Annotated in this window: 39 protein-coding genes, 1 tRNA gene and 2 pseudogenes; 23 read left to right on the top strand and 19 right to left on the bottom strand. The window is 66.7% G+C overall.

The window, feature by feature from the left end; translation table 11 throughout:
* From ACWETB_RS21895 to ACWETB_RS21910, 4 genes and pseudogenes are all read right to left on the bottom strand, one after another.
* Nucleotides 1–521, bottom strand: a pseudogene (locus ACWETB_RS21895) (HNH endonuclease); the annotation flags it as partial.
* A gap of 274 nt (nucleotides 522–795) precedes the next feature.
* Nucleotides 796–2,331 carry an AMP-binding protein gene (locus tag ACWETB_RS21900; protein WP_449741631.1) on the bottom strand — a complete coding sequence of 512 codons (1,536 nt, stop codon included), beginning with the start codon at nucleotides 2,329–2,331 and terminating at the stop codon, nucleotides 796–798.
* A complete protein-coding gene (locus ACWETB_RS21905) occupies nucleotides 2,328–3,458 on the bottom strand; it encodes an acyl-CoA dehydrogenase family protein (RefSeq protein WP_452213631.1) in 1,131 nt (376 codons plus the stop codon). The genes ACWETB_RS21900 and ACWETB_RS21905 overlap by 4 nt, the downstream gene beginning before the upstream one ends.
* 27 nt (nucleotides 3,459–3,485) lie before the next feature.
* The gene (locus ACWETB_RS21910) at nucleotides 3,486–4,703 is read right to left on the bottom strand and encodes an acyl-CoA dehydrogenase family protein (RefSeq protein ID WP_348806604.1); all 1,218 of its coding nucleotides are present in this window, start codon (nucleotides 4,701–4,703) and stop codon (nucleotides 3,486–3,488) included.
* A 129-nt stretch (nucleotides 4,704–4,832) separates the two neighbouring features.
* Between ACWETB_RS21910 and ACWETB_RS21915 the strand changes: the two genes are divergently transcribed.
* The 14 genes from ACWETB_RS21915 to ACWETB_RS21980 all read left to right on the top strand — a co-directional run bounded on the left by ACWETB_RS21915 (nucleotide 4,833) and on the right by ACWETB_RS21980 (nucleotide 19,335).
* Complete coding sequence (locus ACWETB_RS21915) at nucleotides 4,833–5,024, top strand: ferredoxin (RefSeq protein WP_348806605.1); 192 nt, start codon at nucleotides 4,833–4,835, stop codon at nucleotides 5,022–5,024.
* 100 nt (nucleotides 5,025–5,124) lie between these two features.
* Entirely contained in the window at nucleotides 5,125–6,015 is an 891-nt protein-coding gene (locus ACWETB_RS21920; RefSeq protein ID WP_449741630.1) for a 3-oxoacyl-ACP reductase, read from the top strand.
* Between the two features lie 81 nt (nucleotides 6,016–6,096).
* Entirely contained in the window at nucleotides 6,097–6,861 is a 765-nt protein-coding gene (locus ACWETB_RS21925; RefSeq protein WP_348806607.1) for an MlaE family ABC transporter permease, read from the top strand.
* A 4-nt stretch (nucleotides 6,862–6,865) separates the two neighbouring features.
* On the top strand, nucleotides 6,866–7,717 hold the full coding sequence (locus tag ACWETB_RS21930; RefSeq protein WP_348806608.1) for an MlaE family ABC transporter permease: 852 nt from the start codon (nucleotides 6,866–6,868) through the stop codon (nucleotides 7,715–7,717).
* A gap of 3 nt (nucleotides 7,718–7,720) precedes the next feature.
* Nucleotides 7,721–8,902: an MCE family protein gene (locus ACWETB_RS21935; protein ID WP_348806609.1), complete on the top strand. Its 1,182-nt coding sequence runs from the start codon at nucleotides 7,721–7,723 to the stop codon at nucleotides 8,900–8,902.
* Complete coding sequence (locus tag ACWETB_RS21940; RefSeq protein ID WP_348806610.1) at nucleotides 8,895–9,956, top strand: MCE family protein; 1,062 nt, start codon at nucleotides 8,895–8,897, stop codon at nucleotides 9,954–9,956. Before ACWETB_RS21935 ends, ACWETB_RS21940 begins: the two co-directional genes overlap by 8 nt.
* Nucleotides 9,953–11,191 carry an MCE family protein gene (locus ACWETB_RS21945; RefSeq protein ID WP_348806611.1) on the top strand — a complete coding sequence of 413 codons (1,239 nt, stop codon included), beginning with the start codon at nucleotides 9,953–9,955 and terminating at the stop codon, nucleotides 11,189–11,191. The genes ACWETB_RS21940 and ACWETB_RS21945 overlap by 4 nt, the downstream gene beginning before the upstream one ends.
* Before the next feature lies 1 nt (nucleotide 11,192).
* Complete coding sequence (locus ACWETB_RS21950) at nucleotides 11,193–12,464, top strand: MCE family protein (protein ID WP_348806612.1); 1,272 nt, start codon at nucleotides 11,193–11,195, stop codon at nucleotides 12,462–12,464.
* Nucleotides 12,464–13,732 carry an MlaD family protein gene (locus tag ACWETB_RS21955; RefSeq protein ID WP_452213636.1) on the top strand — a complete coding sequence of 423 codons (1,269 nt, stop codon included), beginning with the start codon at nucleotides 12,464–12,466 and terminating at the stop codon, nucleotides 13,730–13,732. The genes ACWETB_RS21950 and ACWETB_RS21955 overlap by 1 nt, the downstream gene beginning before the upstream one ends.
* Nucleotides 13,732–15,210 carry an MCE family protein gene (locus ACWETB_RS21960; protein ID WP_452213638.1) on the top strand — a complete coding sequence of 493 codons (1,479 nt, stop codon included), beginning with the start codon at nucleotides 13,732–13,734 and terminating at the stop codon, nucleotides 15,208–15,210. The genes ACWETB_RS21955 and ACWETB_RS21960 overlap by 1 nt, the downstream gene beginning before the upstream one ends.
* A complete protein-coding gene (locus tag ACWETB_RS21965) occupies nucleotides 15,207–16,139 on the top strand; it encodes a hypothetical protein (RefSeq protein WP_449741627.1) in 933 nt (310 codons plus the stop codon). The genes ACWETB_RS21960 and ACWETB_RS21965 overlap by 4 nt, the downstream gene beginning before the upstream one ends.
* Entirely contained in the window at nucleotides 16,136–16,816 is a 681-nt protein-coding gene (locus tag ACWETB_RS21970) for a hypothetical protein (RefSeq protein ID WP_449741626.1), read from the top strand. Before ACWETB_RS21965 ends, ACWETB_RS21970 begins: the two co-directional genes overlap by 4 nt.
* A gap of 228 nt (nucleotides 16,817–17,044) precedes the next feature.
* A complete protein-coding gene (locus ACWETB_RS21975; RefSeq protein ID WP_452213641.1) occupies nucleotides 17,045–18,022 on the top strand; it encodes an isopenicillin N synthase family dioxygenase in 978 nt (325 codons plus the stop codon).
* Nucleotides 18,019–19,335 carry an amidohydrolase family protein gene (locus tag ACWETB_RS21980; RefSeq protein ID WP_452213643.1) on the top strand — a complete coding sequence of 439 codons (1,317 nt, stop codon included), beginning with the start codon at nucleotides 18,019–18,021 and terminating at the stop codon, nucleotides 19,333–19,335. Before ACWETB_RS21975 ends, ACWETB_RS21980 begins: the two co-directional genes overlap by 4 nt.
* Before the next feature lie 57 nt (nucleotides 19,336–19,392).
* On the opposite strand, the gene ACWETB_RS21985 is transcribed toward ACWETB_RS21980, so the two are convergent.
* The 3 genes from ACWETB_RS21985 to mhuD all read right to left on the bottom strand — a co-directional run bounded on the left by ACWETB_RS21985 (nucleotide 19,393) and on the right by mhuD (nucleotide 21,965).
* Complete coding sequence (locus tag ACWETB_RS21985) at nucleotides 19,393–20,880, bottom strand: aldehyde dehydrogenase (protein ID WP_449741623.1); 1,488 nt, start codon at nucleotides 20,878–20,880, stop codon at nucleotides 19,393–19,395.
* A gap of 126 nt (nucleotides 20,881–21,006) precedes the next feature.
* A complete protein-coding gene (locus ACWETB_RS21990; RefSeq protein ID WP_449741622.1) occupies nucleotides 21,007–21,642 on the bottom strand; it encodes an LON peptidase substrate-binding domain-containing protein in 636 nt (211 codons plus the stop codon).
* A 14-nt stretch (nucleotides 21,643–21,656) separates the two neighbouring features.
* Nucleotides 21,657–21,965, bottom strand: a complete 309-nt coding sequence (gene mhuD / locus ACWETB_RS21995; RefSeq protein WP_348806621.1) for a mycobilin-forming heme oxygenase MhuD — start codon at nucleotides 21,963–21,965, stop codon at nucleotides 21,657–21,659.
* 130 nt (nucleotides 21,966–22,095) lie between these two features.
* On the opposite strand from mhuD, the gene ACWETB_RS22000 reads away from it, so the two are divergent.
* A complete protein-coding gene (locus tag ACWETB_RS22000; protein WP_452213646.1) occupies nucleotides 22,096–22,896 on the top strand; it encodes an alpha/beta fold hydrolase in 801 nt (266 codons plus the stop codon).
* Nucleotides 22,897–22,940: 44 nt separating this feature from the next.
* Here ACWETB_RS22000 and ACWETB_RS22005 read toward each other — a convergent pair whose 3' ends face one another.
* Together ACWETB_RS22005 and ACWETB_RS22010 are read right to left on the bottom strand one after the other, a co-directional pair.
* Nucleotides 22,941–23,999: a hypothetical protein gene (locus ACWETB_RS22005; RefSeq protein ID WP_449741620.1), complete on the bottom strand. Its 1,059-nt coding sequence runs from the start codon at nucleotides 23,997–23,999 to the stop codon at nucleotides 22,941–22,943.
* Between the two features lie 103 nt (nucleotides 24,000–24,102).
* On the bottom strand, nucleotides 24,103–25,005 hold the full coding sequence (locus tag ACWETB_RS22010; protein WP_452213648.1) for an A/G-specific adenine glycosylase: 903 nt from the start codon (nucleotides 25,003–25,005) through the stop codon (nucleotides 24,103–24,105).
* Here ACWETB_RS22010 and ACWETB_RS22015 point away from each other — a divergent pair.
* Entirely contained in the window at nucleotides 25,004–25,681 is a 678-nt protein-coding gene (locus ACWETB_RS22015) for a carbonic anhydrase (protein ID WP_348806624.1), read from the top strand. The two genes, ACWETB_RS22010 and ACWETB_RS22015, sit on opposite strands and share 2 nt — an antisense overlap.
* 120 nt (nucleotides 25,682–25,801) lie before the next feature.
* Nucleotides 25,802–26,572, top strand: a complete 771-nt coding sequence (locus ACWETB_RS22020; RefSeq protein WP_449741618.1) for a hypothetical protein — start codon at nucleotides 25,802–25,804, stop codon at nucleotides 26,570–26,572.
* A 38-nt stretch (nucleotides 26,573–26,610) separates the two neighbouring features.
* On the opposite strand, the gene disA is transcribed toward ACWETB_RS22020, so the two are convergent.
* Entirely contained in the window at nucleotides 26,611–27,723 is a 1,113-nt protein-coding gene (disA, locus tag ACWETB_RS22025; protein ID WP_348806626.1) for a DNA integrity scanning diadenylate cyclase DisA, read from the bottom strand.
* 110 nt (nucleotides 27,724–27,833) lie between these two features.
* On the opposite strand from disA, the gene ACWETB_RS22030 reads away from it, so the two are divergent.
* Nucleotides 27,834–28,385 carry a PaaI family thioesterase gene (locus tag ACWETB_RS22030; protein WP_452213668.1) on the top strand — a complete coding sequence of 184 codons (552 nt, stop codon included), beginning with the start codon at nucleotides 27,834–27,836 and terminating at the stop codon, nucleotides 28,383–28,385.
* 22 nt (nucleotides 28,386–28,407) lie between these two features.
* Here the strand turns inward: ACWETB_RS22030 and ACWETB_RS22035 are convergent, their stop codons facing one another.
* The 5 genes from ACWETB_RS22035 to ACWETB_RS22055 form a co-directional block, all read right to left on the bottom strand.
* Nucleotides 28,408–29,400 carry an alpha/beta hydrolase-fold protein gene (locus tag ACWETB_RS22035; protein WP_452213651.1) on the bottom strand — a complete coding sequence of 331 codons (993 nt, stop codon included), beginning with the start codon at nucleotides 29,398–29,400 and terminating at the stop codon, nucleotides 28,408–28,410.
* A gap of 148 nt (nucleotides 29,401–29,548) precedes the next feature.
* Nucleotides 29,549–30,943 (bottom strand): DNA repair protein RadA, encoded by a 1,395-nt coding sequence (gene radA, locus ACWETB_RS22040; protein ID WP_452213653.1) that lies wholly within the window; start codon nucleotides 30,941–30,943, stop codon nucleotides 29,549–29,551.
* An 80-nt stretch (nucleotides 30,944–31,023) separates the two neighbouring features.
* Entirely contained in the window at nucleotides 31,024–32,832 is a 1,809-nt protein-coding gene (gene selB, locus ACWETB_RS22045) for a selenocysteine-specific translation elongation factor (protein ID WP_452213655.1), read from the bottom strand.
* Nucleotides 32,832–34,163 (bottom strand): L-seryl-tRNA(Sec) selenium transferase, encoded by a 1,332-nt coding sequence (gene selA, locus ACWETB_RS22050; protein WP_449741614.1) that lies wholly within the window; start codon nucleotides 34,161–34,163, stop codon nucleotides 32,832–32,834. The genes selB and selA overlap by 1 nt, the downstream gene beginning before the upstream one ends.
* A gap of 16 nt (nucleotides 34,164–34,179) precedes the next feature.
* A tRNA-Sec gene (locus ACWETB_RS22055) sits at nucleotides 34,180–34,275 on the bottom strand.
* A 912-nt stretch (nucleotides 34,276–35,187) separates the two neighbouring features.
* On the opposite strand from ACWETB_RS22055, the gene selD reads away from it, so the two are divergent.
* Both selD and ACWETB_RS22065 read left to right on the top strand, forming a co-directional pair.
* Nucleotides 35,188–36,186: a selenide, water dikinase SelD gene (gene selD / locus ACWETB_RS22060; protein ID WP_449741613.1), complete on the top strand. Its 999-nt coding sequence runs from the start codon at nucleotides 35,188–35,190 to the stop codon at nucleotides 36,184–36,186.
* A gap of 600 nt (nucleotides 36,187–36,786) precedes the next feature.
* Nucleotides 36,787–37,188 (top strand): annotated as a pseudogene (locus tag ACWETB_RS22065) (GGDEF domain-containing protein); the annotation flags it as partial.
* A 202-nt stretch (nucleotides 37,189–37,390) separates the two neighbouring features.
* Here ACWETB_RS22065 and nrfD read toward each other — a convergent pair.
* Genes nrfD through fdh form a run of 3 tightly spaced genes read right to left on the bottom strand, consistent with a single transcriptional unit; the run spans nucleotide 37,391 to nucleotide 42,776 of the window.
* Nucleotides 37,391–38,494, bottom strand: coding sequence for an NrfD/PsrC family molybdoenzyme membrane anchor subunit (gene nrfD / locus ACWETB_RS22070; protein WP_452213658.1), 1,104 nt, complete (start codon nucleotides 38,492–38,494; stop codon nucleotides 37,391–37,393).
* Between the two features lies 1 nt (nucleotide 38,495).
* Nucleotides 38,496–39,494, bottom strand: coding sequence for a 4Fe-4S dicluster domain-containing protein (locus tag ACWETB_RS22075; protein ID WP_452213660.1), 999 nt, complete (start codon nucleotides 39,492–39,494; stop codon nucleotides 38,496–38,498).
* The gene (fdh, locus tag ACWETB_RS22080) at nucleotides 39,495–42,776 is read right to left on the bottom strand and encodes a formate dehydrogenase (protein ID WP_452213662.1); all 3,282 of its coding nucleotides are present in this window, start codon (nucleotides 42,774–42,776) and stop codon (nucleotides 39,495–39,497) included.
* A gap of 147 nt (nucleotides 42,777–42,923) precedes the next feature.
* On the opposite strand from fdh, the gene ACWETB_RS22085 reads away from it, so the two are divergent.
* The gene (locus ACWETB_RS22085; RefSeq protein ID WP_449741609.1) at nucleotides 42,924–43,307 is read left to right on the top strand and encodes a hypothetical protein; all 384 of its coding nucleotides are present in this window, start codon (nucleotides 42,924–42,926) and stop codon (nucleotides 43,305–43,307) included.
* 43 nt (nucleotides 43,308–43,350) lie between these two features.
* On the opposite strand, the gene ACWETB_RS22090 is transcribed toward ACWETB_RS22085, so the two are convergent.
* A complete protein-coding gene (locus ACWETB_RS22090; RefSeq protein WP_452213664.1) occupies nucleotides 43,351–45,627 on the bottom strand; it encodes a sensor histidine kinase in 2,277 nt (758 codons plus the stop codon).
* A 101-nt stretch (nucleotides 45,628–45,728) separates the two neighbouring features.
* On the opposite strand from ACWETB_RS22090, the gene ACWETB_RS22095 reads away from it, so the two are divergent.
* Together ACWETB_RS22095 and ACWETB_RS22100 are read left to right on the top strand one after the other, a co-directional pair.
* On the top strand, nucleotides 45,729–46,376 hold the full coding sequence (locus ACWETB_RS22095; RefSeq protein WP_449741607.1) for a response regulator: 648 nt from the start codon (nucleotides 45,729–45,731) through the stop codon (nucleotides 46,374–46,376).
* A 137-nt stretch (nucleotides 46,377–46,513) separates the two neighbouring features.
* Entirely contained in the window at nucleotides 46,514–49,117 is a 2,604-nt protein-coding gene (locus tag ACWETB_RS22100) for an Ig-like domain-containing protein (protein ID WP_452213666.1), read from the top strand.
* Nucleotides 49,118–49,208: the final 91 nt, after the last annotated feature.

Raw genomic sequence — 49,208 nt, forward strand, 5'->3', positions numbered from 1 at the left:
ATCACCATCTCGGCAACCTGATCCCGCAATGTCGTATCCGCCTGATTACGCATCGCCAGTTGCAGTGCACGGGTTTCGGCGAACGCGCGCACATCGTCATCGGACAGGACGACGATCTCGTCGGCAATGATGCGGATACGCTCCAGCGACTGGTCACCGGCCAAGAACGCCGCGGTCACCGTCGGGAGTGTCGACAGCAGGAAGCTCAACCTCATCCACGCCGTTGCCTGCGGTACCGACACACCCAGCGCGGTGGACACCTTGCCGGTGGCGGCTTTGTCGACCGCACCGGTGGTGTGCGCGTTGGTCTGATGGCCCGAGAGCAGCATCTCGTCGTATACGGTGTGCCCGATCCGGGCTGCGGAGAGCACCTTCCGGGCGATCAGTTGTCGTTCTTGGCGTTGCAACGATCGGGCCAGGGCGGTGGCCTGCTCGGCGGGGAGGTGATCGATCATGGTGGCGTCGGCGGCGGTCATCGACAGTTCCGGCGCGGTAGTCGTGCGAATTGTGGTGTCGGCCATGATGTTCACCCCCTCTCTCGGTCGCTCAACTGAACTCCAGTCAAGTGTAGCGACGACCACCGACAAAACTGATCGGCGCGGAACTGGTTGGGGATGAGGAGTATCGGTGTCCACAGGGGCGGGTTCGGTTGGCGCTGGTTCGGTTTCGCTCCCGAATAGCGGAGTGGTCTCGACCTCGACGAGCTCGGCCCGACGGATACACCGACTCGCAAGCTTGTCGGCACTCGACCGGCGCGGGTTGCGCGCACTCGATCCGCGGGGTGGGAAGGTCGCGCTACTCGACCGGTGGGACGTAATGGCCGTTGGTGCGGACCCAGGTGGGTGGTGTGTTGGTCTCGCGTAGATGGCGTTTCACGGTTTTGAAGGTCGCTGTCTCGGGGAGCGATTCGACCTTCCGAACCCGGTGCGGCCATTGCTTTGGACCCAGATCCCGCTGGGCGGAGAGGAAGTCGCGGAAGTCGGCGGCGGAGAGGTGGTCCGAGCAGACCAGCACGGCCTCGATCTCGTCGCCGATCTCGACCGGTACGCCGAAGACCGCGGCCTGGCGGATCAGACGGTGGCGCAGCAGGACTTGTTCGATCGGGCCGGTGCCGAGGTTCTCGCCGTCCACACGCATCCAATCGCCGAGGCGGCCCGCGAAGTGAATGAAGCCCGCGTCGTCGACCCAGCCGAGGTCGCCCGTGTGATACACGCCGCCGCGCATCCGTTCGGCCGTGGCCTCCGGGTCGTTGTAGTAGCCACTGAACAGGCCTGCACCGGAACCGTTCACCAACTCGCCAACCTGTCCGGCTGCTACGGGTGCACCGGTTTCCGGGTCGACGATCTGCGTCGGAGAAGTCAACGGTCCCAGCGCGTCCGGGGGTGTGTCCGGAGTGCGGGTGATCGCCACACCACCCTCCGTCGACCCGAATCCGTCCACGACGCGGCAACCGAAGCGCCGCGCGAAACGGTCTCGGTCGGCAGCCGAGGCCTCGTTCCCATAGACCATCCGCAAACGGGTCGACGCGTCGTCGTCCTGCTCCTCGGTCGCCAGGATGTAGTGCAGCGGCTTGCCGACGTAATTGGCGTAGGTGACCCCGTACTGCTTCACATCCTCGACGAATCCGCGTGCAGAGAACCTGCGCCGCAGCGCGATCGACGCCCCACCGGCCAACGCCACCGACCACCCCGCGATCATCGCATTCGAGTGGAACATCGGCATCGACAGGTAGACGACGTCGTCGGCGCCGATCGAGAAGCGCTCGGCCAGCATCACACCCGCAGCGGCAAAGGTGCGCTGTGTGCATCGCACAGCCTTCGGTTCGCCGGTGGTTCCGGACGTGAAGATCAGCATCAGCAACTCGTCCGGGAGGACTTCCCGAATACCCACGCTGTCGGCCGCAGGAGACTCGCCGCCGAACACCTCGGCAACGTCGAGAACCGCCATCCCCATGTCCACGCCATCGACCAGATCGGCCGTCTCGGAGTCGACGAGAACGAACTGACAGTCGGCGCGCCCCGCGTCGGCGGCCAGCGCCTCACCCCGGCGAGTGGTGTTGAGTCCGACCATCACCAATCCGTCGATCGCCGCGGCGGCGACAAGAACGGCGAATTCGATGGTGTTGGAGAGCAATACGCCGACATGGGGTGGCCGCTCAGAATCGAGACGCGCACGCAACCGGCCCGCGCACAGGCGCGCGTCCGACACATACCGGGAGAACGGTGTGAAGCCATTCTCGTGATGAATCCCGCGGTCGTCGACGTCGGCGAGTGCGGCGAGCAACGACGAGATCGTCGCGGTGGACGCCGTCAGTTGCCCCGCTTCGGTCACGCCGGCGCCGATGCCAGCCCCGCGCCGATGGACTCGAGGACCACCGGCGCCGAACCCATCGTGAACTCGTTCTGCTTGGCGCGCAGAAAGTATCGGTGCGCCGGATGCGTGGTGTCGAGGCCGACGCCGCCGTGCACGTGGACGGCGGTATGGGCCACGCGGTGTCCGGCGTCGCACGCCCAGAACTTGGCGGTCGCGATGGCCATCCCGACGTCGTCACCGTCGTCGAGGTCGTCGGCGCGGGCGAACAGCCACGCCGCCTGGGTGGTGGTCAATGACAAGCCCTGCGCGTCGATGTATCCGTCGGCCAGACGCTGCGCCACCGCCTGGAAGGACCCGATGGCGCGACCGAACTGCTCTCTCTCGACGGCGTACGAGGCGGTCAATTCCATTGCACGAGAGACCGTTCCGGATTGATCGGCACACACCGCCAAGGTCATGCGGTCGGCCACCTCGGCGACGGTGTCGCCACCACCGGCGAGGACATGATCGTCGTCGATCACAACCGAGTCGAAGTCGACGATGAATGTCGGGGTCTTGCCGGTCACCGGGGTGTCGGTGATGCCGACCCCGGGAGCGGTACTCGCCACGGCGACCACCCGCACCCCGTCGTCGGAGACCGCGTTCACCAGAATGGCCGCGGACTCGGCGGCGTAGGGCACGTTGACCTTGGTGCCCGACAGCACCCACCGGGAGTCGTTCCGTGACAGCGTGGCCTGTGGCGCACGGACATCGGCACCGAGTTCCTCCTCGAACGCCACCGTCAGGATCTTCTTGCCGGTCGCGGCGGCGGCCAGCAGCGACTCGCGTAGCGTCGACGATCCGGTCTTCGCGAGTACCGGTAGCGCTGCCACCGCATGCGTCCCGAACGGGACACGCGCCAGTGCACGTCCCAATTGCTCTGCCACCGTGACGGATTCGACGATGCTCAACCCGTCGACATCGACGGCGTCGGCCGACAATTCGAGTGCCAACAGTCCGGCGGCGCCGAGTTCCCGCCACAGCACGTCGTCCATACGACCCGCGGCCTCCAACTCGGCGACCCGCTCGTCGGTGCTGACCTTGGAGGCGATGTCACGGGCCAACCCCGCAATGTCGAGGGTGGCCTCATCCAGCGTGAAATCCATTGTCCTGCTCTCGAAGTAGGGGTTGTCTCAGCGTCGCTGATGCGGTAGCCCGAGCGCGGCCATCGCGATGATGTCGCGCTGCACCTCATTGGTGCCGCCGCCGAACGTGAGGATCAGCGAGGTGCGCTGGAATCGCTCGACCCGGCCGAGTAGCCGGGCATGGGAACTGTCCGCGCGGATGGTGGCGGCCGGACCGATCACCTCCATGAGCAAACGGTATGCCTCGGTGGCGAATTCGGTGCCGAAGACCTTGGTCGCCGAGGCATCCGCGGGGCTCGGTGCGCCCCCGGAACTGGCCGCGGACGCGATCTTCCAGTTGATCAACTTCAGGAACTCGACCTTCGCGTGCACCCGTGCGAGGTTCTGCCGCACCCAGTCGGTGTCGATCACCCGGCTGCCGTCGCCGGTCTTGGTCTGCTGCGCCCATGCCACGGTCTCGCGCAACGCGGTCTGAATCGGTGCGGCACTACAGAGGGCGACGCGTTCGTTGTTGAGCTGATTGGTCACCAGCGACCAGCCGCGTCCCTCGTCGCCGACCCGCGCGGTGACCGGCACCCGCACGTCGGAATAGTAGGTGGCGCTCGTGTCGACGCCGGACATGGTGTGCACCGGAGTCCAACTGAAACCCTCCGCGTCCGCGGGGACGATGAGCACCGAGATCCCGTGATGCCGCTTGAGTCCGCGGGCGCGACCCTCCTCGGTGAGCACGTCCGGATCGGTGCGGCACGCCAGCCAGATGTAATCGGCATAGGCGACCAGCGAGGTCCACATCTTCTGACCGTTGACCACGTAGTCGTCACCGTCGCGGACTGCGGTGGTGCGCAGCCCCGCCAGATCGGTGCCCGCGCCGGGTTCGGAGTAACCGATCGAGAAGTGCAGGTCGCCCGCGGCGATCTTCGGCAGGAAGAACGACTTCTGCTCATCGGTGCCGTAATGCATGATCGTCGGCGCCACCGAGTTGATAGTCAGGAACGGCACCGGCGCACCCGCGATCGCGGCCTCGTCGGTGAAGATCAGCTGATCCATCATCGAGCGGTTCTGGCCGCCGAACTCCTCCGGCCATCCCAGTGCCAGCCAGCCGTCGGTGCCCATCTGACGTACGACGTCACGGTAGGCATCACCCTCGCCGAGTTCGCCGTCACCGCCGGACAACGCGGCCCGACGTTCCTCGGTCATCAGGCCGGCGAAGTAGGCGCGCAGTTCGCGTCTTAGGTCTGCCTGTGCGTCGGTGTAGGCGATGCGCATGGAATGCTCCTTCATCGGTGGCGCCGATAGTCGGCGAATGCAACGGCACTCGCCAATATCTGAAACACGTTCTAACCTGTTTGACGAAGCCCGTCAACCAGCGGGCGCATGCAAAAGGAGTGTCAGGCGATGAAGATCAAGGCCGATTTCGACCTCTGCGAGTCCAACGCCATCTGCGTGGGGATGGCACCCGACATATTCGACCTCGATGATGACGATTACCTGGTCATTCTCTCCGACGAGGTTCCCGAGGGCAGGGAAGAGGAGCTCCGTCAGGTGGTGGCGAGCTGCCCCAAATCCGCGCTCTCAATCGAGGAGTGAGTTTCTGACGAAACCGCCCCGGAGGTACGGCCGCACCGACTAACCTGTTAGAACAGGTTCTAGTTTCTGTTCGCCGGTGTGTGTCAAGGGGAGGTCTCGCGTGACTGGATCGTTGGAGGGCAAGGTTGCCGTCGTTACCGGCGCAGGAGCCGGATTGGGCCGGGCCGAGGCCCTGGGACTGGCGGCACAGGGAGCGACCGTCGTCGTGAACGACCTCGCCTCGGCACTCGACGCCAGCGACGTCATCGACACGATCACCGCATCGGGCGGCACCGCGATCCCGGTGGCCGGCGACATCTCCGACTCGGCGACCGCCGCCGAGATCATGCGCACCGCCACCGAAGAGCACGGCGGCCTGCACGTGGTGATGAGCAACGCCGGAGTCGTCCGCGACAAGATGCTGTTCAACATGAGCGACGACGACTGGGATCTCGTCATCCGCGTGCACCTGCGCGGGCATTTCCTGCTCAACCGCAACGCGGCCGCCTACTGGCGCGCCCAATCCAAGGCCGCCGGCGCGCCCGTGTACGGCCGCCTCATCAACACCGCGTCGGAGGCCGGGCTCCTCGGCCCCGAGGGCCAGGCCAACTACGGTGCCGCGAAGGCCGGCATCACCGCGCTGACGCTGTCTGCGTCGCGCGCGCTCGTACGCTACGGCGTCCGCGCCAACGCGATCTGTCCGCGCGCCCGGACCGCGATGACGGCGGCGGTGTTCGGGGAGGCGCCCACCGACGGTATCGACCCACTCGACCCCGAGCACGTCGTCCGGCTTGTGCAATTCCTTGCCGGAGCGGATTCCGATTCGGTCACCGGCCAGGTCTTCGTCGTGTACGGTCCTCGGGTCATGGTGATGGCCGCACCGAGCGTGGACCATGTGTTCGTCGCAGACGGGGATGCCTGGGACGCCCACGATCTCGCGAAGACCCTGGGGTCCTACTTCGCCGACCGCGACCCGCGCCGAACCTTCTCGGCGAGCGGACTGATGGGGTGAGAGAATCCAGTGGGTCGATCGTCCCACTGGCGCGGTCTTCAATGGTAGCTTTTGTGTGCTGTACGAGTCGTGAGGAGTGCTGTGCTGAACAAGCTGGCCGGACCCCTCGACGGAGTGGGTGACTTCGTCGCACTCGGCGTCGACTCGACGCGCGAGTTGTTCCGCCGCCCGTTCCAGTGGCGTGAAACGGTCGAGCAATCCTGGGCCATCGCACGCGTGTCGATGGTGCCCACTGTTCTCGTCGCCATCCCCTTCACCGTGCTCGTCAGCTTCACCCTCAACATCCTGCTGCGTGAGATCGGTGCGCAGGACCTCTCGGGTGCCGGAGCCGCACTCGGCACCATCACCCAGATCGGTCCGATCGTCACCGTGCTGATCGTCGCCGGCGCCGGCGCCACCGCCATCTGTGCCGACCTGGGGGCCCGCACGATCCGCGAGGAGATCGACGCGATGAAGGTGCTCGGCATCAATCCGACGCACCGACTCGTCGTCCCCCGGATCATCGCGTCCACCGGGGTGGCACTGCTGCTCAACAGCCTGGTCTGCACCATCGGCATCGGCGGCGGATTCGTCTTCTCGGTCTATCTGCAGGACGTCAACCCGGGTGCGTTCATCGCGAATCTGACCCTGCTCACCGGGTTCGGCGAGTTGATGATCTCGATGGTCAAGGCCGCCCTGTTCGGACTGTTCGCCGGTATGGTCGGCTGCTATCAGGGCCTCAACGTCAAGGGCGGCGCCAAGGGTGTCGGCGACGCCGTCAACGAGACCGTCGTCTACTCCTTCATGGCGCTGTTCGTGGTGAACGTGGTGGTCACCGCGGTCGGTCTCAAGGCGACGGCGGGCTGAATCGATGGTCCTTCCGTTCACCACCCGGCTGCGCACCGCGCGCGTCGCGGTCAAACGCGCCGGTGAGGACTGGAACCAGATCGGCGATCAGGCGCTGTTCTACTGGGACAGCATCGTCTCCATACCGCGCGCGGTCCGCCTCTACAAGAAGGAAACCCTGCGGCTGATCGCCGAGATCTCCATGGGCACAGGCGCTTTGGCGATGATCGGCGGCACCGTCGTGGTCGTCGGGTTCCTCACCCTGTTCACCGGCGGAACCATCGCGGTGCAGGGCTACAGTTCGCTGGCCAACATCGGTGTCGAAGCGCTCACCGGCTTCTTCTCCGCCTTCATCAACGTCCGCATCGCGGTCCCGGTGATCTCCGGTATCGCACTCGCCGCGACGATCGGTGCCGGGGCGACAGCACAATTGGGTGCGATGCGGGTCAGCGAGGAGATCGACGCGCTGGAGACGATGGCCATCGCCTCGATCCCGTTCCTGGTGAGCACCCGCATCGTCGCCGGGATGATCGCGATCATCCCGCTGTACTCGCTGGCCTCCCTGGCGTCATTTCTGGCCAGCCGGTTCGCCACCGTCGTCCTCTACGGGCAGTCCCCGGGCGTCTACGACCACTACTTCGACACCTTCCTGATCCCCTCGGACATCCTCTGGTCGTTCGTGCAGGCCATCTGCATGGCCATCGCGGTCATGCTCATCCACACCTATTACGGCTACAACGCCACCGGTGGTCCGGTCGGCGTGGGCGTCGCGGTCGGCAACGCGGTCCGTGCGTCGCTGGTCGTCGTCGTCATCATCACCCTGCTCACCTCGCTGGCCATCTACGGCTCCGACGGCAAGTTCAATCTGGCGGGCTGAGCGATGGCGAAACGACAACAACGCAGCAACACCACGCGCAAGATCGCGGCGGTCATCATGGTCGGCGCCCTCATCGCGATCATCGCAGCGGCATCGGGATCCTTCCTGGGCTGGTTCGCCTCCACCGAAACCGTCACCCTGCAGGCACCACGCGCCGGGCTGGTGATGAGCCCCGATGCCAAGGTGCGCCTACGTGGAGTGCAGGTCGGCAGCGTGAAATCGATTACCGAACAGGGCGATCAGGCGGTGCTCGTCCTCGATATCAACTCCGATCAGATGTCGCAGATCCCCGGCAACGTGACCGCGGCCATCAAGTCGAACACGGTGTTCGGCGCCAAGTCGGTCTACTTCGAGGTGCCGCAGTCGGGGGCGGAAGGCCGGCTGCAACCCGGCCAGGTTCTCGACGCCGATCACGTCGTCGTCGAACTCAACACCGTCTACGAGCAACTCGTCACGGTGCTCGCCGATCTGCAACCGGAGAAGCTCAATGCCACCGTCGGTGCGGTCAACACCGCGCTCACCGGGCGCGGTGAGGCGATCGGCAACGCGCTGGCGCAGTTGTCGGATCTGCTGGGCAAGACCAATCCGCATCTGCCTGAGCTGAATGAGCTGATCCGGCAGACCGCGACCGTCACGAACGTCTACGGCGACGTGATGGGTGATCTGATGCGCACCGTCGACAACGCGGTGTACACCGGAAACACGTTGCGCGCCAACGCTTCCAACTTCGATTCGCTGTTGATCAACGTCACCGGGATGGCCGACACCATCAACGACGACGTGCTGGTGCCGTCGAAGAACGACCTGATGGCGACGCTGACGCAGTTCTCCCCGGTATCCCAACTGCTGGGGTATCAGTCACCGGGCATCTCCTGCTTCCTGCGGACCGCTGCGACCGCCGCGGACATGGCCAAACCGTTGATGGGCGGCAACAACGGCATGCTTCAGCTGTACGCGGGTCTGCTGCCCGGCAAGGAGCCCTACACCTACCCCGAAAGCCTGCCGGAGGTCGGAGCGGCCGCACCACCCACGTGCGCAGGCGGATTGAGCGATCCCAACACCACCGTGCACACCGACTTCTACGTCACCGACAACGCGCCGGTCCCGTATCAGCCGCGGACGACACCAAAGGTCAACCGGCAGAAGCTGTTCAACCTGCTGTTCGGGGAGCCGGCACTTGGATAACCGCGCCCGCGCCTTCCGCGCGACCCTCATCAAACTCGGTGCGTTCGCCATCGTGATGGTCCTGGTCTTCATCGGGCTGGTCGTCGTCTTCAGCAACTACCGACCCGGCAGCTCGGATGACTACAAGGCCCTGTTCACCAGCGCCTCGCAGATCAAACCCGGCAGCAAGGTCAAGATCGCCGGCGTGGAGGTGGGCACCGTCGATGACGTGTCACTCACCCCCGACAACGAGGCGCAGGTGAGCTTCAGCGTCGACGACAAGTACACCGTCCCGACGTCGGTGCGGGCACTGATCCGATATCAGAACCTCACCGGGGATCGGTACCTGGAACTGCAGCAGGGACCCGGCGATCCCGACGACCGATTGTCTTCCGGCGTCACCATTCCCGTCTCGCAGACCGAGCCCGCCCTCGATCTGGACAAACTGCTCGGCGGGTTCAAACCACTGTTCCGGACGCTGGACGCCAACGAGGTCAACGACCTGTCGACCTCGCTCGTCGCGGTCTTCCAGGGGCAGGGCCCGGCGCTGAACAAACTCCTCGCCGACACCGCGTCGTTCACCAATCAGCTCGGTGACCGCGACGAACTGATCGGCAGCGTCATCGACAACCTCAACGACGTGCTCGGCACCCTCGACGGGGATCGGCGCGGACTCGACACCAGCCTCGATCAGCTGCAGATGCTGATCACCGGGCTGTCGGCGCAACGTGGCACCATCGGCAACGCGATCACCCAGACCGCGCAGGTCACCGATTCGCTGACCGACGTCTTGGCGGCGACCCGCCCCGGACTACATCAGACGCTGACCAGCATCGGCACCGCGTCGGGCACGCTGTTGCAGGCCGAGCCGTACCTGCGGTCGCTGCTGCCCCGGTTGCCCACCGACTACAAGATGCTTGCCGACCTCGGCAGCTACGGTGCCTGGCTGCAGATCTATTTCTGCCGGATCCGGTTGTTGCTCAGCGGACCCGACGGCAAGCAGTACTTCTTCACCTCCAACGACGTCATGGGCGACACCACCAAGGCCGGGGGGAGGTGTGCGACGCAATCATGAGTGGATCATTCGGAAACCTCTTCCGCAGCAACCGCTCCGAGTCGGACTCGGCGGATGTGGCACGCGAGAACAAGCGTGGTGGGCGCACCCGCCGGCAGATCGGCGTCATCGGCGTCGTGGTCACCGCGATGGTGGTCGTCGTCGCGCTGCAGATGGACAAGCTGCCGCTCATCTCCCCGATCAGCACCTACACCGCCTACTTCGACGACGCCGGCGGTCTGGTGACCGGTGACGTGGTGATCGTCGCCGGCGTGACCGTCGGCACCGTGGAGGGCATCGAACTGGCCGATACCGACGACGGCACCAAGGCGGCGGTGAGCTTCCGGATGAACGACACCGTGTCGATGGGCACCGACACGCAGGCGGCGATCAAGACCGAGACCGTCCTCGGGCGTCGCAACCTGACCGTGATCCCGCACGGGCCGGGACGGATCGCACCGGGCGGCGAGATCGCCTACCGCAACACGGTCGCCCCATACTCGCTGACCGACGCGCTCGACGACGCGACGTCCACGCTTGCCGAGACCGACACCACCAAGCTCAACAAGGCCCTCGACACCCTGTCGGTGACCTTCTCGGCCACCCCCGATCAGGTGCAGGGCGCCGTCGACGGCGTCGCGAAACTGTCCAAGGCCGTCGCCGACCGCGACAACGCCCTGCGCGCCCTGTTGGCCAAGGCCAACGGGGTCAGCGAGATCCTCGGCGCCCGCAACCAGCAGATCAACCAGCTGCTCGTCGACGCCAACCTGCTGCTCGGCGAACTGCAGTTCCGGCGTGCGGCCATCGCCCAGCTCATCACCGGGACACGCGATGTGGCCGCTCAGATCAGTGGGTTCATCAACGACAACAATGCCGAACTCGCCCCGGCGCTCGACAAGTTCAACTCGGTCCTCGATATCCTCAACGACAACGAGGAGAACCTGAAGAACACGGTGGATCGCCTGGGGCCCTTCGCCAACGCGCTCGGCGAATCGGTCGCCAACGGCCCCAACTTCGATTCTCTCGTCGGCGTCAGCACCTTCGGCGACTACACGGCGACCTTCATGAAGGTGCTCCAGCAGAAGTATCCGGAAGTCGCTCAGGCGTTTGCGTATTCGGGATTCCCGTTGCTGCCCAACGCGTGGAGTCAGGCGCCGGGTGCCGGCTCTCGCCCCGCCCCGGCGCCGGCGCCGAGCCCGACGATTCCCACGCCCCCGCCGGCGACCCCGAATACAACGCCAAGGTCAGGTGGTTGAGATGACCAGACGATTCGGGATGGGGAAGCGGTTCTGGCAGGTCGCCGCGCTCGTGGTGCTGCTCGCACTGCTCGCGACGGCCGCCTACATCGGCTTTCACCGCGCCACCACCAAACGGTTCACCGCCTACTTCGCCACCACCACCGGACTGTACGAGGGCGATCCGGTGAAGGTGATCGGCGTCAACGTCGGACGCGTCACCGCCATCACGCCGCGCACCGGGGATGTGAAGGTGGACATGGAGATCGACCGGGACGTCGACGTGCCCGCCGACGTCAAGGCGGTGGTGGTCGCCCAGAGCCTGGTGTCCGGTCGCTTCGTCCAACTCTCACCGGTGTACTCCGGTGGTCCGCAACTGTCCGACGGCGCCGACATCACCATGGATCACACCGCCGTCCCGATGGAATGGGATCAGGTCAAGGCGCAACTGCAGCGCCTCACCGAGGCCGTCGGGCCGCAGGGTGCCGACCCGGGTACCGCCGCCCGCGCCATCGACGTTGCCGGCCAGAACCTCGAGGGCAACGGGGAATCCATCAACACCTCCATCACCGAACTGTCGGATGTGATGGGCACCTTGGCTTCCGGCCGCGACGACTTGTTCGCCACCATCCGGAATCTGCAGAAGCTGACCGATGCGTTGTCCACCAGCCACGAACAGTTGGTGCAGTTCAACGGTCGCATCGCCTCGGTGACCGACGTCCTCGCCGACAACACCGAATCCCTCGACGGCGCACTGCACAACCTCGATTCGGCGATGACCGACGTGCAGAAGTTCATCGACACCAACCAGTCCGCCATCAACGGCGCCGTGTCGAAACTGGCTCAGACGGCCGGGATTCTGGCCGAGAAGGACGAGCAGATGCGGGGGCTGCTGCATTCGTCGCCCAATCAGCTCGCCAACTTCTACAACATCTACAACCCGCTGACCGGATCGTTGTCGGGCGTCTTCGGACTCGGTATGGGCAACAACCTGATCACCCTGCTGTGCGGCACCATGGAGGCCAACAACCGGCCCGGACAGAGTCAGGTCGACATCGACAAATGCGTCGACACCCTCGCCCCGATCCTGCAGTCGATCGTGGTGGCCTATCCGCCGTTCATGGCCAACCCGGTCAACGGCATCAACGCCACCCCGGACCAGATCACCTATCAGAACACGAGCGTACAGGCGCGTGCGCAACAAGGGATCCGAGACCAGGATGCGGCCACGCGGAAGGCCAACGGCGGTGGGCCGCTTGCCGATCTGCTGGTCCCGTGGGGAGGTGAGGGGTGATGGGTCGCAGGACGTCGCGGATTTCTTCGCGTCGCGGGCGTGGTCTGCGGGCCGCGGTACTCGTCGCCACCTCCGCCGCGCTGGCCTCGGCCTGCGGCTTCGACGGCGTCAACAGCCTGCCGGTGCCCGGCGCGGAGGGCACCGGAGAACACTCGTATCAGATCAGCGCGGTGATCCCCAGCGCCGCCGGACTGGTGAACAACGCGCCGGTCCTCGTCAACGACGCCACGGTCGGCAGTATCGGTGACATCTCGGTGGAGCCCAACTGGAGTGCGAAGGTCGACATCCGGCTCAACCCCGGTGTCAAGGTGCCAAACGGCTCGTACGTGATGGTCGGGATGACCAGCGTGCTCGGCTCCACCCACCTCGAGATCGTCGAACCCGAACAGGCCCAGAACGGCTACCTGCAGGCCGGCGACCAGATACCGCTGCCGAAATGTCCGACGCCGGTCAACATCGCGCAGCCCACCGACGACGCCGTCGCCGATGTGAACTCCGCACAACAGATTCCGGGCTGCAACTACCCGACCACCGAGCAGGTGCTCAGTGCGCTGTCGGTGGTGCTCAACGGTGGTGGCCTCTCGCAGTTCGGTGACATCGTGCACGAGATGAGTCAGATCTTCGACGGGCGCGACGCCCAGATCCGGGCATTGATCCCGCGGCTGACGGTGCTCGTCGGCGATCTGAATCGACAGACCGACAACATCATTCGCGCGACCGAGGGCCTCGACCGGCTCACCACGGTGATAAATCAGCAGACGCCTACGGTGGAGAAGGCACTGCGGGACGGCCCGGAGATCCTGAAGCTGCTCAACGACGAACGCCAGCAGTTCATCTCGGCGCTCGCGTCTGTCGGAAAACTCTCGTCGACCACCAACGACGTCCTCGACGCCAACTCCGAGGACATCAAGACCATCATCGCGAACATGGCCAAGGCGTTCCAGGGTCTCGCCGACGCCGGACCAGGACTTCCCGGGTCGCTGCGAATTCTGCTGACCTTCCCATTCCTCGAGGAGATGATCCCGACCATCGTCAAGGGGGACTACGTCAACTCCGACCTCGTGCTCGACCTCACCGTTCCCAAGCTCCAGCGCAGCATCCTGCGCTCGGTGGGAGTCGTCGGACCGTCGGCGGTCGCCGGGCAACCGGCCGGTGCCGCCGGCCGCGGCCTCAACCCGTTCACCTCGCCCCTGCAATCCGGTGATGAGACACCCTCGCCGACAAGCACTCCGGCGACCGCGCCATCCACCCCGGCAGGTGGTCGCTGATGAAGATCACCCGCTTCGTCCGGATCCAGTTGATCCTCTTCGCCATCATCACCGTGATCGCGATGGTCGCCATGGCGATCTACTACGTCCGCGTTCCCGCGATGTTCGGCGTCGGGCGTTACACCGTCACCCTGAACATGCCCAACACCGGCGGGCTCTACCAGAACGCCAACGTGAGCTTCCGCGGCGTCAACGTCGGCAAGGTCAGATCGGTCAGCCTCACCGAGGACGGCGTCACCGCGCAACTGGTCATCGAAAATTCGGCCGACATCCCGACGAATGCGGAGGTCACCGTGCGCAGCGTGTCCGCGGTCGGCGAGCAGTATGTGGAATTCACTCCGCCGAGCGGGGATTCGAGTACCGACTTCCTCGCCGATGGTGCGACGGTGTCGGCCAAGGACCAACCGGTGGAGATCTCGGCGGTCCTCGATCAGGCCACCGCGTTGCTCAACAAGGTCGGTGACACCAACCTGCGCTCACTGATCGACGAGGCGTTCACCGCATTCAACGGGACCGCCGAAGATCTACGGCGTCTGATGGATTCGATGATCCTGCTCGTCGACGACGCCGACAAGAACGCCGACGTCACCATCGACCTGGTGCGTCAGGCCGGACCGCTGATGGCCACCCAGTCGGCGACCGCCGCGCAGATCCGGGCGTGGACCGCCAACGCGGTGAAGGTGACCGATCAACTGCGCGCGAACAATCCGGAGATCACCGACCTGCTGCAGAAGGGTCCGGCGACCGCGGCGTCGGCGCAGGAGTTCTTCGCCTCGATGGATCAGTCGTTGCCGCTGCTGCTGGCCAATCTGAACGTGGTGTCTAAGACGACCGCGGTATACCTGCCCAATCTGCAACAGATCCTGGTGATCTATCCGCGGCTGATCAATGCCCTGCTCACCGCGCTGAACGCGGGTGACCCACGGTACGGCCCGAGCGTCGAGTTCTCGCTCGGCTTTCAGGATCCGCCACCGTGCACCATCGGGTATCTGCCGCCGTCGGAATGGCGTTCACCGGCGGTTCAGACCGCGCGTGACCTGCCGCCCGGCATGCTGTGCCGGGTACCGCAGAACTCACAGATCGCGGTCCGCGGTGCGCGTAACTTCCCGTGCGTCGAGTTCCCCGGGCGGCGGGCGCCCACACCCGCCGAGTGCGCCACCGGCTACAAGCCGCTGAGCAATCGGGTGGTGCCGTTCCCGAACGGCATTCCCGGATTGTTGCCCCGTCCCGCCGGCTACGTGACTCCCGGAACGCCGTCCGATCAGCAGGACGGAACCGCCGTGTACGGCACCACGTACGATCCGGAGTCAGGAGATTTCATCGGCCCCGACGGACGTACCTACAACGCCGGCACCGGGGCGCAGGCAACCGGTACACAGGGCAGCAGCGGGACACAGGGCAGCGGGACGCAGGACAACGAGCAGGGACAGGGCACGTCATGGGAGAGTCTGATCACCGGGGCGGTGACCGACCGGTGACGTCGACGAAGGACGCCGCACCCGAGGGTGCGGCACCGGACGAGGCCGCACGGGTCCCGCCGGTGCCCGTCCGGGCTGCACCGGTCAGATCTGCACCGGTCCGTTCTGCACCACTGCGGCGCCGTAAGTCCGGCAAGAAGAGCGCCCCGGCCGCCACGACGCCGGCCGCCGAGCCCGACGCGGTGCCCGTCGCCGAGCCCGACGCGGATGTCGCGGTCGACGAACCGACCGCGGATGAGTCCGCCGACGTCGAGGCCACCGCACCCGAGAAGGCCACCGTCGATCTGACCAAGCGCGCATGGTCGGCGGACACCACCACCGACCCCGATGACCTGTCGGCCGGGCTCAGCTACCGGGAGCGTCGTCGTCGACGCACCGCCGCCCAGCCCGCCGAACCCGCACCCGTCGCCAAGGTGTCGGCCCTGCGTCGGCGTTCGGACCGCTCGGTTGTCTACCTGGTCGCGATGTCGTTGTCGGTACTGGTCATCGTCGGCTGTCTGGTCGCCTCCGCCGTCTTCACGATCGCCTACGGACGTGTCCAGCATCAACGGGACCTGCGGGCGGAGTACTCGAGTTTCGCCCAGCAGATGACCGTCACCATGACCAGCCTCAATCCCGGCAACGTGGACGCGGCGATGAAGACGATGACCGACCGGACCAGTGGAGCGGCGCAGCAGCGGCTCAAGGACTCGATGGCGCAGGCGGTCTCCCTCATCCGGGACCAGAACCTCGATGTGAAGTCGACGGTGATCAGCGACGCCGTCACCAAGGCCACCGACGACGAGGGCACCGTCATCCTGGTGTACGGCTGGCAGATGAAGCCGGAGAATCCGCAGGAGGAGACCATCGTTCAGACCTTCCGGTGGAAGATCGACATCACCCGCATCAACGGTGAGCTGAAGATGACCAGCTTCGAGTGGGTGACATGATGCGCCTTCGGGTTTCGCAGGTCGTCGCCGGCGTCGTCGCGCTGCTCGTCGTCGCATCCGCCGCGCTGGCGGTCACCCTGGGCTACCGGTATCTCGACGCACGCTGGACCGAGGATTCACGTGACGAGTCGCTGGATGCCGCAAAGTCGTACGCCACCACGATGTTCGGCTACGATCCGGGGAATGTTGCCGACCATGTGGCGCGCTCGCAGTCGGTGGTCACCGGGTCGGCGAAGTCCCAGTACGACAAGCTGATCGCCAACCCCATTCCCGGACAGGACATCAACTTCGTCGACGGGGTGAAGCAGCAGCAGGTGGTGTCGCAGGCGGTGATCCAGGACGCCGGCGTCGTCACCAACACCCGGGACACCGCGACGGTGCTGATCTTCATGAATCAGTCGGTCAGTCGTGGCGGCAAGGACCTCATCCGCGTCGATCCGAGCCGTCTCACCTTCAGCATGGTCCGCACCGACGGCCGCTGGCTGATCGACAACATCGACATCATCACCGACGACTCCTTCCGCAGCCGGATCTCGCAGGTGTCGACGCCACCGTCGGGCGCCGTGCCGCTGCCCGCGCCGAGTGCATCGTCGGCGTCGTCGGGTGCCCCGGCGTCGTCGGTTCCGGCGGTCCCCGAATCCGCTGTTCCGGAGGCGTCGACGGCGCCGACGCCCTGACGCCGGTGCTGTTTGCCGGCGCGGGTGCATCGTGGGTCGCGGCCTCGGGTGGCGAGCCGGGTCGTCGCAGGCTAGTCTGTTCCCCACGAGAGCGTATGTAGCAGTCGGCACGAGTCCGGGTGTTCGCGTCCGCCGCGGCCTTTCTCTCAGGTCGCTGCGTTGAAAAGCGCATGTCGCTCTCTTCGCACAAGAGAGATCACCACGATGACGAATACGTCCTCATACGACATGACCGAACTCAATCGCGAAGCCGCGATGGGTGCTCTGGGTACCGAAACCACCGACCGCGAGGTGCGGCGCATCAGCCTCGCCGACTTCGACAATCGGCGTGCACAAATCGCAGACGAACTGTGTTCGGCGGCAACCGATATCGGATTCTTCCAGGTCGTCGATCACGGCATCGACCTGGCGACGGTGCAACACGCCTTCGACATGTCCGAGACGTTCTTCGCGCTGCCCCGCGAGGTCAAGGAGCAGTTCCCGCTGAAGAAGGGCACCAACGCGGGCTGGGAGTTCATGAGCCAGGTCCGGCCGTCGGTCGGGACACCGGACCAGAAGGAGTCCTATCAGGTCACCCTGCCCCGGATGGATGGGCTGTGGCCGTCGGAGGACGAGCTCGCCGGCTTCCGGGCGACGTTGCTCGACTTCGAACACCGCTGCTGGGAACTGGCGATGAACATCCTCGGCTGCTTCGCCGAGAAGCTCGGCTTCGACCGTGACTTCTTCACGCGCGCACACGATCCCGCGTCGTCGACCTATCAGTCGACGCTGCGCCTGCTGCATTACTACGCCTTCCCCGACGAGATGCTCGATCAGGACAACGTGTGGCGCGCCGGTGCACACACCGACTTCGACGCCTTGACGCTGCTGTTCCAGCGCGCTGGTCAGGGAGGGCTGCAGGTGCTGCCGGGCGCCGAGGCGGCCGATCAGGCGTGGACGCCGGTCGAGCCATCCGACGAGGCGATCACCTGCAACATCGGTGACATGCTGATGCGCTGGTCCGATGACCGGCTACCGTCCAACTTCCACCGGGTGTGCGCGCCGCGCCGCGGCGAGTACCAAGGGCCGCGCTACACCATCGCCTACTTCGCGCAGGCCAACACCGACGTGCTGATCGAGAGTGCGGCAGGCAAGTACGAGCCGATCACCGCCGCCGACTACATCGCCGCACGCCTGTCGGCCAACTTCGACAAGAAGAAGCGATGAGCGACACCGTTTTCTCCGACGTCACCGTGTACAGCGGCGGCATGTGGCTGTCGCATCGGGACGTCCGGGTGACCGGCGGTGTGGTGGAGTCGATCGACGAGACCGGTTCCGGTGCAACACCGTCGGACGCGGACATCCGCTCCGGTGGGTATCTGATCCCCGGATTCGTCAACACCCACACGCATCTGCAGCAGTCGTTGATGCGGGGCATCGCAGAATGCACGCCGCTGCTCGAATGGCTGCTCGCCGTCGGCGAGGAGTCGGTGGCGATCACCCCGCAGCGGGCGTACACCGCCGCGGTGGCCGCTTGCCTCGAGGCGCTGCGTTCGGGTACCACCACCGTCGTCGAGCACATGTGGCCGCACCCCGACGACGAGGTGCACGGTGCGGTGATCCAGGCGTTGCGTGACACCGGGATTCGCGCGGTGCTCGGACGTGGCGTCGCCGACCGTCCCGATGCCACGCGCAAGTGGGGTTTCGAACCGCGATTGATGCAACCGCTCGATGAGGTGTGCGATCACATCGATCACCTCCGGGACCAGGTGGCCGGTTCACCGATCAGCATGGCGCTCGCAGTGCCGAATCCGCGCTCGCTCACCGAGAACGGGATGACGCACCTACGGGAGTTCGCGCAGGTGCGGGACATGTCGGTGTCGATCCATCTGCTCGAGACCCCCACCGACGACCGGATGTGCCTTGAACACGCCGGCGTCGGCGCCGTCGAATACCTCGACGGCGCAGGCTTTCTATGGGATCGGGTGCTGGCCGTGCACTGTGTGGAACTCGACGACGTGGGGCAGGGGATTCTCGCCGAACGCGGAGTTGCCGTGTCGCACAACCCGTTGTCCAACATGCGTCTCGGAAGCGGGGTGGCCCCGATCCCGCAGACGCTCGACCGCGGGCTCGCGGTGGGACTCGGCGTCGACGGTGCGGTCAGCAACGACACCCAGGACATGCTGGAGACCTTCCGGGTCGCCGCCTACCTGCAGCGTGCCATGCACAAACGCGCCGACCTGCTCGGCTTTGGCGAGATGCTCGACATCGCCTGCGGCGGAGCCAATGTCGCCCTCGGGCTGCCGGAGATCATCGGCGGCGTGAGTGTCGGCGATCCGGCGGATCTGACGCTGATCCGCTTCGACCGCGACTATGCGACGCTGCCGGTCCGTGACCCGGGCGCCTCGGTGCTGACCACCGGATCACCCCGCATCGTCGACACCGTGATGGTCGACGGGCAGGTCGTCGTCGCCGACGGCCGCAGCACGCGCATCGACGAGGGCGAGTTCACCAAAGAGGTTCTGGCACTACAGAAGTAATGTGCCCACTCGACGGGGATGGGCGCCCACTCGACGGAGACGGGCGCCCACTCGACGTCACTGCGGGTCGTAGCCCATCGGCAGCATCGTCGACTTGTGTTCGACGAAGGACTCGAGCCCTTCGGGGCCGCATTCGCGGCCGATGCCGGAGCTCTTGAACCCACCGAACGGTGAACCGGGGTCGATGGCGTAGAAGTTGATGCCGAAGGTGCCGGTGCGGATCTTGCCGGAGATCTCGATGCCGCGTTCCACATCGGAGGTCCACACGGAACCGGCGAGACCGTAGTCGGAGTCGTTGGCGATGGCGATCGCCTCGTCGACGTCGTCGTAGGTGATCACCGACAGCACCGGACCGAAGATCTCCTCCTGCGCGATCACCATGTCATTGGTGACGTCGGTGAAGATGGTCGGGGTGAGGAAGTGGCCAGCGGAAAGTCCCTCGGGCCGCCCGCCTTCCAGGGCTGCGGTGGCTCCGGCCTGCTTGCCGGCGGCGATGTAACCCTCGATCCGCCGTAGTTGCCGATCACTGATCACCGGGCCGAGCTGGACCTCCGGGTCGGTCGGCAGGCCGACCTTCATCGCCTTGGCGGCCTCGACCATCGCGGCGACGATCTCGTCCTTGCGGCTGCGCGGCACCAGCACCCGGGTCTGGGCGACGCAGGCCTGCCCGGTGTTGAACAGTCCGAGGAACACCAGCATGCCGATGTTGGCGGCGACGTCAACGTCGTCGAGGACGATGGCCGCCGACTTGCCGCCCAACTCCAGCGAACACCGTTTGAGTGACTGGGCACAGGCCGCGCCGATCGCCTTGCCCGCGGCGGTCGATCCGGTGAAGGTGATCTTGTCGACCTCGGAGTGGGCGACGAGCGCTTCGCCGGTGGCGGTGCCGCCGGGTACCACCGAGATCACGCCCTCGGGCACGCCGGCCTCGGTGAAGATCTCGGCAATCAGGTTGGCGGTCAACGGGGTTTCCGGTGCGGGCTTGAGCACCACCGAACAGCCGGCGGCCAGAGCGGCGCCGAACTTGTTGCACACCAAGAACAATGGGACATTCCAGGCGGTGATCGCGCCGACCACGCCCACCGGTTCGCGGGTGATGCGGGTGGTGCCGAACATGCCGGTGCGGTACTCCTCCCAGGCGTACTCGCGGGCGGCGTTGGCGTAGGCGCGCAGCACGCCGGTGCCGGGCAGCTTCTGCAGCATGTCCACCGCACTCGGCGGGGCGCCCATCTCCGCCGACACCACCGCACCGATCTCGTCGATGCGGGCGTCGATCAGATCGGCGACCCGATCGAGGACATCGGCGCGTTCGGCAGCCGGTGTCGCCGACCACACGCCGGAGGTGAACGCCTCGCGGGCGGTGCGCACTGCGGTGTCGACGTCGGTCTCGTCGGCCAGCGGGACCGAGCCGATACGTTCGCCGGTGGCGGGGGAGAACACCTCCAGTGTCTCGGTGGAATGCGGGGCGACCCATGTGCCGCCGATGTACAGCGCGCTCTGGTCGGTCCCGATGCCGGTGTGCACGGCCTCGACGGTGTCGGTCATGAAGGTGCTCCTCGCCTAATGCCTGTGTCCGCGTGCACGCGGCGATGCGCGCGGCGGGGTGTGAACTACTCCACAACCAATACTAGAACACGTTCTAATTCGAGTCGACGGGGATGACGAAGTCGCTCACCCGCCGAAACGGATTCGGGCCTCGAGGGTGGTGATGGCGTCGTCGAACACGTGGTGGCGGGCGGGGCCGTCGCCGGCCTCGAGGAGGGCCTGGCGGTCGGCGGCGCCGAAGGGCAGCCGCGCCGCCCAGCCGAAGATGCCGACCTCTTCGAGGTCGGCGGCGTCGAAACGGGGGATGTCGTCACCGACCGGGAGGTCGCGGCGGGCGAAGGAATCCTCGATGAGGGAACGGATGCGTGAGCCGAGTGTTACCAGGGCCGCGGTGGTGGCGTCGTCGGCGGGAGGTTCCGGCAATGGCGTGATGTCGGCGCGCGGGTACGGGTCGTCGGGCAGCCACCGATTCACGCGGAACCGCCAGGTCCCGGTGCAGGACAACAGGGATTGGCCGTCGGGATCGCGGACGACGGTGTCGATGGTCGCGAACGTGCCGATGCCGGTCCGTGTGTCGCCGCCGCCCACCTCGTGGCCGCGTTCGATGAGCACGACACCGAAGCCGTGCGCGTCATCCGGCACCAGAGGCGACGGCGGTGCCTCCGCGGACAGACAGTCGTCGAGCATCTGCCGATAGCGGGGTTCGAAGACCCGCAGAGGTAGACGTTCCCCCGGCAGCAGCGCGCTGCCGAGGGGGAACATCGGGCTGAGGATGCTCAGGAGCTGGGCTTGGCGTCGAGGACGACCTCGAACTCGAGGAGATCCGCGCCGGTGGCGACCGGCTTGGCGCGTTCACCGGCATGGGCCTCGCGGGCAGGTCCGGCGGCCCACGCCTGGAAGTCCTCGTCGGACTCCCACTGCGTCACCACGAAGTACCGGTCGTCGCCCTTGACCGGGCGCAGCAACTGGAATCCGAGGAAACCCTTGGAGCCGTCGACGGAGTGGGCGCGGTGGGCGAAACGCTTCTCGAGTTCTTCGCCGGAGCCTTCGGGGACATGGATTGCGTTGATCTTCACTACTGCCATGCATCAACCCTAATCACCTCCGCGCTGCGTCGAGTAGGGCCTTGGGGCGCGGTTGTCGCTGCCGGAGCCGCCACCAGGGCCCGGAGTGGCGCTGCGGAGCAGGTGTGGACCGCCCGGGTAACCTCGGTGCGTGCCGATTCCCGCCGCCGACCTGGGCTTACTCGATCATGGTGGGCTCGGCGTGGACGATCCGGACGTGGGCGTCGGTCCCATCGTCCTGGTGCACGGCCTGATGGGCCGCGGCCGCACCTGGCGCCGTCAGATCCCGTGGCTGCGCCGGCACGGCCGGGTGTTCACCTTCGACGCCGCATTTCATACCGGCCGTGATGCCTCGGCCGATCCAGACATCTCCACCGAACGTTTCGTCGCCGATCTCGCTGAGATCCTCACCTGGATCGACCTCGGACCGGCCGTGGTCATCGGGCATTCGATGGGCGGCCTGCACGGCTGGTGCACCGCCGCCGCCTACCCCGAACTGATCTCTGCGCTCGTCATCGAGGACATGGCGCCGGACTTCCGCGGCCGCACCACCGCCAATTGGACACCGTGGTTTCAGTCGTGGCCCGAGCGATTCGACGACGAACGGAATGCGGTTGCACTGTTCGGCCCGGTCGCCGGACGCTACTTCTACGACGCCTTCGACGATGGCCGGTTGCACGGCGACCTCGACGTGTGGGCGGCCATCGCGGAGGAGTGGGGACAGCGAGAATTCTGGGGCCAGTGGCGCGCCGTCGGCGTGCCGACGCTGCTGATCGAAGCCGGGAACGGCGTCACCCCACCGGGACAGATGCGAAAGATGGCCTCGGTCAACGACTCCGCGACCCACATCGCCGCTGTGGGAGCCGGGCACCTGGTGCACGACGACGCCCCCGACTTCTACCGCGGTGCGGTCGAGGCATTCCTGTCGGGATTGCCGTTCACGCGGGGGTAGCGACGGGGGCGTCGTGTGTTCTCGGTCGTTCTCGGGGTGGGTGACTACTGCGGGGCGGGTGCCACGTAGCCGCCGGACAGGCGCCGGTAGCAGTGGGCGTAGAAGAGCTGACCCAACGGCCAGGTCACAATCAGGCCGACGTAGCACAAGATCGTGCCGACATAGGACAGCACGTAGGACACGACCAGTGTCAGAAGCGAATTCGATACCGACGACCGTGCCAACTGGCTGGACGCCTTCATCGCCTCGGTGACCGACAGTTTCTTGTCGATGACGAAGAAGATCGAGAACTGCAGCAGGAAGATCGCGATCAGACCCGGGATGACGCACAGTACCAACCCGACCGCGGTGATCAGACCGACGAGTATGGCGGTCCCGATGACCACGCCGAGACGTTCCGGCTTGAGGAAGGTTCCCACGGTCACCGGCTGGCCGTCGGCAACCCGGAGCGCACCGGTGATCATCCCGGCAGAGAGATAGATGATCGCCACGAAAACGATCAGATACAGCAGAATGCCCGCGATGACACCGCCGGCACCGATTCCGGTCGTCGTCGCCTCGTAGCTGTAGCCGTAATCACCGGAGACCGAGGTCGTTGTTGTCGTCCCGAAGATAGCCAAGATGGCGAAGTACAGGCCCGCGCCGATACCGCCGATCAGGAACAGCAGCAGACCCGGCACGATCATCGGACCGGGATTGGCCTTGAACTGCGCCCACGCCCAGCTCAGTGCCTCACCGATGTTCACCTGTTGCGGCGGACCGGCAACCGGTGCGCCGGGCGCGCCGGGTTGCCCATACCCCGGCGCGGGCTGACCGTACGACGGCGGCTGCCCGCCGCTGGGTGGCTGGCCGTAGCCGCCCGCCTGCTGACCGTATGACGGGGGCTGCTGACCCGACGGTGGCTGGCCATAACTCGGTGGCTGCTGCCCGTAACTCGGCGGTTGCTGCCCATAGGACGGCGGCTGCTGCCCGTATCCGGGGGGCTGCTGACCGGGCGCCCCGTATTGGGTCTGTCCGTACGGATCGGGACTGGCGGGCGGTGGAGTCTGCCCGGGCGTCTGCGGCTTGTTGAAGTCGGGACCCTGATTGGGCGGTTCTGTCATGCGACGAAGCTAGCAATACCGGCACCGTAAGAGAAGAGTTTCCACGCTGATGTCATCGGTGGGTATACAGGCCGACCGACCGGCGGCGCCGTCATCGGTCAAGTCATCCGGCGTCACCGTCGCCGGCCAGGCAGTATCGTCCGTCGCGGGTCAGTTCCACCAGTCCGTCGGTCAGCAGGGAATCCAGGGCGCGGTCACGCTGGCCGCCGTCGGTGGTCCAGACCGCGTCCAGGCGTGGTCGTTCAACCGGAATCGTGCTGTCGCGCAACACATCCAGCAACAACCCCCGCACCTGTCGGTCGGTCCCGGCGAACTTCTGGACTCGTTTCTTCGGACCGGTGTGGGCGGGACGGCCGAGCCCGACCCAGGTGCACGCGGTCACCGGGCAGGCATCGCAGCGGGGATTGCGGGCGGTGCACACCAGCGCGCCGAGTTCCATCAGCGCGGCCGAGTAACGGGGCGCGTTACGCGCATACGAGCCGTCGGCGGCGCGCGGAAGCAGCGCTTCGGCGTCGGTGAGATCGCGCTTCGACGCGTTGCCCGGTTCGGCGCGGCCATGCACCGCGCGTGCGATCACCCGGCGCACATTGGTGTCGACGACCGGCACGGCCTGTCCGTAGGCAAAGCAGGCGACGGCCCGCGCGGTGTAGTCGCCGATGCCGGGCAGGGTGAGCATCGTCGTCACGTCGTCGGGAACACGGTCGTCGTGATCGGCGGCGAGCACCTTGGCGCATTCGTGCAGGCGCAGGGCGCGGCGTGGATAGCCGAGTTTGCCCCAGGCCCGCAGAACGTCGGCGGCACTCGACGTCGCCATCGCCGACGGGGTCGGCCACCGCTGCACCCACTCCGTCCACGGGCCGACGACCCGCGACACCGGGGTCTGCTGCAGCATGATCTCGCTGATCAGGATCTGCCACCCGGAGAGCCCGCCGGCGCGCCATGGCAGATCACGTTCATTGCGGTCGAACCAACTCAAAACCGCCGACGGTGGCAGACTAGTCCCCATGATCGGACTGACCCCCAAACGCGCATGGCAGGTTCTGCTCGAGGGCAACAGGCGTTTTGTCGCCGGCGAATCGCAACATCCCAGTCAGGGTATCGAGGACCGGCATCGCCTCGTCGCCGGCCAGCATCCGCACGTCGTGCTCTTCGGTTGCGCCGATTCCCGCCTGGCCGCCGAGATCATCTTCGATCAGGGGCTCGGCGACATGTTCGTCGTACGCACCGCCGGTCACGTCCTCGACTCGGCCGTGCTCGGCTCGCTGGAGTACGCCGCCGAGGTCCTCGAGGTACCGCTGATCGTGATCCTCGGCCACGACAGCTGCGGTGCGGTCAAGGCCACCCTCGACGCCCTCGATGAACTGCAGATACCGGGTGGATACATCCGCGACGTCGTCGAACGCGTCACCCCCAGCATCCTGGCCGGCCGCAGCGAGGGACTGACCCGCGTCGACGAGTTCGAGGCCCGCCACGTCGTGGAGACCGGGCAGCTGCTGATGCAGCGCAGCCGCATCATCGCCGACCGCGTGGCCGCCGGAAAACTCGCCATCGTGGGCCTGACCTACGCACTGAGCGAGGGGGCCGTGCAGCTGCGCGGCGTGTACGGCGACATCGGGTCGGCCGACGTGGTAGTCCCGACCGTGGTCAAGCCGGCCGCTCTCCCCGAGGCCGAATCCGCCTGAGGCCTGACCGGCTCAGACCTGCATAGGCGTTGGGCCCGATACCTCACACGTCACACAAATTCATGCGACACGCCGCGCGTGGTCGCCGGGACCTGTCCGAATCGCCGTTAGCGTTGTGGCGTGATCGAACCGCAGGGCCCGCTCCCACCAGAAATCTATTGGCGACGACGCATTGTCGCCGGTGGAGTGCTGGTTGCCATCGTGGCCCTGGTGATCGGGCTGGTCGTGTGGACGCAGAGCGGCGGAAGTGACGACACCTCCAACACCGCTGCCACCGGAACCCCGTCGTCGACGACACCGTCGACGGCCACCACCAACGAATCCGTCGACCCGTCGCAGGCACCGTCCGGTGGTGGGGTCGGGGGCGGTGGCGGAGGTGGTGACGCCGGTGCTGCCGGTGCCTCGGAGAGCAGCGCGGCGCCATCCGGCGAGGCCGCCCCGTCGACGCCCGGTGCCACCCCGGTCGCCGGAGAGGCGGGCGTCCCGCTGTGCCCGGACAACAGCATCGCGGTGGTCCTCTACACCGACAAATCGACCTACACCACCAACAGCCAGCCGGTCTTCACCCTGGTCACCACCAACGCCGGCCTCAGTGCCTGCACACGTGACGTCGGCAAGGCCGCGCAGAACGTCGTCGTCCGCACCCTCGACGGAACCCGGACGCTGTGGTCGGCGCGCGACTGCTCGCCGATCAACACCGTCAACAACGTGGTCCTGCAGCCGCAGCAGCAGGTCAAGGACACCATCACCTGGTCCGGCACCACCAGTACCTCCGGCTGCAAGACGCCGCGCGAGCCGGTTCCCGCCGGTTCGTATCAGGCGATCGGCAAGATCGGTGAACGCGAATCCGAGCCGGTGACCTTCAACTTCGTGGCGCCGGCGACGCCGTAACACCGTCCGGTCGTCACAGGGTCTGGTCGTAATAGCGTCTAGTCGTACCGCTCGATACTCGACTCGGCCAGCCGCGACAATCCCTCGCGGATGTGGCGGGCCCAGATGCTGCCGATCCCCTCGACCGCCTGCAGGTCCGCCGCCGACGACGCCAGCAGTGCCTGCAGGGTGCCGAAACTGCGCACCAGGCGGTCCACGTGGGCGAACTGCAACCGTGAGATGCGGGCGAGCATGCGGTAACCGCGCGGACTCATCGCGGTGTCCTGTGCCTCGATGGTCGTGGGGTAACCGAACGCGCCGGCGAGCAGGGTGAGATCGAGGAGATCGGCGTCCGACAACGCCTCGATGGTCTCGAGGGTGCTGTGTACCTCTTCGGTGGTCGCGGGTTCGGGGCTGGCGTAGTAGTCGCGGACCAGCAATTCGCGGACGGCGTCGTTCTCCGCGATCAGTTCCTCGAGTTGCAGGCTCACCTGGCGGCCGTTGACGCCGAGTTCGAGGACATACTCCTCGATTTCCACGCCGACGCGCCGCACCATCTCCATCCGCTGGGCCGTCGACATGGCGTCGCGCAGCAGCACGTAATCCTCGATCTCGGCACGTCCGAGCGCGGAGATCACCTCGTCGAGGCGGGCCTTGTAGCGCTCGAGGGTCGACAGGGCCACGTTGGCGCGCGACAGGATCGGGTCCGGGCTCTCCACCACCCGCCGCACACCGTCAGCGTAGACACTGACAATCGACATCGACGCACTCACCGAGATGACCGGATGACCGGTCTGGATGGCGGTGCGTTCGGCCGCGCGGTGCCGGGTCCCGGACTCCTCGGTGGGGATCGACGGGTCGGGCACCAGCTGCACGTTGGCACGCACGATGTGCTTGCCGTCGGTGGACAGGACCACCGCACCGTCCATCTTGGCCAGCTCCCGCAGGCGGGTCGGCGCGAACTCGACGTCGAGGTGAAAGCCGCCGTCGCAGATGCGTTCCACGTCGGAGTCGTGACCGAGCACGATCAGGGCGCCCGTGCCGCCGCGCAGGATGCGTTCGAGACCATCGCGCAGGCCGGTGCCGGGGGCGACGCGGGCCAGCGTCGCCTTCAACAGTTCCGATCGTCCGCCGTCGGGGCGGCCGTGATCCGACCTGACTCCGTCGACCATGCTGGTGCATCCTCTCGATCATGCGGATCCACCCGTGCCACTGCGAGTGGTGACATGGCCTAGGGTAACGCTGCGTGAGCACCCCATCCGGACCGGCGCCTGAGCGCGGCATGGCGATACCCGACGATCTCGAACCGATGCAGCGGCATCCGAAGGCTGCCGGGCCGGACCAACCCATCCGGATGCACAATCCGATGTGTCTCGGCTGCGGCGAGGACGCCCCGCGCGGTCTGCATCTGGTGGTGCGGGCCGGACCCGCGGATGTCGCAGACGGTTTCTCGGTCGAAACCGAGATGTTGGTCGAGCCGTGGATGGAAGGCGGTCCCGGCGTCATCCACGGCGGCATCCTGTCCACCGCCTTCGACGAGGTGATGGGAACCGCTCCGCTGCTCGTCGGGCCGTCGGCGGTCACCGTGCACCTCGAGGTCGACTTCATCGCACCGATCCCGATCGGCTCGACCCTGCACCTGAGCGCCCGCCTGCTCGGCCGGCAGCGCCGCAAGGTCTACGTCGCGGCCAGTGCGCATCTCGGTGACCCGGATTCTGTTGTGGCGATCGGGCATTCGATCTTCGTGACCATCAACGCCCGGGAGCATTTCGCCGACCACCTGGACAACAGTCAGATGGCCGACGAATACCGGCAGCGCCTGTCCCGTCCGTGACGGACGCCGCCGATGATCAGTGTCAGCCGTTCTTGAACCATCCGGCGCGTTCGATGTTCCAGATGCCCTGCTGCCAATAGCCCCAGGCGTGGGTGCCGGTGATCGGGAAGTCGGTACGCAGGTGGACCCCGAATGCGGGAGCGAGCAGCGCGAACGAACGGCTCTGCTCACCGGCGACGGCCTCGATCGCCGTCGAGTTGAAACCGGTGAACAGGAAGCCGGCATTGTTGGCGCCGGCCGGCTGATGGTCACCCCAGATGCCGGTACCCGCATACATCCACAGGTGCAGCCCACTCATCCACGGCAGGTTCTCGATCGGGGACTTGTTGAAGGCCTGCAGATTCGGGAACCAGCCCCACATGTCGTTGAGGTTGTACCGACCGGCGTCCCACGCGGCCAGACGCATCATCGTCTGCATGCCGGTGGCGACGATGTTCATGAATCCCGACATCGACACGACCCGCGAATACAGGTCACGTCGCTGGTTACCGATCATCACCGCCTGGCTCGCCGACATCGACAGGCCGACCAGAGTGCGGTTGTGGAAGGCGTGCTTGTCCAGGAACTGGGGAAGGCTGTTCTTCAGGACCGATTCCCAGCGGTACGGGTTGACCTGACCGGCGCTGGTGCTCGGGGCATTCCAGTCGGCATAGAACGACGACTGCCCGCCGATCGGCATGACGACGTTGTAGCCGTGCTGCGACAGGTATGCGACGTTGGTCTCGCGTTCCCAACCGTTGTAGTCATTCGTTGCGCGCAGGCCGTCGAGGAAGATGACGGTCGGGGCGTTGGCCGGCGGGGTGGTCTGCGACGGCCAGGCACGCACCCACACCGGGTCGTCCATGCCATAGTTGTTGATCTTCTCGTTGATGAAGCCCTTCACCTTCGCGGCCGGTGGCCCCCAGGCGGTGGCGGTGGCCGCACCTGTCAGCAGCGCGGCGACGGTGACGACGGTGGCGATCACCGTGAACACCAGACGACGCACGCCCGTGACGTGGCCAGATCTCGATGGCATGAGACTCATTTCCCGACGAAGTGATGAAGCCGCGTACCCCGGCCACCCGACGCCGATACCCTACGCCACCTGTTGCCGGATCGTTACCCGTGCGAAGCGTGCATTCGGCGCCAATCGGTCTCCCCGTGGGCCGGCTCATATGAGCTGCTCAGAATGGCGCCTCGACAACCTGCAGGGTCGATGCCGCAAAGGCCTTCCCGGTGGCCTCGGCCAGGTTCGCGACGCGGGTGATGCGAATTCCCTTCGGCAGTTTCTCGTCGGTGCCGGACGGGATGAGGACGTGGCCGAATCCGAGGCGTTTGGCCTCGGCAACCCGGCGCGCGACCGCCGACACGCGCCGCACCTCACCGGCCAGGCCGACCTCACCGATGACGGCGGTGCTCCGCGGGATCGCCTTGTTCTGCAGGGCGGAGAACACCGCGAGTGCGATCGCCAGGTCGGCCGCCGGTTCGGTCACCCGCATCCCGCCGACGGTGGACACGTAGGCCTCGCTCTTGCCGATCGCCTCGATCCTCATTCGGCTCTGCAGGACTGCGAGGACCATCGCCACACGCGGTGAATCGAGCCCCGACACGGCGCGACGCGGGGTGGCCATCGTGGTCGGGGTGGTCAACGCCTGGATCTCACCGGCGAGGGCCCGTTTGCCGTCCATGGTGATCAACGTCGCCGAACCGCTGACGTCGGCGGCGTGATGGTGGACGAAGATGCCGGACGGGTCGGTGACCTGATGGATACCGTCGTCGCGTTGTTCGAAGCAGCCGACCTCGTCGGCCGCACCGAATCGGTTCTTGATGCCGCGCACCATCCGCAACGACGAGTGCCGATCGCCCTCGAAGGACAGCACCACGTCGACGAGATGCTCGAGCGACCGCGGGCCGGCGACGGCGCCGTCCTTGGTGACGTGCCCGACGAGGATGACCGCGAGGCCCCGGTTCTTGGCCAACGACACCAGCGCGGTGGTGACCGCGCGGATCTGGGTGGCCCCGCCGGTCACGCCGTCGGCCCCGGCGGCGACGACCGTCTGCACCGAGTCGACGATCATCAGTGACGGATGGACGGCATCGACATGTCCGAGAATCGTGGCGAGATCGGATTCGGCTGCGAGATAGATGTTCTCGTGCACGGCGTCGGTGCGTTCGGCGCGCATCCGGACCTGCCCCGCGGATTCCTCACCGGTGATGTAGAGCGCGCGACGACCCGACTGCGCCCAGTGCTTGACCGTCTCGAGCAGCAACGTGGACTTGCCGACGCCGGGCTCACCGGCCAGCAGGATCACCGAGCCCGGCACCACGCCGCGGCCCAGGACGCGGTCGAACTCGCCGATCCCGGTGGGGACGGCCGAGGAGGTCGCCGCGTCGACCGCGGTGATCGGAACGGCCGGGCTGGTCGGGGTGATGGTCGCCGTCGTGGCGCCGCCCGCCGACGTGATGGTGGTGACCTCGTCGAGTGCTCCCCAGGCGTGGCATTCGGGGCACCGCCCGAGCCACTTGGGTGCCTGGTAGCCGCACTCATTGCACCGGAAAACCGACTTGGATTTAGCCACGGGAGATCAGACTACGGTCGACCTCCGACAAGTCGGCTCAGGCGCGGTGGCGGTTGTGGACAGACCGCAGTGGCCCGCCGTCAGTGGAGCACCTCGCGGTGGCCGGCGTCGATGCGGCGCGTCCAGCCCCGGGCGTCGAGATGCTCGAGAAGCGGGATGACGACCCGTCGGGTGGTGTGCAGGGCACGGCGGGCGGCGCTGGTGGTGAACGGTTGCTCGAGAGTGGCCAGGGTGCGCATCGCCAGTGCCGGGGCCGTGGGCGCCAGGACGACGCCGGCGCCGAGGCGCAGTAGCCGTCGGGCGCGTTCGGCGGCGGCGAGTTCCCGGTCGCCGAGGCCGAGGGCGGCGAGGTCGTCGGCTTCGGGTGCGGCGAACGGGTCGGCGGCGAGACGCCGTTCCAGTGCGGCGACGGCATCGTCGGCCGGTCCGAGGTCAGTGGTGCGTTCCCGGGTCGCGAGGTGCCCGTTCTGGTGATCGACGCCGGACTGGGCGATCACCGCGTCGACGAGTGCGGCGTCGTCGGGAATGTCGAGGAGCGTGGGGACCGAGGCGCGCGACAGGCCGGGCGAGAGCGGGTCGTCGCGGTGGGTCGCGTCGACGGCGAGGCGCAGGCGGCGTGCCCAGTCGTCGAGCACGGTGGTGTCGACCCACCATTCGCCGATGGCGCGCACCGTTTCCGGTGGCGGATCGTCTGGCGTGTCGTCGGTGCCGATGAGCCCGAGACGGCGGAGGTGATCGACCCGGACGACGCCCCGTCGGGACACCTCGGCTTCTACGCTGGGGACCGACTGCATGGATGCCAATTGGGTTGCACGCCTGACGCCGTCGCCGCGGCGGCGCAGTTCCGGCGGATCGGCGTCGAGGATGCGTGCCCCGCCGACGATCCGGGTTCCGGGATCGCGCAACACCATTCGGTCACCGACGATCAGAGGGAGCGCATGGTCGAGATACAGCCGGGCGTGGTCGGCGCCGAATGGCCGGAGGCGGGCCGGTTGCGCGGAGGTGCCGATGTGGACGACGAGATGTTCTGGAACACTGCTGAAGTCGTCACCGCTGACCCGTGTGATGTCAACAATGGCGGTGTGTCGCCAGGAGTCGGGGGTGAGCAACACATCGCCGCGTGCGACGTCGCCGGTGTGGACGCCACGCAGGTTGACCGCGGTTCGACGGGTCGGGCCGATCTCGTTGCGTGGGTGCCCCTCGCTCTGCAGTCCGCGGACGGTGACGGTCCGGGTTCGGTTGGCGGCTGTGGACAGTTCGAGGCGGTCACCGGTGTGAATGGTTCCGGCGGAAAGGGTTCCGGTGACGACGGTTCCGGAACCGCCGATCGTGAACGACCGATCGACCCAGAGTCTGGTGGGTGCCGACGGTGACGGTGACGGGCCTTCGGCGAGAACGGTGTCGAGTGCGGCACGCAGCTCGTCCAAACCTCTCGCGGTTGCCGCCGAGGTGATCACCACGGGTGCGGAGGCCAGTCCGGTCGAGGACAATCCGGTCAGGGTGTCGGTGATGGTCTGGGTGATCCGATCGTCGGGGGCGAGGTCGGACCGGGTGATGACGATGACGCCCTGGTCGATCCCGAGCGCGGCGACCGCGTCCCGGTGATCCTCGGATTGGGCCTGCCAACCCTGATCGGCGGCGACGACGAACATCACGACGGGTGCGGCACCGAGTCCGGCCAGCATGTTGCCGAGGAATCGCTGATGGCCGGGTACGTCGACGAATGCCACGTCGGCGCCGGAAGGCAATGTGGTCCAGGCGAATCCGAGGTCGATGGTGAGGCCGCGTCGACGTTCCTCCTCCCAGCGGTCGGGTTCCATCCCGGTGAGGGCGTGAACCAGGCGACTCTTGCCGTGATCGACATGTCCGGCGGTCGCGACGACGAACACTATGAACCGGGGGTGGGTGTGACGCTGGACGGGGATGCGGTGGCGGCGCGGAGTGCGGTCAGGACGATGTCGTCATCGGCTTCCGGAATGCATCGGAGGTCGATGAGACTTGCGCCGTCGTGGACGCGGGGGAGTACCGCGGGTTCGCCGCTGCGCAGGCGCGCGGCGGCTGACTCTGGAAGTTGAAGTGCCCAGCCCGGCAACGGAACTCCGGGCGCACCGCCACCTCCGACGCGGCCATCGTGGGGGACGACCGGTACGTTCAGTTCGGCGGCCAGTCGTTCGGTGCGGGCACGTAGGCGCGCCGGGTCGGCGTGCAGGTAGGCGGCGACCGGTGGGGTTGCGCCGATGAGGGTGGCCTCCAGCGCCGCGAGGGTGAGCTTGTCGGTTCGTACCGCCCGGGCGAGCGGATGTCGGGACAGTCGGGTGATCAGCTCCGCGTCGCCGAGCATGATCCCGGCTTGTGGTCCGCCGAGAAGCTTGTCACCACTGGCGATCACGAGGTCGGCGCCCGCGTTGAGCGCCGTCGTCGCGTCCGGCTCGTCGGGCAGCATCCCGTCGGGTTGCAGGAGTCCGCTGCCCAGATCGACGACGAGAGGGATGCCGCGTTCGGTGCACAGTCCGCGGAGTTCGGTGAGTCCGACCTCGCTGGTGAACCCGTGGACCCGAAAGTTGCTGGGGTGCACCTTCAGTACGCATCCGGTGTCGGGGCCGATGGCGTCGGCGTAGTCCCGCAGGTGGGTGCGGTTGGTGGTGCCGATCTCGCGGAGGCGGGCACCTGTGGACATCATGAGGTCGGTGAGCCGGAATCCGGCGCCGATCTCGATCATCTCGCCGCGACTGATCACCACTTCGCGGCCGATGGCCAATGCGGTGGTGGTCAGCAGGAGCGCGGCGGCGCCGTTGTTGACGACGAGGGCGTCACCCGCGGCCGGACACGCGTCGAGAAGTGCCTGGCGGGTGGCGGTGCCGCGTCGTGACCGGGTGCCGGTGTTCAGATCCAACTCCACGTCGACGTATCCGCCGGCGGCGACCACCGCGGCGAGGGCTGCCGGTGACAATGGCGCCCGGCCGAGGTTCGTGTGCACGATGACACCGGTGGCGTTCAGGACGGGTCGAAGACTGTGCGGGAGTCGGACCGCCAGATTGTGGGATACCACCTCCGCCACGTCGGTGGGGGCGATCTCGCCTCGTCGGGCAGCGTCCTGTGCGTCGCGGATGACGTCTCGGATGACGTTGTCACCCAGACATTTCCGGGCATCGACGACACTCGGTTCGGCCAGCAGCTGATCGGTGCGTGGGATCTGCCGACGCGGATCTGCAGGCGTCACCGAACCTCCTTGGTCGTGGCGGAGGCGGACGGGAATCGAACCCGCCAGACCGAGATACTCGACCTCACCGGTTTTGAAGACCGGGGGGACCACCAGGAACCCTGACGCCTCCATGCCGTAACCAACTTAGGCCATTGTGCCGGTGAGGTCGATCCGTTGGGTTGGGGTCGTGGCGTAGACAGCACGTCGATCGCGGTCCTGAGTTTCTCTCCGAGTACGGCGTGCAGGCCGCCGGCGACGGTGAGGCGTCCGTGGTCGGAATCGCGGAGGTCCAGGGTGTTGATGGAGCGGTCTTCGCCGGTGGGTAGTCCGTCGGTGTCGTCGGCTTGCTGGTTGCCTCGGTTTTTGGCGTAGTCACGGATGTCGGCGGGGGTGGAGCGGGCGGTGGCGTGTCCGAGCAGGGCGATGCTGTGTGCGTCGCGTTCTTCGGCGGTGACGGGTTGTCCGGATCGTTTCTCGATGTGTGTCAGTCCTCTCACGATGGCGTCGGCGTGTTCGCCGAGAGTGTGCCCAACGAGGTGTGGCGGTGCACAGGAGTTCCTACAGCTCACGTTCCCCCGATGTCATCCACCGCAGTACGCCGGGTTTGCGGTCGTAGCAAGGGACAGTATTCTCCAAATCCGTTGCTGTGCATAATATGTGGTCTGTGGATAACGTGGTGTCGACGGGACTTCTTGTCGGCGGGGCGCGGCATGGACTGCTCTCTTGTCGGAAGGTGGTGTAGTGGTGGGGGTTTCAGTGTCATATTCGAGGTCCCGACCTCGACAAGCTCGGCCCGGCGGACCGACCCTCCGCTTGCGCTCCGGGTCGGCTCGACCGGCGGGATGGGACCGACTCGACCGTAATATGTGCGCTGTCAACGGAATAGAGAGCGCTGTCGGTGGGGATGAGAGCGCTGTCAGTGACGAGGAGAGCGCTGTCAACGGAATAGAGAGCGCTGTCAGTGAAGGGGAGGGCGCTGTCGTTGGGATGGTGGGCGTGAATCGGCGGTGCAACAGAGTTCGCGGCGCCTACCATCGGAGGCATGAGTGCCATCGATGACCCGCGGACCTTGCGACTGACCGGATTTGCCCACGGCGGGGGATGCGCGTGCAAGATTCCGCCGGGCGAGCTCGAGCAAGCGGTCGCGGGGTTGACCGGGCAGAGCGGGGACAACATCCTCGTCGGACTCGACGACGGTGATGATGCCGCGGCCGTGCGGGTGCGTGATGACCTCGCGGTTCTGTCCACCGCCGATTTCTTCACGCCCGTAGTCGACGATGCGTATACCTGGGGTGCGATCGCGGCGGCCAATGCCCTGTCCGACATCTACGCCATGGGTGGGCAGCCCGTCGTGGCGATCAATCTCGTCGGCTGGCCACGCGATGTCCTGCCCATGGAACTGATGACCGAGGTGTTGCGAGGCGGACTCGATGTCGCGGGCCGTGCCGGATGTCCGGTGATCGGTGGCCACAGCATCGATGACCCCGAACCCAAGTACGGGATGGCCGTCACCGGGACCGCCCGCCCGGACCGGTTGATCCGTAACGACGCGGCGGTCGCCGGACTGCCCATCACACTCACCAAACCGATCGGGGTCGGCCTCCTCAACAACCGGCACAAGCAGACCGGCGAGACCTTCGGTGCCGCGGTCGAGGTGATGACCACACTCAACGGCCCGGCGTCGGAGGCCGCCCTGGCCGCCGGGATCCGAGCCGGCACCGACGTCACCGGCTTCGGATTGCTCGGACACCTCCACAAGCTCGCCCGCGCCTCGGGTGTGGGCGCGATCATCGAGCGTCAGGCGGTGCCCGCCGTCGACGGTGCCCTCGACGCACTCCACGAGGGATTCGTCTCCGGCGGCACCCGACGCAACCTCGACTGGGTCCGCCCCCACCTGCACGCCGGCGCCGGTATCGACGAGCAGGATCTCCTGTTTCTCGCCGACGCCCAGACCTCCGGTGGGCTCCTCCTGGTCGGGGAGGTGCCGGGCTATCCGGTGATCGGCGAGATCGTCGAGGCGCCCGGCATCGTCGTCCGATAGACACCCGGCGACCTGATAGCAGATTCGCTATACTCCCAGCAGCAATTCACGTGGGCGTAGAGGGGGACTTTGATGCCCAACAGTGTGTCGGGTCTTGCTGCGTGGTTCTTTCGTCGGGGCGAAGTGGAGTGGGGGGCTCCGTTCTTCGCCCGTCGGGGAAAGTCGACCATGAAGCGCGTGGTCTTGTCGATCGGCGCCGCGACGCTGGCACTGACATCGACGACGGCGGCGCTTTCGCCGCCGAACGAGTTCAGTGCACCAGTGCGCGCGGCAATGGTCGTCAGCGCGGTCGCGGCAGTCCTCTACGCACTCCGGATGTGGACCTCGCCGTTACCCGGCAGCGGTGGCGCAACGGTGGCCGCACTGGCGAGCACCGCGGGTATCTCGGCGGCCTGCCTCGATCATCCCTCCGCCGCGATAGGTCTGGCCGGAACCGCGCTGTTCTTCCTGATCAGCGTCTTCATCGCCTTCTACTGCAATCCCATGACCCACCTCGTGCATGCATTGGTTGCTGCCACGGTGATCGCGATCCTCACCGTGCGACTGGCCGATGGCGGTGCCGAACAGGTCGCCTTGGCGATCTCCAAGGGCGCCGGGCCGATGGTTCTGGTCCTGATAATCTTCCCGGTCTGCCACTACATCCTCTCGCTGCTCGGCTCCGATGCCCTGGTGGCTCATGACGATCCGCTGACTCGACTGGCGGATCGTCGGGGGCTCACCACATTTGCCAGAGCATCCGCCAAGCCCGGCCGCCACATGACCGCCGTTCTCGTCGACATCGACGACTTCAAGTTGATCAACGACACCTACGGTCACGCCGTCGGCGACACGGTGCTGGTGCAGGTCGCCAATCGCATCGCCGATCTCGCCGCAAAACTGAAGTCGCAGAACCGCAACGTCATCAGCGCGCGCACCGGCGGCGAGGAATTCGTCATGATCATCGACGCCGACCTCGCCTCGGCATGCGCCGCCGCATCCGACCTCTGCGCGGTGATCGCCGACCACATCTCACCCCCCGGTCACCGTCAGCATCGGCGTGAGCGTCACCACCGTCACCGAATGCTGGGATCTGGAGGAGCTGATCAGGACGGCAGACCGGGCCATGTATCGCGCAAAGATGCAGGGCGGCAATCAGGTTGCCGCAGCCGACGACCCGCCCGCCTCCGTCGAGGGCCGAATCCCGGTGTGGGTGTTGCCCCGAGATTCAGTACCCGGTGGTGATGGAGTCGTCGACGATCCCGGAGGCACGACGGGCGGCGAGACGCCGCTTCTGCGGGATGATGGTGTACCGGGGATCCTTGGCGGACTCGATACCGGCGTGAAAGACCCCGAACCGGGTACACGCCGACGCCGCCAACAGCGTCACGCCCGACGCCGCGGACAGAATGCGTGAGCGGCCCGACACCACCGCGCCGATCCCGCCGACGACGGCGAGACGCTCGGCCCAGCGCATCAATGTGCCCGGCGTCCCGTGGTGCAACGGCTCGGCGGCAACGGGATCCATCCGCGACTCCATGATGCGGGTGGCCGCCACATCGCCGGCGGCACCGAGTGCTGCGAGGACACGTGCGGGTGCGGCCTCGCCGAGCGGTGTGGTCACCATCGCCAAACCGCTCGCGGCGAGACTCGCCGAGCTGACGAAGACGAACGGCAGGTCGCGGTGCATCGCATTCCACGTCGGTGTCGCCGTGTCGCCGAGCAGCACCGCCGTGTACACCGCGAGGAACGGCCCGACGCCACCCGCGGCCAACCCGGCCGGAGCTTCGACGGTTCGCAGCACAGATCGTAACGGCCCCAACGGGAGTCGTTCTCCGGTGAGTCGATCGATGTCGGCCACCGCGGCCACGCCGAGTGCACCGGAGAAGGCAGACAGAATCCATGACCCCACACTCATCGGTGAGGTGACCTTGAAGGTGCGCAACATGTTGTAGAAGCGATCGGGGCGGCCCAGATCGGCGACGAGAGCGACCGCGCCCACGCCGACCGCCGCCAGACCACCCAATCGTGTGTTGCGCCGCAACGTGTCTCGTCCGGTCAGCTGGGCACCCGCGGCGAGGACACCGGAACCGCCGGCGACTCCGCCGAGGAAGAGATAGAGCGCGATCTCGTCACCCCAGGGTGGTGGCTTGACCACCGGGTGGCCGTAATAGCCGGCGCCGGTCAGCTTTTTGACCTCGACGTCGGGAACCATGGACATCTCGGCGCTGCCATCGGCACGGCCGGGGCGGCGGAGGGCGCCGATTCGTTTGCCGCGGCGCCTCTTTCGCGACGGTTCGGGCGGCCGGGTGGCGTCGTAGTCGGAGGTCATGTCACCGTCGACCGGTCAGGAACGAGATGGCCGCTGCCGCAAGCATTCCGGCCGCGGCGACTCCGGCGCGACGGTACATGCTCGGCAGGTCGGCGGTACATACCCGAGGGTCCGGTGGCAGGCCGTACACCTCGGGTTCGTCGAGCAGCAGGAATACCGAACCGGTCCCGCCGACACCGTCGTTCTCGTTGGCGCCGTACAGCCGTGCCTCGGTCATCCCCTGGGCGTGCAACTGTGCGACGCGCTCGTGGGCGTTCTCGACGAGATCGTCGTGATCGCCGAACTTGATCGACGTGGTCGGGCAGGTCTTGGCGCAGGCCGGGGTCTCGTCGTCGACGAGGCGGTCGTAACAGAGCGTGCACTTCTGTGCCACACCACGTCTGGGCACCTCGGGTTGTTCACCCTTGCGTTCACCCTGCCGGGTGGTGGGGGCGGCGGTGCCGTCGGCCCGTCGCTCCACCACCCCGAACGGGCAACCCGCCACGCAGGTGCCGCATCCGTTACACACGTCGTGCTGCACCACCACCGTGCCGAACTCGGTACGGAACAGCGCCCCGGTCGGACAGACGTCCAAACATCCCGCGTGCGTGCAGTGTTTGCACACATCCGACGACATCAGCCACCGGAACTCGGGGGTGTCGGGAGTGACGGCCGCGGGTGCCTCGGGTGGATCCGGCGCCATCGGAGGAGGCATCGGCATCCCGAGATCGGTGAGCTGCCTGCCGGATTCACGGGCGGTCTCGATGCGTTCGCGATCCTGCTCGATGAATGCGACATGCCGCCAGGTGCTCGCACCCAGGGCGACGGTGTTGTCGTAGGACATGCCGGTCAGCTCGAGGTCGCCGTCGCGGGGATTGCGGTTCCACTCCTTGCAGGCCACCTCACATGCCTTGCAGCCGATGCAGATCGACGTGTCGGTGAAGAATCCCTTGCGGGGACGCTCGCGATCGCCCCAATGCGCGTCGGCACTCGGATCGGTGGGTCCGGACAGCTGCCCCATCTACTCCTCCTCCCGCTCGGTGAGCCGGACGTTGTCGGTCTCGACCGTCGTCCCCGAACGACGCTGATACTCCGCCACCAGATCCAGCAGTGCCTGCCCACGTGGCCGCCGACCGGCGACCACATCGCAGGAACCCACCTTGGATTCCTGGATCTGGACGTTGGGATCCAGTGTGACACCGATCAGATCGTTGGCGGCGTCACCGCTGACCACGGCGTCCGAGCCCACCCCCCAGTGATAGGGCAGGCCCACCTGGTGGACGTCGCGGCCGTTGATCCGCAGCGGGGTGAGCCGGTCGGTCACCAGCACCCGCGCCTCGATGGCCGCACGCGGCGAGATGATGGTCGCCCATCCCTCGTTCACCAGTCCGCGTTCGGCGGCGAGTTCCGGTGACACCTCGCAGAACATCTCCGGCTGCAACTCCGCCAGGAACGGCGACCAGCGGCTCATCCCACCCGCGGTGTGATGTTCGGTGAGCCGGTAGGTGGTGAACACGAACGGATACACCTCGCTGCCCGGGGAGTCGGCGCTCGGTGCGTCCAGATTGTCGGTGCGCGCGAAGATCACCCGGGCGGGCGCCTGCTGCTGCGGATACAACGCGTTGGCCACCGGTGATTCCTGCGGCTCGTAGTGCGCCGGCAACGGGCCGTCGACCAGACCCTTCGGCGCGAAGAGCCATGCCTTGCCGTCGGATTGCATGATGAACGGATCGACACCGGAGAGTCCGTCGGCGCCACCGAGTTCCGGGTCGGGTCGGGTATCGGGAGCCTTGTCGACCGGGAAGTCCGGGACGTCGTCGCCGACCCAGCGACGCGCTTGCGCATCCCACCAGAGGTAGCGTTTGCGTTCACTCCACGGTTTGCCGTCGGGATCGGCCGATGCCCGGTTGTAGAGGATGCGCCGATCTGCCGGCCACACCCAGCCCCACTCGTGCTGGCTCACCGAATTCCCGCCCTGCGGAACCCGTCTCGCGGCCTGATTACTGGCGTGCGCGTACACGCCGGTGTAGATCCAGCAGCCACCGGCCGTGGTCCCGTCGGCACGCATCTGGGTGTAGGAGGTGAGATTGTCGCCCTGCTCCGGCCCAGAAGTGAAGTAGCCGTTGATCTCCGAGAGCACCGACTCCGGTTCGGGATTGCCGTGCTCGTCGAGCGGATAGTCCCACGTCATGTCCAGTAGCGGGCGGTCGCGTTCGTCGGTGGAGTCGGCGAGTCGTTCCCGAATCCTCTTGCCCAACTCGTAAAAGAAGTCCAGTTCGCTCTGTGCCTGCCCGGGCGGTGCCACCGCCTGATGGCGCCACTGCACCATGCGCTGGGTCTGGGTGAACGACCCGGCCTTCTCGACGTGCGTGGCCGCGGGCATGAAGAACACCTCGGTGCCGATGTCGGTGGAACGCAGTTCACCCGAATCGATCTCGGGGCCCTCCTTCCACCAGGTCGCCGACTCGATCATGTTGAGGTCGCGGACCACCAGCCACTTCAGCTTGGACATGGCGAGGCGTTGTTGCCGTCCGTTGGCCGACCCGACCGCCGGATTCTGGCCCAGCACGAAGTACCCCTCGACCGTGCCGTCGAGCATGGCGACCGTCGTCTGGTACGTCCCGGCCGGCCCGTTCAGCCGCGGCAGATAGTCGAAGGCCCAATCGTTCTCGGCGGTCGCGGCATCTCCGAACCACGCCTTGAGCAGGCTCACCATATACGCGTCGGCGTAGGCCCAGTAGCCCTTCTGATGCGGTGACCCGACGGCGTCGAGGTAGTCCCCGAAGCTGTCGTGCTTGCCGACCGACGGCATCGGCAGATACCCCGGCAGCAGATTGAACAATGTCGGGATGTCGGTGGAACCCTGGATGCTGGCATGCCCGCGCAACGCCATGATGCCGCTGCCCGGCCGTCCGACGTTGCCCATCAGCAACTGCAGAATCGCTGCGGTGCGGATGAATTGGGCGCCCAGCGTGTGCTGCGTCCAGCCGGTCGCATACCCGAAACAGGTGGTGCGTTCACGTCCCGAGTTGTCCGCGATCGACTCGGCGAGATAGGTGAACTCCTCGATGGAGATGCCGCACATGTCGCGCACCATCTCCGGTGTGTAGCGGGCGAAATGGCGCGAAAGGATCTGGAACACCGACCGCGGATGGGTGAGCGTCTCGTCCCGATAGATGCCCGACGGATCGAGGGCGGGACCACCCGAACCGTGCGACTCACCCACGCCGCGTTCACCTTCGGTGGGTGCGGAGCGGTCCCGGCCGGAACCGGCGTCGTCACCGCCCTCGGCACGGTCATACGCCCACGTCGACGGGTCATAGCTGCCGGACTCGGGATCGAAACCGGAGAACAGACCGTCGAGATCCTCGGTGTCGCGGAACTCCGGAGACACCAGCGTCGCCGCATTCGTATACGCGACAACGTAATCCCGGAAGTACCGCTCGTGGGTGATCATGTAGTTGATCAGGCCACCGAGCAACACCACATCAGAGCCGACGCGGATCGAGATGTGCTTGTCGGCGTTGGCCGAGGTCCGGGTGAACCGCGGGTCGACGTGAATGACGCGCGCTCCCCGCGAGCGTGCCTCCACCACCCACTGGAATCCGACCGGATGTGCCTCGGCCATGTTGCCGCCGATGAGCACGATGCAGTCCGAATTGGCCATGTCCTGCAGTGATTGCGTGGCGCCGCCGCGTCCAAATGAGGCTCCCAAACTGGGAACAGTGGCGGAGTGTCATATACGCGCCTGATTCTCGATCTGGACGGCACCTGCCGCGGTGAAGAGCTTCTTGATCAGATAGTTCTCTTCGTTGTCCAGTGTCGCGCCGCCCAGCGAGGCAATTCCCATGGTGCGCCGCAGGATTCGGCCCTGATCGTCGACGTCCTGCCAGGTCCGGCGTCGTGACTCGACGAACCGGTCGGCGATCATGTCGATCGCGGTGTCCAGATCGAGGTCGGTCCACTCGGTGGCATACGGCGCGCGGTAACGGATCTTCTTCTGCCGCAACGGGTTGTTGACCAGCTGCTCGCTCGACGCACCCTTCGGGCACAGTCGACCGCGCGAGATCGGGGAGTCGGGATCACCCTCGATCTGGGTGACGCGCCCGTCCTTGACGTAGACCTTCTGCCCGCAGCCGACGGCACAGAACGGGCAGACAGTCTGCACCACGGCGTCGGCCGTCGCGGTCCGCGGCACCACCGCGCGGGTACGCGCCGACTGCACGGCCGGACCACGGCCGAACGTGTCGCCGGAGCGCAATTGCCGGAAGACCGGCCACTCCAGGGGGCTGAAGGAGGGCACGAGGCGAGTCTAGCCCGGCGGCCGTCGTCACGGCCGGTGGTGCCCCCAAAAGATGGGGCATGTGCCCGGATCGGGAACTCTCTAGCGTTCGTGGTGACACGGACAGACCCGTGTGACCAGCGTGAATTGGATCGAAGGAAGGCCCTGATGAAACTGACGAGGTTCGTCTCCGCGTCCGCATTCGCCGTCGCCGCAGCAGCGGCGATGGCAGCGCCGGCACACGCCGACGTCGAGTCGATTGCCATCGCCGACCCCCTCGGGGGTTCGTATGCGAGTTCGTGTACCTATCGGGTCGTCGGTGCGGCGACCGGCAACTCTCCGGTGAGCTTCCTCCAGAAGGCCCCCGGCTCGGCGGTGTTCGTCCCGGTGGGAGCGAATGCGTTGCCCATCAACGGCGGTGTCGCGTTCTCCTGGACGCCGTCGACCGCAGGGAAATACACCCTGAAACTCGAACAGGGCTCTACGTCGAAGGAGGAGACCGTCGATGTTGCCACCGGAATCAACCTGGGCAGTCTCTGCATGGCGCTGTGAGGCGAGTCCCGCGGCGCGTGCGCCGATACCCGACGCGGGTGCGTCATCGAGGTTGCTGGGTGGCCATCTCAGTGACCGTCGATCGCACGTGCCCGGCTCGATCGATGTCGATCCATTCGCAGCGATCGCCGTCCTCGGTCACGACGGTCACCGCCATCGATCGGGCCGGTGGCAGGCTACGTATCCGCACCGTGCCGGCCCGGTTGGCGGCCAGAGCGTTCACGATGACGCGACGCGTGGCGTCGTCGAGCGGAGTCGATCGATCGGTGTCGTTCCCGTCGAGACCACGGTCATCGAGCAGGGTGACCGTCACCCCGCGTCGGCGTGCATCGACGACGGCCGCGTCGACGTCGGGGGTACACAAACCCCTGGCACGCAGGAGGTCTCGAAGTCGCGCCTCGGTCAACTCGCATTGCGCTCGGGTGGCCTCGTCGATTCGAGCACCCTCCGCCAGCCGCAGCAGCAGTGGGCGCGCCAGGGCGGTGACGGGGGTCAGCTGGAGTTCTCGCTCATGCGCCGCGGTCTGGGCTGCGGCCGCGTCGGCGGCGGCCCTCGTCGCCCGGCTACGTGCGTCAATGAGGTTGCGCGCCAACGTCCGGTTGACCCGCGCGAAGACGATCGCGATGGCGACGAAACCACCCGACGGGCCGATCAGCAGAATCCCGGGCAGCGCTGTGCCCTCACGCACGAATGACCACGTGCCGACCACCATCAGCGCCGCCAGAAACCCGATGATCGCGGCATATGAGCGGCGGCGCATCCCCAGGATCGACACCACCAGCGCGGGAGGTCCGCTCACCCACAGTGGAATTGCCTGAATGCCGTCGTCGAGAGAGAACAGGTAGGTGGCGCACATGAATGCCGGAGTTGCCGCGATGATCAGCGTCGGCAGGCGCGGTGGCCGGTCGGAATCGCCGGTGACCAGCAAGGCGGTCGACACCGCGAGAGCGGCGATGACGACGACCGGAACCCACCACGGCACCGCTCCCGGGGTGGCCACCGCCGATGCCGCGATCACCGCCACCACCAGTGCGCCGAGGCGGCGGCCGGTCGGCGACCGAATGCCGAGCAGATCGGTGGTGTTGACGGCGGCGGGAACGTCGGTCGCGCGCCATGACACCGTGACGGTGGTGCCGGTTCCGGGCGACGAGGTGATCACCGCGTCGCCACCGCGCACCCGGCGCATGCGTTCGCGGATGGAGAACGCGATCCCGAGTCGTTCCCGCGGCGTGGCGGCGGGATCGAAGCCCGCGCCCTCGTCGGTGACGGTGACGGTGACCCGATGATCGGTGACGCTGATGTGGGCGCGACGCGGTCGGTCGGCGGGGACATGCCGGTAACAGTTGCGAGTGGCCTCGGCGGTGGCACCGACCAGTGCGGCGATCGCGTTCACCGGATAGGTCGAGGAAGCGTGCGCTCGCACGTCGGTGGTCACGTCGATCTCGGGATCGTTGTGCCGCGTGGCGTCGGCGATCGCGGCCGCGACGCGATCCGCATCCGGATCGAGTCCGGCGTTGGTCGCGCGAACGGTGGAATCAAGCGCCTCGAGGGCACGCGCGGCGCGCCGCGGCAGATGCGCCGAATCGGGGTTGCGGTCGGCCTCCAGCAGGCTCGCCATGATCTCGTCATGCGTCAGCGCCCGTGCGACGGTGCGTTCGGCGGAACGGGCGGTGGTGGCGGCGGTGTCCTCGGCGAGCGCGATCGCGGTGGCCTCGGTCCGATCGAGCTCGGCGGCCGTGCGCAGACCCGAGATACCCAGGGCCAGCGGGACCACGGCGAAAGCTGCGCTGCACGCCGCGTCGGTGAGCATCGTCGCCATCCCCGAAAAGCTCTGTGCCACATTGCTGGTCAACCGGATTGCGACGGCGATGGCGAGCAGGTAGACGGCCGCCACGGCCGGTGGCCAGGCGATCATCGCGCAGATGCTGCCCAGCACCACGAACGGGCCCAACCAGAACACCGTGGCGTCATCGAGATGGGTTCCGTCCCAGGCCACCCACCACAGGGCCACGGCCACCAGGATGCCGAGGGTACCGACCCGCGCCCAGCGTCGGAGCCAGGTCGTATCCCAGGACAAGGCGCCGTACAGGCCGACGACCAGGCCGGGCACCACGACGATGGCGATGGCGACCGGCGTCCACCAGAACGCCGACACGGCCCGGGCCTGCGCCACCGCGGGCAGCAGGAACGGGAGGAAGACGAGATAGGCCACGCCCGCGAAGATGCCGTAGTGGCGCAGGGTGCGGGCGACGGCGGAGTTGGTGTCGGCAGGCCCGGTCATCGGCATCACGAGCCGGGTGAGGGACCTGGGTGAGCTCACCGTGCGAATTATCCCGATGTCGGCATGAATTCGTTCGGACTCTGAGCGAATGACATGACAATTGGTTTCGATAGAGGACACATGACATGCGGAGGTGGACGATGACGTGGCGCATCGGAGTGGTCGACGACCACGAATCGGTGATCGAGGGCGTGCGGGCGTTTCTGGGCGACTCATCCGACGTCGAGTTCGTGCGGGGCGCTCCGACGGTCGCCGGGCTGCTGACGGCGCTCGGCGACGACGGGCTCGACCTCGTCGTGCTGGATCTGCGACTCAACGACGGCACCACACCCGCCGACAACATTGCCGCGTTGGCCGACGCCGGGATGGCGACCCTGATCTACACCTCCGGCGATGAGCCGTACCTCGTTCGTGAGGCCGCCGGTGCCGGCACCCTCGGAGTGGTGCGCAAGAGCGCCGCCAAGGCCGAGGTCTGCGCGGCCATCCGCGCGGCCGCGTCGGGGTCGACGGTGCCGTCGATGGAATGGGCGGCCGCCCTCGACTCCGATCCCGGCTTCGTCAACCTCTCGCCGCGTCTGCGAGAGGTGTTGGAACTCTACGCATCCGGCGGGTCGGCCGGTCATGTTGCCCGGGTGACCGGGCTGTCGGCGGACACGGTCAGTGAGTACATCGACCGCATTCGGACGAAATACCGTGAGGCACATCGTGATGCGCCGACGAAGACCGACCTCTACAAGCGTGCCGTCGAGGACGGGTGGCTGCCGATGCCGCATCGTGGGATGGGCTGATCGTCCTCGTCGTCGCTTGGCTGGATGCCCCCCAAAGAGGGGGCTGTCGGAGATCGTGACGGCTTCGTAGCGTCAGAGGTGTTGAAGCGCCGGACTGTTGACCGGCGCACACACTCATGGCGTGAAGGAGATCGGCGATGACGAGTTCACGAGCTTCGGGTGGTGTCCGGGGCGCCAGGGTGGCCGCCGCCGGCGTGGGAATCGGGGCGGTGCTGTGGTGGGGTGGCCAAGCGACGATGACGGGCTGGGCGTATGCCGAGCCCGACGACTCGTCGGCCGTCGCAACGCAGGAGGCGGTGCCCGGTTCCGACGATGAGACAGACGCGGCGGATGTGCCGGACGACACCGCAGGTCAGGCGGTGGAGTCCGAACCGGTGGCACCCGAGTCTGTGGCGCCACCATCGGCCGAATCGGGCGACGCCGGGGCGACGGTGACGGAACCGGCCGCGCCGGCAACTTCCGAGGAACCTGCGGTGACACCGCCGGTCACAGAAGTCGAAGCGGCGCAGGGCCCCCTCGCGCAAAACGAGCAACCTGCCTCCCAACCCTCCGCTATCTCCGAACCTGCTGATGTGCAAGCGGTTACGTCCGTCGAAGCCCCCGCATCACCAGGCGTATCTCCTCAGGGATCGGTCGATGACCACACACCCTCGACCGGTGACGCTCAGCCCGACGATTCGGAGCCTGCTGCGGTATCCCGCGCGGCGGCCCTGCTGGACGTCGAGGCGCCGCCCACGGTGGCCGCCGGGCCGTTGACCGTGGTCGGTTCGACACCCGCGCCTCTCACGATCGTCGACGGTGTGCCGGTGGTGAACGCACCGACGAAGTTCGTCGCCACGGTGCTGGGATTCCTGGGATTCAACCCGTTTGCCGACACCGCCGGCGGGACCACGGTCCCGTCACCGGCATTGGTGTTCGCGTGGGGTCTGTGGCAGCAGATCAACCGTCGCGTGTTCAATTCGTATCCGGTGCTGTCGCCGTCGACACCGACAACCAATTCCGATGGGACGGTGCGTGGTTCGCTCGGTGCCAGCGATCCGGATCGAGATGTGCTGACCTACACCCTGGTCACCGCGCCCGAGCGCGGGACCGTGGTGATCAACCCCGACGGAACCTATGTCTACACCCCGGATGCGGAGTATGCACACGAACTGTCTGTGAATGGTGGTAGCGCGTCCGGATCGGATTCGTTCACCGTCTCCGTCAGCGACGACACCGCGGTCAACGGTTCGCACCTGCACTGGCTTTCGGCGACAGAGCGGTCCTCGGGTACGTTGACGGTCGCGGTGACGATTCTGCCGACGAATGTCGATCCGGAACTGTCGGTGGGTTCGTCGCCGTCGGGTGCCTCGACGGTGTACACGGTCGCCGCCAGTGACGCCGATGGTGATCCGGTGACGGTGTCGGCGTCGACGCCCGCGCATGGAACTGTTGTCGACAATGGTGATGGGACGTGGACGTATACGCCGAATGCCGGTTACGCACATGATCTTTCGTCGGGTGGGTCGACCACTGCGGGGAGCGATTCGATCGTGTTCGGTGCCGGTGATGGGCATGGTGGTGCGGATTCGGTGACGGTGACTCCGTCGATCGCGCCGACGAATGTGTCGCCGGTGGTGTCGGTGGTGACGAGTTGGGCGAACGCGGATGGGTCGACGACGTACGTGTTGACCTCGGTCGATGCCGACGGGGACGCGACCACAATGGCCATCTCGGTTGAGCCACAGCATGGTTCCCTGACCGTCATTCCCGATGCGGCGGGCGGGCCGTTGATCATCTACACCCCGGACCCGAACTACGCGCATTCGCTGAGTGCGGGTGGGGCGAGCATCGCGGGAGAAGATTCGTTCACCGTCACCGTTACCGACCACCACGGAGGTCAGAGTTCCTCGTCGCTCACTCCCTCGATCACCCCGACGAATATGGTGCCCACCCTGACGGTGTCTTCGGTGACTCCGGTGGCCGACGTGATCGCCACGGGGGCGTCGACCACCCCGAACGCCGTCACTGTCGGTTCCGACGGCCTCCTCACGTATGTCGGAGGTACCAACGCCGGCGAGGTCTACATCATAGACTCCGACCCCACGAGTGCGACCTACAACGAGATCGTCGGCACCATCGCCTCACCGTACGCAACGGGTGTTATTGCAACGCCCGACGGGCACACGCTCTACGTCGCCAACATGTATTCGCCGGGAACAGTGTCGGTGTTCGCCGTGGATCCGTCGAATCCAGGTGTGGCGACGGCGATCACGACCCTATCGCTCGGGCCCTTCCCCGGTGACCTGGCGATCAGCCCGGACGGACACACGCTGTATGTCGCGACGACGTCCGATGTGCGTGCCTTCGACATTTCCGGTGGCCCGGACCATGTAACACCGACGGCCACGTATCTGCCGGGTGTGTTTGTCACCGGAGCAGTGGTCAGCCCGGACAACACCCGGCTCTACCTCACTGGTGGAAGTAGCGTCTACGTCATCGACAACGATCCGGTCAGCGGGACATATCGGCAGGTGGTGGGCACGATCGCGATTCCCGCAACGACCGGGGCCGCGATCAGTCCGGACGGCTCGAGGCTCTACGTCAGCAGTCAAAGCAGCCAGGCGATATCGGTCGTTGATGTCGATCCCGCCAGTCCGACATACAAGCAGATCATGGCCACCGTACCGACCACCACCGCGACTGCCAGCGATCTTGCCCTGACCCCTGACGGAACGCGCTTGTACGTCACCCACTACTGAATCCCCCTAGGTTTCGTGCCGCTTCCTTTTGAGTCAGGAAGGATGAGCACATGCCCAAGAAGATCGATCCGGAGGTCAAGGCGCGCGCGTT

Source organism: Gordonia sp. NPDC003950 (assembly GCF_053605205.1).

Coding starts and splice junctions, on each gene's coding strand:
- ACWETB_RS22085 (WP_449741609.1), top strand. CDS start 42,924: ATGAAACTGACGAGGTTCGTCTCCGCGTCCGCATTCGCCGTCGCCGCA.
- ACWETB_RS21945 (WP_348806611.1), top strand. CDS start 9,953: ATGAGTGGATCATTCGGAAACCTCTTCCGCAGCAACCGCTCCGAGTCG.
- ACWETB_RS21970 (WP_449741626.1), top strand. CDS start 16,136: ATGATGCGCCTTCGGGTTTCGCAGGTCGTCGCCGGCGTCGTCGCGCTG.
- ACWETB_RS22030 (WP_452213668.1), top strand. CDS start 27,834: ATGGCGATACCCGACGATCTCGAACCGATGCAGCGGCATCCGAAGGCT.
- disA (WP_348806626.1), bottom strand. CDS start 27,723: ATGGTCGACGGAGTCAGGTCGGATCACGGCCGCCCCGACGGCGGACGA.
- nrfD (WP_452213658.1), bottom strand. CDS start 38,494: ATGACCTCCGACTACGACGCCACCCGGCCGCCCGAACCGTCGCGAAAG.
- ACWETB_RS21960 (WP_452213638.1), top strand. CDS start 13,732: ATGAAGATCACCCGCTTCGTCCGGATCCAGTTGATCCTCTTCGCCATC.
- selD (WP_449741613.1), top strand. CDS start 35,188: ATGAGTGCCATCGATGACCCGCGGACCTTGCGACTGACCGGATTTGCC.
- ACWETB_RS22005 (WP_449741620.1), bottom strand. CDS start 23,999: ATGACAGAACCGCCCAATCAGGGTCCCGACTTCAACAAGCCGCAGACG.
- ACWETB_RS21910 (WP_348806604.1), bottom strand. CDS start 4,703: ATGCGCATCGCCTACACCGACGCACAGGCAGACCTAAGACGCGAACTG.
- ACWETB_RS21950 (WP_348806612.1), top strand. CDS start 11,193: ATGACCAGACGATTCGGGATGGGGAAGCGGTTCTGGCAGGTCGCCGCG.
- ACWETB_RS21905 (WP_452213631.1), bottom strand. CDS start 3,458: ATGGATTTCACGCTGGATGAGGCCACCCTCGACATTGCGGGGTTGGCC.
- ACWETB_RS21985 (WP_449741623.1), bottom strand. CDS start 20,880: ATGACCGACACCGTCGAGGCCGTGCACACCGGCATCGGGACCGACCAG.
- ACWETB_RS21955 (WP_452213636.1), top strand. CDS start 12,464: ATGGGTCGCAGGACGTCGCGGATTTCTTCGCGTCGCGGGCGTGGTCTG.
- ACWETB_RS22015 (WP_348806624.1), top strand. CDS start 25,004: ATGATCGGACTGACCCCCAAACGCGCATGGCAGGTTCTGCTCGAGGGC.
- ACWETB_RS21935 (WP_348806609.1), top strand. CDS start 7,721: ATGGCGAAACGACAACAACGCAGCAACACCACGCGCAAGATCGCGGCG.
- ACWETB_RS22095 (WP_449741607.1), top strand. CDS start 45,729: ATGACGTGGCGCATCGGAGTGGTCGACGACCACGAATCGGTGATCGAG.
- ACWETB_RS22035 (WP_452213651.1), bottom strand. CDS start 29,400: ATGCCATCGAGATCTGGCCACGTCACGGGCGTGCGTCGTCTGGTGTTC.
- ACWETB_RS22075 (WP_452213660.1), bottom strand. CDS start 39,494: ATGGGGCAGCTGTCCGGACCCACCGATCCGAGTGCCGACGCGCATTGG.
- ACWETB_RS21930 (WP_348806608.1), top strand. CDS start 6,866: ATGGTCCTTCCGTTCACCACCCGGCTGCGCACCGCGCGCGTCGCGGTC.
- ACWETB_RS22100 (WP_452213666.1), top strand. CDS start 46,514: ATGACGAGTTCACGAGCTTCGGGTGGTGTCCGGGGCGCCAGGGTGGCC.
- ACWETB_RS21915 (WP_348806605.1), top strand. CDS start 4,833: ATGAAGATCAAGGCCGATTTCGACCTCTGCGAGTCCAACGCCATCTGC.
- ACWETB_RS22010 (WP_452213648.1), bottom strand. CDS start 25,005: ATGGGGACTAGTCTGCCACCGTCGGCGGTTTTGAGTTGGTTCGACCGC.
- ACWETB_RS21975 (WP_452213641.1), top strand. CDS start 17,045: ATGACCGAACTCAATCGCGAAGCCGCGATGGGTGCTCTGGGTACCGAA.
- mhuD (WP_348806621.1), bottom strand. CDS start 21,965: ATGGCAGTAGTGAAGATCAACGCAATCCATGTCCCCGAAGGCTCCGGC.
- ACWETB_RS21990 (WP_449741622.1), bottom strand. CDS start 21,642: ATGTTCCCCCTCGGCAGCGCGCTGCTGCCGGGGGAACGTCTACCTCTG.
- ACWETB_RS21980 (WP_452213643.1), top strand. CDS start 18,019: ATGAGCGACACCGTTTTCTCCGACGTCACCGTGTACAGCGGCGGCATG.